Origin of the sequence: Sinorhizobium sp. NG07B, from assembly GCF_002532005.1 — a bacterium.
Taxonomy (GTDB): Bacteria; Pseudomonadota; Alphaproteobacteria; order Rhizobiales; family Rhizobiaceae; genus Sinorhizobium; species Sinorhizobium fredii_C.
On the sequence record NZ_NWTD01000001.1, the window covers coordinates 1,583,322 to 1,640,992 of the forward strand.

The 57,671-nt window shown below is 62.3% G+C and carries 46 protein-coding genes, 1 pseudogene and 1 riboswitch (2 of these 48 cut by a window edge); of the genes and pseudogenes, 20 read left to right on the forward strand and 27 right to left on the reverse strand.

The window, feature by feature from the left end; all coding sequences use genetic code 11:
- The 4 genes from queA to coaD form a co-directional block, all read right to left on the reverse strand.
- Positions 1–158 carry the 5' end (the start) of a tRNA preQ1(34) S-adenosylmethionine ribosyltransferase-isomerase QueA gene (gene queA / locus CO664_RS07625; protein ID WP_097538306.1) on the reverse strand. It extends 922 nt beyond the left edge of the window, so 158 of the gene's 1,080 nt are visible here — the first part of the coding sequence; the start codon lies at positions 156–158; its stop codon lies beyond the left edge, outside the window.
- A 76-nt stretch (positions 159–234) separates the two neighbouring features.
- A complete protein-coding gene (locus CO664_RS07630) occupies positions 235–744 on the reverse strand; it encodes a peptidylprolyl isomerase (RefSeq protein WP_097524836.1) in 510 nt (169 codons plus the stop codon).
- A gap of 23 nt (positions 745–767) precedes the next feature.
- Complete coding sequence (locus tag CO664_RS07635; protein ID WP_097524835.1) at positions 768–1,340, reverse strand: peptidylprolyl isomerase; 573 nt, start codon at positions 1,338–1,340, stop codon at positions 768–770.
- Between the two features lie 24 nt (positions 1,341–1,364).
- Positions 1,365–1,859 (reverse strand): pantetheine-phosphate adenylyltransferase, encoded by a 495-nt coding sequence (gene coaD / locus CO664_RS07640; protein WP_097538307.1) that lies wholly within the window; start codon positions 1,857–1,859, stop codon positions 1,365–1,367.
- Positions 1,860–2,085: 226 nt separating this feature from the next.
- Here coaD and CO664_RS31555 point away from each other — a divergent pair, with 226 nt between their 5' ends.
- Positions 2,086–2,217: a hypothetical protein gene (locus CO664_RS31555; protein WP_037425134.1), complete on the forward strand. Its 132-nt coding sequence runs from the start codon at positions 2,086–2,088 to the stop codon at positions 2,215–2,217.
- Positions 2,218–2,403: 186 nt separating this feature from the next.
- Here CO664_RS31555 and CO664_RS07645 read toward each other — a convergent pair whose 3' ends face one another.
- The 3 genes from CO664_RS07645 to CO664_RS07655 form a co-directional block, all read right to left on the reverse strand.
- Entirely contained in the window at positions 2,404–3,804 is a 1,401-nt protein-coding gene (locus CO664_RS07645; RefSeq protein ID WP_097538308.1) for an MATE family efflux transporter, read from the reverse strand.
- Between the two features lie 135 nt (positions 3,805–3,939).
- Positions 3,940–5,241 (reverse strand): TCR/Tet family MFS transporter, encoded by a 1,302-nt coding sequence (locus CO664_RS07650; RefSeq protein WP_097524832.1) that lies wholly within the window; start codon positions 5,239–5,241, stop codon positions 3,940–3,942.
- 160 nt (positions 5,242–5,401) lie between these two features.
- Positions 5,402–6,310, reverse strand: coding sequence for a LysR family transcriptional regulator (locus CO664_RS07655; protein ID WP_097524831.1), 909 nt, complete (start codon positions 6,308–6,310; stop codon positions 5,402–5,404).
- Positions 6,311–6,424: 114 nt separating this feature from the next.
- Here CO664_RS07655 and CO664_RS07660 point away from each other — a divergent pair, with 114 nt between their 5' ends.
- Complete coding sequence (locus tag CO664_RS07660) at positions 6,425–7,417, forward strand: aldo/keto reductase (protein WP_097538309.1); 993 nt, start codon at positions 6,425–6,427, stop codon at positions 7,415–7,417.
- 39 nt (positions 7,418–7,456) lie between these two features.
- Here CO664_RS07660 and CO664_RS07665 read toward each other — a convergent pair whose 3' ends face one another.
- Positions 7,457–8,392 (reverse strand): neutral zinc metallopeptidase, encoded by a 936-nt coding sequence (locus CO664_RS07665; protein WP_097524829.1) that lies wholly within the window; start codon positions 8,390–8,392, stop codon positions 7,457–7,459.
- Between the two features lie 197 nt (positions 8,393–8,589).
- Here CO664_RS07665 and CO664_RS07670 point away from each other — a divergent pair, with 197 nt between their 5' ends.
- Both CO664_RS07670 and carB read left to right on the forward strand, forming a co-directional pair.
- Positions 8,590–9,618, forward strand: coding sequence for a zinc-dependent alcohol dehydrogenase family protein (locus CO664_RS07670; protein ID WP_097538310.1), 1,029 nt, complete (start codon positions 8,590–8,592; stop codon positions 9,616–9,618).
- A 218-nt stretch (positions 9,619–9,836) separates the two neighbouring features.
- Positions 9,837–13,328 (forward strand): carbamoyl-phosphate synthase large subunit, encoded by a 3,492-nt coding sequence (carB, locus tag CO664_RS07675; protein WP_097538311.1) that lies wholly within the window; start codon positions 9,837–9,839, stop codon positions 13,326–13,328.
- Between the two features lie 73 nt (positions 13,329–13,401).
- On the opposite strand, the gene CO664_RS07680 is transcribed toward carB, so the two are convergent.
- On the reverse strand, positions 13,402–14,853 hold the full coding sequence (locus CO664_RS07680; RefSeq protein WP_097538312.1) for an MFS transporter: 1,452 nt from the start codon (positions 14,851–14,853) through the stop codon (positions 13,402–13,404).
- Between the two features lie 289 nt (positions 14,854–15,142).
- Between CO664_RS07680 and greA the strand changes: the two genes are divergently transcribed.
- Both greA and CO664_RS07690 read left to right on the forward strand, forming a co-directional pair.
- Positions 15,143–15,619 (forward strand): transcription elongation factor GreA, encoded by a 477-nt coding sequence (gene greA / locus CO664_RS07685; RefSeq protein WP_014764680.1) that lies wholly within the window; start codon positions 15,143–15,145, stop codon positions 15,617–15,619.
- Between the two features lie 138 nt (positions 15,620–15,757).
- Positions 15,758–16,813 carry a glycosyltransferase family 4 protein gene (locus tag CO664_RS07690; RefSeq protein ID WP_097538313.1) on the forward strand — a complete coding sequence of 352 codons (1,056 nt, stop codon included), beginning with the start codon at positions 15,758–15,760 and terminating at the stop codon, positions 16,811–16,813.
- 3 nt (positions 16,814–16,816) lie between these two features.
- On the opposite strand, the gene CO664_RS07695 is transcribed toward CO664_RS07690, so the two are convergent.
- From CO664_RS07695 to CO664_RS07710, 4 genes are all read right to left on the reverse strand, one after another.
- The gene (locus tag CO664_RS07695) at positions 16,817–17,839 is read right to left on the reverse strand and encodes a glycosyltransferase (protein WP_037425108.1); all 1,023 of its coding nucleotides are present in this window, start codon (positions 17,837–17,839) and stop codon (positions 16,817–16,819) included.
- Entirely contained in the window at positions 17,836–18,867 is a 1,032-nt protein-coding gene (locus CO664_RS07700; RefSeq protein ID WP_097538314.1) for a glycosyltransferase, read from the reverse strand. The genes CO664_RS07695 and CO664_RS07700 overlap by 4 nt, the downstream gene beginning before the upstream one ends.
- 20 nt (positions 18,868–18,887) lie before the next feature.
- Positions 18,888–19,700 carry a glycosyltransferase family 2 protein gene (locus CO664_RS07705; RefSeq protein WP_097538315.1) on the reverse strand — a complete coding sequence of 271 codons (813 nt, stop codon included), beginning with the start codon at positions 19,698–19,700 and terminating at the stop codon, positions 18,888–18,890.
- Between the two features lie 99 nt (positions 19,701–19,799).
- Positions 19,800–20,270 (reverse strand): Lrp/AsnC family transcriptional regulator, encoded by a 471-nt coding sequence (locus tag CO664_RS07710; protein ID WP_012708105.1) that lies wholly within the window; start codon positions 20,268–20,270, stop codon positions 19,800–19,802.
- Between the two features lie 406 nt (positions 20,271–20,676).
- Here CO664_RS07710 and trxB point away from each other — a divergent pair, with 406 nt between their 5' ends.
- The 3 genes from trxB to CO664_RS07725 all read left to right on the forward strand — a co-directional run bounded on the left by trxB (position 20,677) and on the right by CO664_RS07725 (position 24,283).
- Complete coding sequence (gene trxB, locus CO664_RS07715) at positions 20,677–21,651, forward strand: thioredoxin-disulfide reductase (protein WP_097538316.1); 975 nt, start codon at positions 20,677–20,679, stop codon at positions 21,649–21,651.
- Between the two features lie 114 nt (positions 21,652–21,765).
- The gene (locus CO664_RS07720; RefSeq protein ID WP_037425154.1) at positions 21,766–22,662 is read left to right on the forward strand and encodes a LysR family transcriptional regulator VtlR; all 897 of its coding nucleotides are present in this window, start codon (positions 21,766–21,768) and stop codon (positions 22,660–22,662) included.
- A 685-nt stretch (positions 22,663–23,347) separates the two neighbouring features.
- Positions 23,348–24,283 carry a lytic transglycosylase domain-containing protein gene (locus tag CO664_RS07725; RefSeq protein WP_097538317.1) on the forward strand — a complete coding sequence of 312 codons (936 nt, stop codon included), beginning with the start codon at positions 23,348–23,350 and terminating at the stop codon, positions 24,281–24,283.
- Positions 24,284–24,365: 82 nt separating this feature from the next.
- Here CO664_RS07725 and gyrA read toward each other — a convergent pair whose 3' ends face one another.
- Positions 24,366–27,149 (reverse strand): DNA gyrase subunit A, encoded by a 2,784-nt coding sequence (gene gyrA, locus CO664_RS07730; RefSeq protein ID WP_097538318.1) that lies wholly within the window; start codon positions 27,147–27,149, stop codon positions 24,366–24,368.
- 307 nt (positions 27,150–27,456) lie between these two features.
- Here gyrA and CO664_RS07735 point away from each other — a divergent pair, with 307 nt between their 5' ends.
- A complete protein-coding gene (locus tag CO664_RS07735; protein WP_097524819.1) occupies positions 27,457–28,104 on the forward strand; it encodes a MarC family protein in 648 nt (215 codons plus the stop codon).
- Positions 28,105–28,266: 162 nt separating this feature from the next.
- On the opposite strand, the gene CO664_RS07740 is transcribed toward CO664_RS07735, so the two are convergent.
- Positions 28,267–28,785: a single-stranded DNA-binding protein gene (locus CO664_RS07740; RefSeq protein ID WP_097538319.1), complete on the reverse strand. Its 519-nt coding sequence runs from the start codon at positions 28,783–28,785 to the stop codon at positions 28,267–28,269.
- 282 nt (positions 28,786–29,067) lie between these two features.
- Between CO664_RS07740 and uvrA the strand changes: the two genes are divergently transcribed.
- The 3 genes and pseudogenes from uvrA to CO664_RS07755 all read left to right on the forward strand — a co-directional run bounded on the left by uvrA (position 29,068) and on the right by CO664_RS07755 (position 37,419).
- Positions 29,068–31,989 (forward strand): excinuclease ABC subunit UvrA, encoded by a 2,922-nt coding sequence (gene uvrA / locus CO664_RS07745; RefSeq protein ID WP_097538614.1) that lies wholly within the window; start codon positions 29,068–29,070, stop codon positions 31,987–31,989.
- A gap of 137 nt (positions 31,990–32,126) precedes the next feature.
- A pseudogene (locus tag CO664_RS07750) lies at positions 32,127–32,921 on the forward strand (DUF72 domain-containing protein); the annotation flags it as partial.
- A gap of 706 nt (positions 32,922–33,627) precedes the next feature.
- Positions 33,628–37,419 (forward strand): vitamin B12-dependent ribonucleotide reductase, encoded by a 3,792-nt coding sequence (locus CO664_RS07755; protein WP_097538320.1) that lies wholly within the window; start codon positions 33,628–33,630, stop codon positions 37,417–37,419.
- A 137-nt stretch (positions 37,420–37,556) separates the two neighbouring features.
- Here the strand turns inward: CO664_RS07755 and CO664_RS07760 are convergent, their stop codons facing one another.
- Complete coding sequence (locus tag CO664_RS07760; RefSeq protein ID WP_234820119.1) at positions 37,557–39,059, reverse strand: amidase; 1,503 nt, start codon at positions 39,057–39,059, stop codon at positions 37,557–37,559.
- 129 nt (positions 39,060–39,188) lie between these two features.
- Here CO664_RS07760 and CO664_RS07765 point away from each other — a divergent pair, with 129 nt between their 5' ends.
- From CO664_RS07765 to CO664_RS07775, 3 genes are all read left to right on the forward strand, one after another.
- Entirely contained in the window at positions 39,189–39,353 is a 165-nt protein-coding gene (locus CO664_RS07765) for a hypothetical protein (RefSeq protein ID WP_086022771.1), read from the forward strand.
- A 187-nt stretch (positions 39,354–39,540) separates the two neighbouring features.
- Complete coding sequence (locus CO664_RS07770; protein WP_234820120.1) at positions 39,541–39,867, forward strand: GNAT family N-acetyltransferase; 327 nt, start codon at positions 39,541–39,543, stop codon at positions 39,865–39,867.
- A gap of 855 nt (positions 39,868–40,722) precedes the next feature.
- A complete protein-coding gene (locus CO664_RS07775; RefSeq protein WP_097524816.1) occupies positions 40,723–41,100 on the forward strand; it encodes a hypothetical protein in 378 nt (125 codons plus the stop codon).
- Positions 41,101–41,148: 48 nt separating this feature from the next.
- Here the strand turns inward: CO664_RS07775 and CO664_RS07780 are convergent, their stop codons facing one another.
- Positions 41,149–42,126 carry a DUF1775 domain-containing protein gene (locus CO664_RS07780; RefSeq protein WP_097538323.1) on the reverse strand — a complete coding sequence of 326 codons (978 nt, stop codon included), beginning with the start codon at positions 42,124–42,126 and terminating at the stop codon, positions 41,149–41,151.
- Between the two features lie 91 nt (positions 42,127–42,217).
- A complete protein-coding gene (locus tag CO664_RS07785; RefSeq protein ID WP_037422152.1) occupies positions 42,218–42,607 on the reverse strand; it encodes a hypothetical protein in 390 nt (129 codons plus the stop codon).
- 163 nt (positions 42,608–42,770) lie between these two features.
- A riboswitch (glycine riboswitch) is annotated at positions 42,771–42,858 on the forward strand.
- Between the two features lie 141 nt (positions 42,859–42,999).
- Between CO664_RS07785 and gcvT the strand changes: the two genes are divergently transcribed.
- The 3 genes from gcvT to gcvP are packed head-to-tail and all read left to right on the forward strand — an operon-like array spanning position 43,000 to position 47,382.
- A complete protein-coding gene (gene gcvT, locus CO664_RS07790; RefSeq protein ID WP_097538324.1) occupies positions 43,000–44,139 on the forward strand; it encodes a glycine cleavage system aminomethyltransferase GcvT in 1,140 nt (379 codons plus the stop codon).
- A gap of 16 nt (positions 44,140–44,155) precedes the next feature.
- Positions 44,156–44,518: a glycine cleavage system protein GcvH gene (gene gcvH / locus CO664_RS07795; protein WP_037383475.1), complete on the forward strand. Its 363-nt coding sequence runs from the start codon at positions 44,156–44,158 to the stop codon at positions 44,516–44,518.
- The gene (gene gcvP, locus CO664_RS07800) at positions 44,518–47,382 is read left to right on the forward strand and encodes an aminomethyl-transferring glycine dehydrogenase (RefSeq protein ID WP_097538325.1); all 2,865 of its coding nucleotides are present in this window, start codon (positions 44,518–44,520) and stop codon (positions 47,380–47,382) included. Before gcvH ends, gcvP begins: the two co-directional genes overlap by 1 nt.
- 78 nt (positions 47,383–47,460) lie before the next feature.
- Here the strand turns inward: gcvP and sufA are convergent, their stop codons facing one another.
- From sufA to CO664_RS07835, 7 genes are all read right to left on the reverse strand, one after another.
- Positions 47,461–47,853, reverse strand: a complete 393-nt coding sequence (gene sufA / locus CO664_RS07805; protein WP_097538326.1) for a Fe-S cluster assembly scaffold SufA — start codon at positions 47,851–47,853, stop codon at positions 47,461–47,463.
- A 155-nt stretch (positions 47,854–48,008) separates the two neighbouring features.
- A complete protein-coding gene (locus tag CO664_RS07810; RefSeq protein WP_018239791.1) occupies positions 48,009–48,389 on the reverse strand; it encodes an SUF system Fe-S cluster assembly protein in 381 nt (126 codons plus the stop codon).
- Between the two features lie 10 nt (positions 48,390–48,399).
- Positions 48,400–49,641, reverse strand: a complete 1,242-nt coding sequence (locus CO664_RS07815) for a cysteine desulfurase (protein WP_037422126.1) — start codon at positions 49,639–49,641, stop codon at positions 48,400–48,402.
- 12 nt (positions 49,642–49,653) lie between these two features.
- A complete protein-coding gene (gene sufD / locus CO664_RS07820; RefSeq protein WP_097538327.1) occupies positions 49,654–50,931 on the reverse strand; it encodes a Fe-S cluster assembly protein SufD in 1,278 nt (425 codons plus the stop codon).
- Positions 50,932–50,953: 22 nt separating this feature from the next.
- A complete protein-coding gene (gene sufC / locus CO664_RS07825) occupies positions 50,954–51,709 on the reverse strand; it encodes a Fe-S cluster assembly ATPase SufC (RefSeq protein WP_097538328.1) in 756 nt (251 codons plus the stop codon).
- A 77-nt stretch (positions 51,710–51,786) separates the two neighbouring features.
- Positions 51,787–53,256: a Fe-S cluster assembly protein SufB gene (gene sufB, locus CO664_RS07830; protein WP_097524810.1), complete on the reverse strand. Its 1,470-nt coding sequence runs from the start codon at positions 53,254–53,256 to the stop codon at positions 51,787–51,789.
- A 154-nt stretch (positions 53,257–53,410) separates the two neighbouring features.
- Positions 53,411–54,577, reverse strand: coding sequence for a cysteine desulfurase family protein (locus CO664_RS07835; RefSeq protein ID WP_097538329.1), 1,167 nt, complete (start codon positions 54,575–54,577; stop codon positions 53,411–53,413).
- A gap of 225 nt (positions 54,578–54,802) precedes the next feature.
- On the opposite strand from CO664_RS07835, the gene CO664_RS07840 reads away from it, so the two are divergent.
- Entirely contained in the window at positions 54,803–55,480 is a 678-nt protein-coding gene (locus CO664_RS07840; RefSeq protein WP_037422116.1) for an alpha/beta hydrolase, read from the forward strand.
- Between the two features lie 69 nt (positions 55,481–55,549).
- Here CO664_RS07840 and CO664_RS07845 read toward each other — a convergent pair whose 3' ends face one another.
- Together CO664_RS07845 and CO664_RS07850 are read right to left on the reverse strand one after the other, a co-directional pair.
- On the reverse strand, positions 55,550–56,746 hold the full coding sequence (locus CO664_RS07845; protein WP_097538330.1) for a GGDEF domain-containing protein: 1,197 nt from the start codon (positions 56,744–56,746) through the stop codon (positions 55,550–55,552).
- 96 nt (positions 56,747–56,842) lie between these two features.
- Positions 56,843–57,671 carry the 3' portion of an anhydro-N-acetylmuramic acid kinase gene (locus tag CO664_RS07850; RefSeq protein ID WP_097538331.1) on the reverse strand. Its footprint extends 335 nt past the window's final position, so 829 of the gene's 1,164 nt are visible here — the last part of the coding sequence; its start codon lies off the right edge, out of view — the gene reads right to left on this strand; its stop codon occupies positions 56,843–56,845.

Below are 57,671 nucleotides of genomic sequence, written 5' to 3' on the forward strand. Positions count from 1 at the left end.
TCGCCGGGCCGCAGGAACGCGGGGAGATCGAGCACGCCGTGGTCGGAGAGAACCGGCTCCGGCCGCACGACAAGCATGCGCGCGCTGTCGCGCGGGCTTGCTGGCCTCAGCGCAATGGAAGTCTCCGGCAGGTCGAAATCGAACAGGTCTACGCGCATCTGAGTGTCGAACAAAAGCAAACCCGCCCCGGCGGGCTCGCGGCCAGACCGGGGCGGGTTCGTGCATTAGCGCAAATCAGGCGTCGGCGGCAACCCGCATCGAGACGATCGAGTCGGGATCGCGCACCGGCTCGCCCCGCTTGATCTGGTCGATGTTTTCCATGCCTTCGATCACCTGGCCCCAGACGGAATACTGCTTGTTGAGCCAGGGAGCATCGGTAAAGCAGATGAAGAACTGGGAGTTTGCCGAATTCGGCATTTGGCTGCGGGCCATCGAGCAAGTGCCGCGCACATGCGAGATATCGGAGAACTCGGCTTTGAGGTCCGGCTTGGAGGAGCCGCCCATGCCGGCGCGGGCCGGATTGAAGTGCTCGCCGCCGGTCTTGCCGTACTGGACGTCGCCGGTCTGCGCCATGAAGTCCTCGATCACGCGATGGAAGACGACGCCGTCATAGGCGCCCTCGCGCGATAATTCCTTAATGCGGGCGACATGGCCCGGAGCGACGTCCGGCAGAAGCTCGATCACCACCCTGCCCTTGGTGGTTTCCATGATGATCGTGTTTTCCGGATCCTTGATCTCGGCCATGGTCTTTCTCCTTCTGTCTGATCTTATTTGCCGACCTTGACGCTGATCATGCGGTCAGGGTCCGTGACGGCGCCGTTGTTGGCGTCGTCGCCAAGCTTGATCTTGTCGACATTCTCCATGCCTTCGACGACCTTGCCGACGACCGTGTACTGTCCGTTGAGGAAGTCGCCAGGAGCGAACATGATGAAGAACTGCGAGTTGGCGCTGTTCGGGTCCTGCGAGCGTGCCATGCCGACGGTACCACGCTCGAAGGGAACATCCGAGAACTCTGCCGGCAGGTCAGGCTTCGAAGAGCCACCGGTGCCGGCAAGCTGCGGCTGAAAGCCGTCTTTCATATCGCCATACTGCACGTCGCCGGTCTGGGCCATGAAACCCTTGATCACCCGGTGGAAGGCAACATTGTCATACTCGCCGGCGGCGGCCAGGTCCTTGATCTGCTGCACGTGCTTCGGCGCGATGTCCGGGCGCAGCTCGATGACGACCGGGCCGTCTTTGAGCTCGATCGTCACGATATTGTCGCTCGACTGCGCCTGGGCGCCTCCCGTGAAGGTGGCGAGCGCCAGAGCGCCTGCAAAAGCGAGTTGAAGGATTTTCATGCGTTCTCCTTGCGTGGTGAAAGCTCAGGCCTTGTGCTTCGCCTGCAGCGCCTGAAAGACCGCCCTGGGCACAAAGGCGCTGACGTCGCCACCCATGGCTGCGATCTGGCGGACCAATGTGGCCGTAATGGGCCGGGATGCGGTCCCTGCAGGCAGAAACAGGGTCTGAATATCCGGCGCCATTTGCCGATTCATCCCGGCCATCTGCATCTCATAGTCGAGATCGGTGCCGTCCCGCAATCCGCGCACAAGAAGGCTTGCGCCATGCTGGCGGGCCGCATCCACGACCAGATTGTCGAAGGAAACGACGGCGATGTCCCCCGCCCTTTCTGGGAGGAATTCGCTTAGCGACCGGCGGATCAAATCCGCACGCTCCTCGAACGAAAAGAGCGGCGCCTTCCCGGGATGAATGCCGATCGCGACGATCACTTTCGACGATACGTTGAGCGCTTGAACGAGCACGTCAAGATGACCGTTCGTCATCGGATCGAAGGAGCCGGGATAGAAAGCCGTGGTCATCGCGCCTGTTTCCGTTGGTGAAGCCTTTTGTCACGGACGGCGCCTGATCGCAAGGGCGGCGCGATCCGTCTCTCCCTGTTCCGCCGGAAACAGCGGCTATCGGAGAATGAATGCTAGATGAATGCGACGTTCAAGCGGGTTTCACACCGGAAGTTGTAGCGTGAAACAACAAGTGAACGGAACTTTTCAATAGGGCGCGCCGTTTAGCAGACGAAAGGAGACGGCCATGGGACTTGCACTGTTTTCGATGGCGATGTTTTTCGCGATGATTTTTGCGACGATCAATGCGCTTCGCAGCGAGGCCCGTGACCGCGTGACGGTATTGTCGGTAGCAACGGATGGGCTGAGGAGAAAATGACGGCGGCTGCATCGCAGATTGCGTCGCCGTCGCATTGAAATGAAATGCCTCCAGGAAACTTCTGCCAGGAAGTTTCACACCAAGCGGTCTTGTTTCTTCCCCTGATGAGGCCGCTCATTCCCAGCCGGACGGCATCCCCTGCCCGTCCGGCTATTCTTTTGCCGATCTCCATAGCGCCCAAGCAACTCAAGCTGCAGTTTGGGCGCGCAGCGACTGGATAAGGCGGAAGAAGCGCCAGTTGAGCAGCAAGGCGGCAGCCGCCAGCCCCAGCACGAAGCCGAACCACACCCCGACGCCGCCGAAGTTCAGCGGAAAGGCGAAAGCCCAGGCGCAGACGAAGCCGATCGGCCAATAGGAAATCATCGCCATGATCATCGGCACCGTCGTGTCCTTGAGGCCGCGCAGCATCCCGGCGGCGATCGCCTGGAGCCCGTCCACCAACTGGAAAGCCCCGGCGATGACAATCAGCGGACCGGCGAAGGCCAGCACCTCGGCGGCATCCGGCCGGCCGGTGTCGAGATAGAGCGTCGCAAGCTGATATGGAAGCAGCGCGAAGATTGTGCTGCCGATGGCCGCGAACCCGGAGCCGAGGGCGAGTACTGCAACGGCGGAACGCCGGACGCCGACAAGATCGCCGCTGCCATAGGCGAGGCCGACGCGCACGGTGCCCGCCTGGGCGAGGCCAAGCGGAATCATGAAGGCGATCGAGGCGAACTGAAGGGCGATGCCGTGCGCGGCAAGCTCGATGGTACCGATCGTTCCCATGAGCAGAGAAGCGACGGTGAAGAGGCTCACTTCCGCAAGGATGGTCACCGAAATCGGGACCCCGAGATAGATGACTTCGCGGAAAGCCGGCCAGTCCGGTCTCCAGAAGCGCACGAACAGCTCGTAGCGATTGAGTTCAGGCTGGCCGCCTATGTAGCCGATCGTCAGCGCTGCACCGAGCAGCGCCACGCCCAGCGCCGCGACCGCAGCACCAAAAATGCCGAGCGCCGGAAAGCCGAAATGGCCATAGATCAGCACATAGCAGAGCACGGCGTTGAGAACCAAGGTCGCAAGCGTCACGTAAAGAATGATGCCGGCCCGCTCCAGGCCGGCGAGGAACGCCCGCAGCACCATGAAGATCAGGCTTGGAAAGATCGCCCATTGGGCGATGCGGAGATACTCCGCGGCAAGAGCCGAAACCTCCGGCTTCTGGCCGGCGAGAAGCAGGATCGGCTCGGCCATCCAGAGGACCGGCGCGGTGATGAGCCCGTAGAGCAAAACCACCCACATGCCCATGCGCACGGAGCGGCGAACCAAGGTACGATCTCCCCGGCCCTGGGCCTGTGCGACCATCGGCACCACGGCATTTGCGAAGCCGCTGCCGAAGATGAAGACGGTGAAGAAGAACTGCGTGGCAAGGATGATCGCGGCCAGCTGAACCGCCCCGAGCCTGCCGACCATCAGCACGTCCGTGGTATTGATGGCAAGCTGCGCAAGCTGGGCACCGATGAAGGGAACGCCGAGATAGATGCTGGCGCGAAAGTGGGTGCCCCATGAATTGTCGGTTTGCGCAGGCACAAATTCTCGGGTCGCGGTCAGCATGGACTAATCCTCGCTCTGCGGCGCAATGGATAGGATCAAACTCTAGGAATAAGCCGAATTACAGCACCACCGGAACGCGCGCCAGCGACAAGGGCGTCGCTGCTTAATTTTTCATCGTTCTATCAAGAAAATTGATCAATCCGCAGGCGCTTCGGATCTCCTGGCGAACTGCCCCTGCGGAGTGTCTGTCGGACCCCGCGCTGCATTCTCGAACGCATCGCTCGGGACGGGCCGCACCCTCAACAGGAAGACGGACAGGCTTGCGACGATGAGGCATGCCGCCACCGCATAGGGCGCGCCGGAGAATGAATAGACCGTTTCCGGCCTGGTGAAGAGCGAGAATATCTGCGTGAAGAGAAGCGGACCGAGGATCGTAGTCATGCTCGATATGCTGGTGAGAGCGCCTTGCAGCTCGCCCTGCGCCGACGGCGGCACATGGACGGAAGCGATGCTACGCAACGGCGGGTCGGCCAAACTCTCGAGCGCTGTCGCGACGATCACGGCATAGACCATCCAGCCCTGCCAGGCGGCCGCGTAGCCCGCCATGCCAAGCGCCGTAAAGGTCAGGCCGAGCGTTGCCGTCCTCCGCTCGCCCAGTTTCGCCACGACCGGCGGCAGGACGAGGGCCATGACGAGCGCTCCGCCGACGCCGAAAATGCCGAGCGACAGCCCGATCTGACCCTCGCTCCAGCCGTAGCGGTAGGACGAAACGAAGGACCAGACGGCCGGATAGACGGCATGGGCGAGCCAGTAGAGAAAGAAGACGAGACCTACCCAGCCAATACCCGGATAGTTGCGCATCTGCTTCAGCGCGCCGAGCGGGTTGGCCCGGTGCCACTCGAAGCGGCGCCGATTTGCCGGGTCGAGTGTTTCGGGAAGCAGGAACACGCCCACGGCGAAATTGACGAAGGACAACGCTGCCGCGCCATAAAAGGGAACGCGCGGGCCAAGTTCCCCGAGAAAGCCGCCGATGACCGGCCCGAGGGCGAAGCCGGTGCCGAAGGCGATACCGATCAGCCCGAAGTTCCTGGCGCGATTGGAATCGTCGCTGACGTCGGCGATGAAGGCGGAAGCGGTTCCGAAGCTCGCGCCGCTTATCCCGGCGAGGATTCGCCCGACGAAGAGCATCCAGTAGCTCGTTGCCACGGCGCAGATCAGGTTGTCGATCGCAAAGGTCAACACCGAGGCAAGCAGGACCGGCCGGCGTCCAAATCGATCGCTCAAATTGCCGATCAAGGGCGCGAAGAGGAACTGCATGCCGGAATAGACGAGCAGCAGCCAGCCGCCCTCGATGGCCGCCTCGCCGACGCTCGCCCCGGTCAGTTCCTGGAGATAGCTGGGCAGCACCGGCACGATGATGGCGATGCCCATGATGTCCAAAAGCAGGATCAGAAAGACGAGGAACAAGCCGCGTCGAACAAATATCTTGTCGAGCATCAAGCTCCTCCCCGCTGTCCGCCGAAACGGAGACAGAACATGAACGATCTCACCAAATAAGGTTTATCGCATCGCTTGCAGCGAAACAATCCAAGAACATTTCAAAGCTTCTTATCGGAATGATCACAGGAATGAATGGTAGTTCGTGTGTCGCGTGTATTCATTGCGACGGCTGCCGCTGCCGTGCTTTCAGAAAATCGACAAAGGCGCGTAGCGGCGCCGGCAAGTGCCGCCGGCCCGCGTAATAGAGGTATGGTCCGGGGAAGCTGGTCACCCAGTCTTCGAGGATCGGCACCAGCCGGCCAGTTCTCATTTCGGGCATCACCAATTCTTCGAAGGTCCGGATAATGCCGTGCCCGGCAACAGCGGCACTGATCTCGAGATCGATCGAATTGGCGAGGACGGTTGCCGGCGGTGACACGGTGATTGCCGCCTCATCCTCCCCGAACTCCCACGCCAGTGCAATGCCGTTTTGGAAACGGTGACGGATCGTGGCGTGGTCGAGAAGATCGCGCGGATGCTGCGGCACGCCATGCCGGGCCAGATAGGCCGGAGCGGCGGCCGTGACGTAGCGCTGCACACGCGGTCCGATCGGGATCGCGATCATGTCCTTCTCGAGACGTTCCTCGTAACGCACGCCCGCATCGAAACCAGCGGCCAGAACGTCGATGAAACCATCCTCGGCGGTCACCTCCAAGGCGATCGCCGGATGCGCCGCGAGAAAAGGACCGACAATCGGCGGCAGAATTTCGCGTGCAACGATCGTCGGCACATTGAGGCGTAGGGTCCCGGCCGGGTTGTCGCGTTCGCTCGCCACCTGTTCGAGCGCCCCGGCGATCTCGCCGAGCGCCGGCGCCAGCCGCTCCAAGAGGCGCCTGCCCGCTTCGGTCACGGTGACACTGCGCGTGGTGCGGTTGAGCAGCCTGACGCCCAGCCTCGATTCGAGCCGCCGCAGGGCTTCGCTCAGAGCCGACGCCGATACGCCGCGCTTCTTCGCCGCAGTCCGAAAACTGCGAGCGTGCGCGACGGCCGCGAAGGCGTCGAGATCTGCTAAAGGAAGCTCATTCATTGTGCGAAAATCCGTACAAGCTGTGTTGTGAATGCTGGATTATCGCACAGAGCGATCCCGAGTAAACCTTGCAGCGAAGGAAACAACCGCAAGGTTTCACCAAGGAGAAGTCAGATGCATATGGTTTCGCTAGGCAGGTCCGGACCCGACGTTTCGGCGATTGGTCTCGGATGCATGGGAATGTCTGGAATGTACGGTCCGGCGGATCGCGCGGAAAGCATCGCGACAATTCATGCCGCTCTCGATGCCGGGGTCACCCTGCTCGACACCGGCGATTTCTACGGCATGGGCCATAACGAGATGCTGATCCGCGAGGCGCTCGCCGGCCGGGATCGCGATCAGGTGCAGCTGAGCGTCAAATTCGGCGCGCTGCGCGATGTGGCGGGCGGCTGGTCCGGCTATGACGGACGGCCGAAGGCGGTGCGGAATTTCCTGGCTTACAGCCTTCAGCGGCTGGGGGTCGATTATATCGATATCTACCGCCCCTCCCGCCTCGACCCGGAGGTTCCGATCGAAGAGACGATCGGTGCGATCGCGGATATGGTGAAGGCGGGCTATGTTCGACACATCGGCCTATCCGAAGTCGGAGCGGAGACGATCCGCCGCGCCGCCGCCGTCCACCCGATCAGCGATCTGCAGATCGAATATTCACTGATCTCCAGAGGGATCGAGGACCAGATTCTCCCAACCTGCCGCGACCTCGGCATCGGCATCACCGCCTATGGCGTGCTTTCGCGCGGCCTCATCAGCGGTCACTGGCGGAAGGATGCGGCCAGAACCGGCGACTTTCGGGCGATGAGCCCGCGGTTTCAGGCCGGCAATGTCGATCAGAACCTAGCCTTGGTCGAAGCGCTGAGGCGCGTGGCGGCGGCCAAGGGAGCGTCTGTGGCGCAGATCGCCATCGCTTGGGTTGCCGCTCAGGGCGGCGATATCGTGCCGCTGGTCGGCGCCCGGCGGCGCGATCGCCTCTCCGAAGCGCTTGGCGCGCAGTCGGTTCCATTGAACGCCGACGATCTCGCCGCGATCGAGCGTGCAGTTCCGAGGGGCGCCGCCGCCGGCGCACGCTATCCCGAGGCGCAGCTCGTCCATATGGACAGCGAACGATGAGGGATCGCGGGAACCGGGCTTTGTCCGGATCCGAAGCGATCAAACCGAACCGGAGAAGGTATCGCAGTCGGACATCCTGCCGCTGTCGAAGCCGCGTCTGAACCACTTCATCCGCTGCTCCGAGGTTCCGTGGTTGAAACTCTCCGGCACGACATAGCCTTGCGTGCGTTTCTGCAGCGTGTCGTCACCGATCTGGGTCGCGGCGTTGAGGGCCTCTTCGAGGTCGCCGCGCTCCAGCATGCCTTTCTGTTCGGTGTACTTGCCCCAGATTCCGGCAAAGCAATCCGCCTGCAGTTCGACGCGGATCGACATCTGGTTCGCCTCGGCCTCGCTCATGCGCTGACGCATCTGATTGAATTTCGGAAGGACGCCGAGCAGGTTCTGGACGTGATGGCCGACCTCGTGCGCCAGCACGTAGGCTTGCGCGAAGTCGCCGGCTGCATCGAACTTCTGCGCCAGTTCCTCGAAGAAGGTCATGTCCAGATAGACCTTGCGGTCCCCGGGGCAATAGAATGGCCCCGAGGCAGCGGAGGCAAAACCGCAGGCCGACTGGACGGCGCCGCTGAAAAGCACCAGCTTCGGTTCCTCGTATTGTTCGCCGCCAGCCTGGAAGATGCCGTTCCAGGTGTCCTCCGTCTCCGCCAGCACCGTCGCCATGAAGGCCTTCATCTCCTCTTCTTCCGCCGAGCCGCGCGGCGCCTGAGAACCATCACTCTGCTCGAAGCCCGGCATGTTCACCGGGCCGCCTTCGATGACCTGGAGCATGTCGATGCCCATGGCTTTGAGGACGAAATAGAGAATGACCAGGAAGATGATCGTTCCGAAGCTCAGGCCGCCGCCGGCGCGGCGCATGCCGCCGCCAGTCGGAATGCGAAACCCGCCGCCGCGGCCGAAGGGGCCGCCTCCAAGGCCGCCGGGGCCCGCGCCCCGCTGATCCTCGACGTTGCTGGACTGGCGGCGGCCCTTCCATTCCATGATCTTTCCTCCGGAGACGTCGCCACTTGGCGCGTTGAACATTTATATGCCTGCGCTGCAATCCCTGTAAAACGCAATCGCTGCAGGGCGGTTTCATCCGCCGGTCTTTTTCTCTGCAACTTGCGGGTTCGATTTTCCGGCAGATTGACGACCTGGCGCTTTCGCGTTCCTATGGTGCGGTGGTCGGAGGAGCATGCATGAAAGCGGTGCGTCTGGAAGCGATCGGCAAAATCTCCGTTCGGCACGTCGAGGTGCCCGAACCCGGGCCTGACGATCTGCTCGTCAAAGTGGAAGCCTGCGGCATTTGCGGGACCGACCGGCATCTCCTTCACGGGGAGTTTCCGTCCACGCCTCCGGTCACCCTCGGTCACGAATTCTGCGGCATCGTCGTGAGGGCCGGGAACTCCGTTTACGGGATCAAACCGGGAGCGAGAATCACCGGCGACCCCAATATTTCCTGCGGCCGCTGCCCACAGTGCCAAGCTGGCAGAGTAAATCTCTGCCTCAATCTGCGCGCCATCGGCATTCACCGCGATGGCGGTTTCGCCGAGTACGTGCTGGTCCCGCAGAAACAGGCCTTCGAAATTCCGCTTAGCCTCGATGCCGTGCACGGAGCGTTCTGCGAACCCCTCGCCTGCTGTCTGCGCGGCATAGACAACGCCGGTATCCGTGCCGGGTCCTCGGTGGCGGTTCTCGGGGGCGGCGTTATTGGTCTATTGACCGTTCAACTTGCAAGGCTGGCGGGTGCGACGACGGTCATTCTCTCGACGCGGCAGGCATCGAAGCGCGGCTTGGCGGAGGAGGTCGGGGCGACGGCAACGGTCGATCCCACCGCCGGCGACGTGATCGAGGCGATCTCTGGGCCGCACGGGCTCGTTCCTGGAGGAGTCGATGTCGTGATCGAATGCGCCGGCGTGGCAGAAACAGTGATGCAGTCGACACGCCTGGCGAAGGCGGGCGGGACGGTCGTCATTCTCGGCGTGCTGCCGCGGGGCGAGAAGGTGGAGATCGAGCCTTTCGACATTCTCTTCCGCGAGCTGCGCCTGCAAGGGTCCTTCATCAATCCCTTTGTGCACCGCCGGGCAGCCGACCTCGTGGCCACTGGCGCAATTGACGTCGACCGGCTGATTTCCCGGCGCGTGACCCTCGACGAGGCCCCCGTCATCATTGCTAACAAAGCGCTCCCAGGAGAAGTAAAAGTGCTGGTGATCCCGTCTTCTGAATAGGCTGCGGATGTCGGCGAAACTGGGATGGTAAATGGGGGCATTGGTTGAGCGCGCAAATATCTGCGCCTAATTGTCGATTCCGGAATTTTCGGGGTTCCGCTGGCAGGGACATTTGCCTATAAGCCGCTTCTAGCCTGAAAAGACCATTCATTGCGCACCCGGCCGGTGATCTCCCACCTCGGCCGGTTTTTCGCGCAACCAGAAAGCGGATGAGAACCATGCCGAAGCGCCAAGATATCAAATCGATCCTCATCATCGGCGCGGGGCCGATCGTGATCGGCCAGGCATGCGAATTCGATTATTCCGGCACCCAGGCTTGCAAGGCCCTCAAGGAGGAAGGCTACCGCGTCATTCTCGTCAATTCCAACCCGGCGACGATCATGACCGATCCGGGGCTGGCCGATGCGACCTATGTCGAGCCGATCACCCCTGAGGTGGTCGCGAAGATCATCGCCAAGGAGCGCCCGGACGCGCTGTTGCCGACCATGGGCGGCCAGACGGCCTTGAACACGGCGCTTTCCCTCCGCCGGATGGGCGTCCTCGACCGCTACAATGTCGAGATGATCGGCGCCAAGCCCGAGGCGATCGACAAAGCCGAGGATCGCGCCCTGTTCCGCGAGGCGATGGCCAAGATCGGGCTCGAGACGCCGAAGTCGCGGCTGGCGAATGCCACCGACATCAAGGACCAGGATCGCAAGGCGCATGAGGCGGAACGTGCCGCGCTCAAGGCGAAGTTTTCCGGTGGCGAACTCGACACCGCCCTCGATGAACTCGAGAACCAGTGGAATCTCGGCGAAGGCGATCGCAAGGCGCGCTACGTCAACCACGCCATGGCGATCGCCGCTCAAGCGCTTGACGACGTCGGACTTCCGGCGATCATCCGGCCTTCCTTCACTCTTGGCGGCACGGGTGGCGGCATTGCCTACAACCGCTCGGAATTCTTCGAGATCGTCGGCAGCGGCCTCGATGCGTCGCCGACGACGGAAGTCCTGATCGAGGAGTCGGTCCTCGGCTGGAAGGAATATGAAATGGAAGTCGTCCGCGACAAGGCGGACAATTGCATCATCATCTGCTCGATCGAGAACATCGACCCGATGGGCGTCCACACGGGCGATTCGATCACCGTCGCGCCGGCGCTGACGCTGACCGACAAGGAGTACCAGATCATGCGCAACGCCTCGATCGCGGTGCTGCGCGAGATCGGCGTCGAGACCGGCGGGTCGAACGTCCAGTTCGCGGTAAACCCGCAAAACGGCCGTCTGGTCGTCATCGAGATGAACCCGCGCGTTTCGCGTTCCTCGGCCCTCGCCTCCAAGGCGACAGGCTTCCCGATCGCAAAGATCGCCGCGAAGCTTGCCATCGGCTATACGCTCGACGAGCTGGAGAACGACATCACCGGCGGAGCCACGCCGGCATCCTTCGAACCGTCGATCGACTACGTCGTCACCAAGATCCCGCGCTTCGCCTTCGAAAAGTTCCCCGGTGCCGAACCGACGCTGACCACCGCGATGAAATCGGTCGGCGAAGTCATGGCGATCGGCCGCACCTTCGCCGAATCGCTGCAGAAGGCGCTTCGCGGGCTTGAAACCGGGCTCACCGGTCTCGACGAAATCGAAGTTCCCGATTTCGACGCCGACGGCGATGGCCGCAACGCCATCCGTGCGGCGCTCGGCACGCCGACCCCCGACCGCCTGCGCATGGTGGCCCAGGCGCTGCGCCTCGGCATGACCGAGGCGGAAGTGCACGAGGCCTGCAAGATCGATCCGTGGTTTATCGCTCAGTTCAAGGCGATCGTCGACATGGAGGCCCGTATCCGCGAGCACGGGCTGCCGCAGGATGCCGAAAACCTCAGAATGCTGAAGGCCATGGGTTTTTCCGATGCGCGTCTCGCGACGCTGACCGGCAAGCGCCCGAAGGAAGTCGCGGAACTGCGCAACGCGTTGAATGTCCGCCCGGTCTACAAGCGCATCGACACCTGCGCGGCGGAATTCGCTTCGCCGACCGCTTACATGTATTCCACCTATGAAACGCCGTTCGTCGGCGCCGCGCGCTCGGAGGCACAGGTTTCCGATCGCAAGAAGGTGGTCATCCTGGGTGGGGGCCCGAACCGGATCGGCCAGGGGATCGAGTTCGACTATTGCTGCTGTCACGCGGCCTTCGCGTTGAAGGACGCCGACTATGAGGCGATCATGGTCAACTGCAACCCGGAAACGGTTTCGACCGACTACGACACCTCCGACAGGCTCTATTTCGAGCCGCTGACCGCGGAAGACGTCATCGAGATCATGCGCGCCGAGCAGGAAAACGGCACGCTGCACGGCGTCATCGTTCAGTTCGGCGGCCAGACGCCATTGAAGCTTGCGGAGGCGCTGGAGAAGAACGGCATTCCGATCCTCGGGACGGCACCCGACGCGATCGATCTGGCCGAAGACCGCGACCGGTTCCAGAAGCTTCTGATGAAGCTCGACCTCAACCAGCCGCGCAACGGCATCGCCTACTCCGTCGAGCAGGCACGCCTCGTCGCCGCCGAAATCGGCTTTCCGCTGGTCGTGCGTCCGTCCTATGTTCTCGGCGGCCGCGCGATGCAGATCATCCATTCGGAAAGTATGCTGCAGACCTACCTGCTCGACACGGTTCCCGGCCTCGTGCCGGAAGACATCAAGCAGCGCTATCCGAACGACAAGACGGGCCAGATCAACACGCTGCTCGGCAAGAACCCGCTGCTCTTTGACAGCTACCTGACCAATGCGATCGAAGTCGACGTCGATTGCCTGTGCGACGGCAAGGATGTGTTCGTATCCGGTATCATGGAGCATATCGAGGAAGCGGGCATTCACTCCGGCGACTCGGCCTGCTCGCTGCCGGTGCACTCGCTCGACAAGAACCTCGTCGACGAGCTCGAGCGGCAGACGGCGGCGCTTGCAAAGGCACTCAATGTCGGCGGGCTGATGAATGTGCAGTTCGCCATCAAGGAAGGCACGATCTACGTGCTCGAAGTCAATCCGCGCGCCTCCCGCACGGTCCCCTTCGTCGCGAAGACGATCGGCGCGCCGATCGCGAAGATCGCCGCGCGAGTGATGGCTGGAGAAAACTTGGATGATGCGATCGCTGCCTATGGCAAGAAGCCGGATCCTCGCAATCTGAAGCACATTGCCGTCAAGGAAGCCGTGTTCCCCTTCGCCCGCTTCCCGGGCGTGGACACCCTGCTCGGCCCGGAAATGCGCTCGACCGGCGAAGTGATTGGCCTCGACACCGACTATGCGCTTGCCTTCGCCAAGTCCCAGCTCGGCGCCGGCGTCGATCTGCCGCGTGACGGAACGGTGTTCGTCTCGGTTCGCGATGAGGACAAGGCACGGGTTCTGCCGGCCATCCGCGTTCTCGCGGACATCGGTTTCAAGGTGATGGCGACCGGCGGTACGGCCCGGTTCCTGGGCGAAAACGGCATTACCGCCACCAAGGTCAACAAGGTGCTCGAGGGACGGCCGCATGTCGAGGACGCCATCCGCAACCGCCAGATCCAGCTTGTCATCAACACCACTGACGGCAACAAGGCGATCTCCGACTCGAAGTCGCTGCGCCGCGCGACGCTGATGCAGAAGGTCCCCTACTACACGACCATGGCCGGAGCCGAAGCCGCGGCGCACGCCATCAAGGCGCTGAAGGCAGGCAACCTGGAAGTGCGTCCGCTACAGAGCTACTTCGACGCTTGACGGATGCCCCCGGCGCGCCCCTATCGGGTGCGCCAAGGCTCGGTAATGGATAGACGCTTCCAGGAGAGTTGCGCTACCACGCGGCGCCCTGCCGCGTCAGGCGCAGCGTCCTGAAGGCGAAGAAAACCGATGCGACCGCGATGACGCAAGCCAGCGCAAATACGGCAAGCAGCGACATCGCCAGCACATGGTCGCTGGCACCTTCATCGAAGCCGAAAGCGTTGGCGGTTACGCCGAAAAGGGCGGCGCCGATCGCATAGCCGGCCGATTGCAGCGTCGGCAGCAGCGCCGAGGTCTTGTCGCGCTCCTCCTTGCTCGAGATGTCCATCAGGAATTGGCTGAGCGTTCCCCAACTGATGCCGAAACCGGCGCCGATAGCCGCCTGTCCGATGAACACAAGCCGGTGCTCGTCGCTCCAGACGGCGAGTGTCAGCCCGACGAGGCCAAGGCCGAGGATCAGCGGCCCCGTCCACATCAGCCGAACCCGAATCGCGTGCGATGGCAGGCTGGCGACCAGAATTGCCGTTACGCTCCAGGACATCGCCATCAAAGCGCTCGAAAAGCCGGCGGCCGTCGGTCGGAAATCCCAAAGCTGCTGCAGCGAATAGACGAGATAGACCGAGCCGGACGCCTGGGCGAGCGGCATCAACAGGATAATCCAGAGACCGCTGCCAAGCGCGCTTCGGTTCGCGAAAGCGCAGGACGGCAGAATGGAATTCGGCGATCTGCGGTCGGATCGGATCGCGGTGATGAAGACGGCGAGTGCGATCACCAGCAAAGCCGCCGTTACATAGGCACTGCTTGCCGTACTCGAGAGCGAGATCAACAAAATGCCGAGCCCGAATGCGAAGAGTCGCAGCAAAGGCACGGCGCCGACATCGCCGCCACCTCGCTTCGGCTGGCCGACGATCGCAATGACGAGCGCTATGAAGACGGCGACGGCCGGTATGTTGACGAAGAAGGCGGCCCGCCACGACCAATATTCCGTGAGCAGTCCGGAGATCAGCGGACCGGCAAAGGCGGCCGACGCCCAGACGATCGCTTCTGCCCCGAAAACCTTGGGAACGAGGCGCGGCGGGAAAAGCTCGGGGATGAGTGCATAGCAAACCCCGGCAATGATTCCTTCGCCGAGCCCCTGCAGCAACCTGCCGGCGAGCACTTGAGGCATGCCGGTCGCGACGGTCGCGATCACCGTGCCGGCGGCGAAGACCAGCGCGGCAGCGATCAGCGTGCTGCGCGCGCCGAACCTGGCTTTCAGATTGGCCGCCAGGGCGCCGCCGATGATGGCGAAAACCAGATAGAGCGTGAAGGCCCAGGACAGCAAGGCCGCCCCGCCGAATTCCTCGACCGCCGTAGGCAAGGCCGTCGAAATAAAGAACTCGTTGAAGGCAAAGAGCGCGACGCCAAGGCACAGGGTCACGGTTGCAGCAAGATGATCTCTCTTCAGCAACTCGCTCCAGCGTCCCTCGCCTGGCCTGTGCTTCGTCACGCTGGAGGTCCTTGGCTTCTCTTCGAGTAGACTCATGGTTGGTTCCGATCGCTTGTTCATGGAACCTGGACTGATACAACCTGAAGTGCTGTTGAGGTAAAGCGGCTTTTTGTACTGAAGGCTATTTTTTGAAGATCTCGAGGTTGGACACAGCCTTCGCCCCGGCGCGGAGCGTCTCGAAAAATCTGGCTTTCGCGCTTCCGTTTCTGTTATAAGAACGGTTCGAATGTTTCGGACGGTTCCGGTGCTTCGGCTCCGGGGACCGTTTTCTTTTGCGTCGGCGCCGCCGGGAGGCGGCGCCGCGCGCTTGATAAAGGACGATGAAATGGTCGACAAAGTTCCGATGACCCAGGGTGGATTCGCGAATCTGCAGGAAGAGCTGCGCTGGCGCCAGCAGGAAGAACGCCCGCGAATCATCGAGGCGATCGCCGAAGCGCGCGCCCATGGGGACTTGTCGGAAAATGCCGAATACCATGCCGCCAAGGAGGCCCAGAGCCACAATGAGGGCCGTGTCTCCGAGCTCGAGGACCTGATCGCCAGGGCGGAGGTCATCGACCTTTCGAAAATGTCCGGCTCGAAAATCAAGTTCGGCGCGCGGGTGAAGCTCGTCGACGAGGACACCGAGGAAGAAAAGACCTATCAGATCGTTGGCGACCAGGAAGCCGACGTCAAGGCCGGCCGCATTTCTATCTCTTCTCCGATCGCCCGCGCATTGATTGGCAAGGAGGTTGGCGATTCGATCGAAGTGAACGCCCCCGGTGGTTCCAAGGCCTACGAAATCCTCGCCGTTCAGTGGGGCTGATCGCCCGAATCCAGCAGCCGAACACGGAAAGGCGGCGGGGCATGACCAGGGCCTCACCCACTCCGCACGGCGCGCGGCATTCGTTCGGCCCCTCTTCCCCCGACACCTGATTGCAAGCGGCGCAAGGAGAGCGCTTACGTGGCCGATATCCGGGACATCGAGGTTATTGCGCCCAACTTCAAGCGCCGTCTCTCCGGCGTCACTTCGACGATCATCCAGCTCATTCCCGTCCAGCGCAAGCTTGGGCAAAAGATCGCGGTCCTTGGTCCCGGGCTCCCCAAGAGTTTGCCGTCGGTCCGGTATCGCGACCTGATCCATCTCTGGCAGAAGCCGCCGGGCCGCCGCTGCCGCGTCTGGCATGCGCGCCGCAACGTCGAGATGCTGCCGGCAATCCTCCTGCGCGACCTGCTGCGGATGAAGCTCCGCATCGTCTTCACCTCTGCCTCGCAGCGGCGGCATACCGGATGGAGCAAGTTCCTGATCCGCCGGATGGACGCGGTAATCTCCACAAGCTCGAAAACCGCCGCTTATCTGGAGGTTCCGAGCACGGTCATCCTGCACGGGATCGACACGAACCGCTTCCACCCGCCGGTCGACAAGGCGGCTACGAAAAAAACGCTTAATCTCGACCCCTCCCGGAAATATGCCGGCTGCTTCGGCCGTGTCCGCCACCAGAAGGGAACCGACCTTTTCGTTGACAGCATGATCGCGCTTCTGCCCGGCCGACCGGAATGGGGCGCGATCGTTGCCGGGCGCGCCACAGGCCCTCACCTCGCCTTCGAGGTCGAATTGAAGGAGCGCGTTGCCAAGGCGGGGCTCGCCGACCGCATTCTATTCGTCGGCGAGCACACCAATATTCCCGATTGGTACCGTGCGCTTGACCTCTTCGTCGCACCGCAGCGCTGGGAAGGCTTCGGCCTGACGCCGCTGGAGGCGATGGCGAGCGGCGTGCCGGTCGTGGCTAGCGACGTCGGCGCCTTTTCCGAATTGATCGCGGAAGGACCGGACGAGACCGGGCTGATCATCCCAGCCGGAAATCTCGAAGCGATGGTCGATGGAGCCGCCGCCTTCATGGACGACCCGGCGCGGCTTGCGGCTGCCGGTGCAAACGGCCTGGCGCGGAGTTCCAGGGATTTCGCCATCGAGGGCGAAGCTCGGGCGATCGGTGCAGTCTACGACGGGCTGATGCGCTGAAGCTTACTGCTTCGAAGCGAACAGCCTCAGATAGGCGTCGGTGATCGCTTCCCTGGAGAACTGGCCGACCAGCGTCTCGTGTCCTCGTTCGGCGAGCGCAGTACCCAGGCTGCGGTCGTTGGCAATCCGCTCGATCGCGCGCGCGAAGCCGTCGGCATCGCCGATATCGACCATCAGACCGTTTCCGCCGTCGCGCATGAACCATTGCGGCCCCTCCGATCGGCTGGAGACGACCGGCGTTCCCTGGGCCCAGGCCTCCAGGATGACGTTGCCGAGCGGCTCGTGGCTGGAAGCCATGACGAAGATGTCGGCGGCTGCGAGGAACGGTCTCGTGTCCTTCTGCCAGCCGGCGAAGCGGACCCTCTGGACGACGTCGAGATCGGTGGCAAGTCTCCGAAGGTTGTCCCCTTCCTCGCCGTCGCCGAGCAGCCAGAGGTAAACGCCGGGCACTTTGGCGACCGCTTCGATCAGCGTATGAAAGCCCTTGCGTTCCACAAAGCGGCCCATCGACATGATGACGGGCGCGTCCTCCGGCGTGTCGAGCACCGCCCGGCTGACAGGCTGCACCCGTTCGGTGCTGGTGAAGTTCGAGATGATCTCGACATCGCGCTTCCAGCCGAGCGAGCGGACATGCTCGGCAATTCCCGGCGTATTGCAGACGAGGCAGTCCGTGTTGCGGAAGTAATCGAGGCGTGGCGGATAGTCGCCCAGCCGGGAAATCTTGATGCAGCCCCTGTAGGCCGGCATCAGCTGGCTGGCGCGCGGAGCCCAGGCCATCAGAGCGTCCGGCCTGTCGCGCGTCGCCATCCGCATCACCTTGCGCGGCAGCGCCAGCCGATCGAGCGACAGGTTGCGGAAATGGCTTTCCGTTATCCTCGCCGCGCCCTCGATTTCAGGACGCCACAGGCGCTGGGGCCGGATGACCGCTGTCTGCTCGACGCCGCGTTCGGCCAGGGCGTTAACGAGGTGGACAAAAAAACGCTCGGCTCCGCCATCCTTGCCGAAGTGAAAGTGCATGACCTTCATCGCTGCGCTGCACCTCTTGCGAAGAGCTCGAGATAGGCGTCGGTGATCGCCCTCTCGGAAAAGCGCGACTGCAGCGTGTCGCGGCCGCCGGCACTCAGCCTTTCGCGAAGCACCGTATCGTCGCGTAGCCTGCGGATCGCGTTGGCAAGACCCTCGTCATCGCCGCAATCGACCATCAAGGCATCGCGCTCATGAGTCATCACCCAGGAAGGCCCTTCGGCCCGTGCGGCAATGGTCGGCTTGCCGGCGCCCCAACCCTCGAAGCACACATTGCCGAGAGGCTCATGCGAGGAATTGATCGCGAAGACGTCACCCGCGGCAAGGTAACCATAGGCATTGGTCTGCCAGCCGGGAAAGCGCACACGATCGCCTATGCCGAGTGTGTCGGTCAACCGCTCCAGCTCGTTCCGTTCGGGCCCGTCTCCGAGCAGCCAAAGATGGACGCCCTCGACCTTCTGGACGGCGCGTAGCAGCCCGTCGAAGCCCTTGCGCTTGACGAAACGTCCCATGCCGACGACGACAAAGGCGTCGGCGGGCGTCCGCATCTCAGACCGGGATATCGGTGCAACGGGCGTTGCCCGCGTGAAATTAGCGATCACTTCGATATCGCGGCGCCATCCGAATTCGCGAACCTTGGTGGCAATGTCCGGGGTGATGCAAACCAATGTCTCGACATTGGTGTAGTAGCCGAGATGCTCCGGATAGTCACCCAGACGAGAAATGCGGAAGGCTTTCTTGTAAGAAGGCATGAAGCGGCTGGCGCGCAGCTGCCAGGCCATGATGACATCCGGCCGGAACTCCCTGAGGATGCGCGACATCCGCCACTGCAGGAAAAACCGCGACAACGAAATCCGGCGGAAGACGCCTTCGTAGATCTTGGCGCTGCCTTCGATTTCGCCGCGCCAGCTACGTCCGGGGCGGATCAGCACGCGTTGCTCGACGCCACGGTCATGCAGGGCTTTGACGAGATTGACGAAGAACCGTTCCGCGCCGCCTTCCTTGCCGAAATGAATATGCATGACTTTCATGGGTCACCTGTCCGGGGGCCTTAGCGGGAAAGCGCGTCGTCGACATTGGGCCGGACTTTCAGCGCATGCCGCTGATAAATCTTGGCCGCGGTCAGGAACGCGTAGACCGCCCCGGTCATCGCTTCGATGAAGCCTGGAAAGCCGCAGCGCCATAGGCCGTTGCGAAAATAGAGCCGGTAGAAGTAGAGCGGCGGGCCGAACAGCATCTTGTAGGGGCGCATCACCCTGCCCTCGGCGAACTGCTGATCCGCCTTGAGCGTCGAATACTTGTTCTCCTTGAGGATCTGTTCGTCGAGGATCAGCGGCCGATAATGCAGCAGGCTGCCGGAGCGGGCGGCGCCCACCTGGCCGTCCGGGACGATCCCTTCATGCACCTTCTGGTCCAGGTCGTAGCGGCCGCGGCCGCGGCGGACCAGACGAAGATTGCGCCGTTCGTGCACCTTTTCCGGGGGGTAGCCGTAGCCGATCAGATAGGGGCGCCGCGCCACGCGCCAGCCGACGATGTCGTCGGGGGCGTTCAGGAGCGACGGCAACAGAGCCTTCAACGCTTCGTCGAACCGCTCGTCCGCATCGATGTTGAAGCACCAGGGCTGACGGCACTGCTCCAGGGCGAATTGCTTCTGCCCGGCATAGCCCCGCCATTCTTCGTACATGAAGCGGATGGGCCAGCCCCTATCGATATAGGATTGCACCAGCGCCGCCGTTTCGTCGGTCGAGCCTGAATCGACGATGACGATCTCGGCGCATTGCTCGAGGCTCTCGATGCAATTGCCGAGATAGGCCTCCTCGTTCAAGCAGATGATGAAAGCGGAGAGCGGAAGCTTTGACGTCATGGAAATCTTCTGACCGGCCGCCTGCGTGGCGCGAAAGGCTCATGTATCAGGGTTCTGCTGCCCAGCTCGCCCTGACGAATTGGCTGCGGCGACGCTTCGCTAGATCTCCACCTGGCAGGCGTCCTTCACCTGGCGGATCGTCAGCATCGTACGCACCGTATCGACATTGTCGGTTGCGGTGAGTTCCTCAATAACGAAATCCTGAAAGGCCGCAAGGTTCTCGGCCACGCATTGAAGCAGAAAGTCCGATTCACCCGAGACCATCCAGGCCTCGCGGACGAGCGGCCACGAGGCGGTGCGGGCGGCAAAGGCCTTGAGATTGGCGTCCGACTGGTGCTTCAGCCCGACCATGCAAAAGGCGACGAGATCGTAACCGAGGGCGGAGGCATTCAGCAGCGCCCGGTAGCCGCGGATGACGCCTGCCTCTTCGAGTTTGCGAACGCGGCGCAGGCATGGCGGCGCCGAGATGCCCACGCGTTCGGCCAATTCCACATTCGTCATGCGGCCATTACCCTGCAGTTCGCGCAGGATTTTCATGTCGATTGCATCGAGGTCGACGCGTAGGACCATTTGCCAACATCCCCGTTTCCATGGACCCCGGTGCACGAGGTCTTTCTCGTCCGCCGTAGCCGGTCTCGCCGAGGCGATTTTATCTTACCCCTGTGGGTAGCACGTAACCGCGTCTCTGAACGAGAGTGCTGCGCCCGGCGTGCACAAAAACCTTTCTGCCGTCGAAGGTGCCCTGCATGATCTCGCCGGGTTGCAGGTACGGGATTACCTGGTTTCCGGCAAAAGCGATGCAAAAATGCCCGATCTGGTGTCAAATTCATGGTGCGGACGCAAGCACTTGTGTGTATCAGCAGCAGTGCCCTTGAAAGAGCGCGCTGTGAATACCTAAACTAAGGCGATATTTTCCAGCATCGAACCCGAGCCTGACTTCGACCAGCCGTCCGTCCGGCAAATTAAGGACCAAAGCATGACCGCCCGCCACACCAAAGTGCTGATCATCGGCTCCGGCCCTGCAGGCTACACCGCAGCGATCTATACGGCCCGCGCCATGCTTTCGCCAGTTCTCATCGCCGGCATGGAGCAAGGTGGTCAGCTGATGATCACGACGGATGTGGAGAACTATCCGGGCTATGCCGATCCGGTCCAGGGCCCGTGGATGATGGAACAGATGCTGAAGCAGGCGATGCATGTCGGCGCGGAGATCGTCAGCGACATCGTCACCGATGTCGACCTTTCCGTGCGGCCGTTCCGCATCAAGACGGACAGCGGTACCGAATGGACGACCGATGCCCTGATCATCGCGACCGGCGCCAAGGCCAAGTGGCTCGGCATCGAGAGCGAACCGACTTTCATGGGCTTCGGCGTTTCTGCCTGCGCCACCTGCGACGGCTTTTTCTATCGCAACAAGGACGTGATCGTCGTTGGCGGCGGCAACTCCGCCGTCGAAGAGGCGCTTTACCTCTCGAACCTGGCCAAGACGGTCACCGTCGTGCATCGCCGGGATGCCTTCCGGGCCGAAAAGATTCTGCAGGAACGCCTGTTCGCCAAGCCGAACGTCAAGATCGTCTGGGACCATGAGGTGGTCGAGTATCTCGGCACGCCGGCAAAGCCGCCTATGCCTGCCTCGGTCAACGGCGTGAAGCTCCGCAATACCAAGACAGGGGCAATTTCGGATATGGGAACGGATGGCGTCTTCGTGGCCATTGGTCATGCGCCGGCCGTCGAACTCTTCAAGGGCAAGCTGCGCCAGAAGCCGAACGGCTATCTCTGGACGGCGCCGGACTCGACCGCGACCGATGTCGCCGGGGTCTTTGCTGCCGGGGACGTGACCGACGACATCTATCGTCAGGCCGTCACCGCCGCCGGCATGGGCTGCATGGCGGCACTCGAGGCGGAGAAATATCTGGCGGGTCATATGCCCGTCGCAATTGCAGCCGAATAGAAGCTGCAAAACGGGGCTAGTGTCGGGAGGCCGGCCCCGTGTGGGAACAGACGCATCGGTGACGCGCGGAGGACTCTACCCTGTTCCTCCGAACGGTCCTTTATGGGGGATTTCATGTCGCTAGACTGGGACAAATTGCGCATATTTCATGCGGCGGCAGAGGCCGGCTCGTTCACGCATGCGGCAGATAAACTCCACCTCTCGCAATCCGCCATCAGCCGGCAGGTCAGCGCGCTCGAACAGGATGTCGGCATCAAGCTGTTTCACCGCCACGCGCGCGGACTGATTCTGACCGAACAGGGCGATATGCTCTACCGGACGGCGCACGAAGTGCTGATGAAGCTCGAGAGCGTCAAGGCGCAGCTCAGCGAAACGACCGACAAGCCTAGCGGCAAGCTGCGCATCACCACGACCGTCGGCCTCGGCCAGGGCTGGCTGACCGACAAGGTCCAGGAGTTCATGGCCCTCTACCCCGACGTCCAGGTCCAGCTCATCCTCGACAATGAAGAGCTCGACGTGAACATGCGGCATGCCGACTGCGCCATCCGTTTGCGCCAGCCGCAGCAATCGGACCTGATCCAGCGCAAGCTGTTCACGGTGCACATGCACATCTATGCCGCGCCCTCCTATATCAACAAAAACGGCGAGCCGCAGTCGATCCAGGATCTCGACAACCACCGCATCATCACCTTCGGCGAACCGGCACCAAACTATCTGCTGGACGTGAACTGGCTGGAGATTGCCGGGCGGGATCCGGACAATCCGCGCGTCTCGCACCTGCAGATCAACAGTCAAACTTCGATCAAGCGTGCCTGCCTGCTTGGAATCGGCATTGCCATGCTCCCCGACTACATCGTCGGCCGGGATCCCGGTTTGATCCAGCTGCCGATCAGCGCGGCGATCCCCTCATTCGATACCTATTTCTGCTATCCGGACGAAATGAAGAACGCTGCGAAGCTCAAGGTCTTTCGCGACTTTATTGTCGCCAAGGCGCGCAACTGGAACTTTTGAGCTGCAGAGCGATTGCCCGCTTTGTGGGCAGTCGCCCCATACCCGCATCAACCATTTGTTTTCTTTAATAGTATTCGCCTACCATCTAAAATTGTATCGCATCGCAACGAAACTGTGCGACGCAAAAATAGGCAGGGATGCGCAGGCGGCATGGCTGTCATGCATATTAAATGATTGCCCCTCGCTCAAAAAAGCAGCATACCAAATCCAGCTGATGCATCTTTGGTGGCTTCTCCTCCCAGTGCCACCGCAGCAGCTGTTCCCCTCTGGAGGTTCTAATTACCTTCACAACTACAAGGGCCCAAGTTTTCTTGTGGCCCTCTTTTTTTGCCCGCAAATAGGCACAGCCATCAGTTGCGAAAATCTGCGGCGAAGCCATTGAACGCGCGCGACGCGCTCCCCATATAGCTTTCAGTTGGTGCATCTGGCGGCTTCCTCCTCCCCGGCCGCCGCATCAGCTGTTCCCCTCTGGAGGTTATGAAACCTTCACAACTGACAGGGCCCAAGTTCGCTTGCGGCCCTTTTTTTTGCCCGCCGCCATGAGAAGATTATCCTCGGTCGTCTGCCGCGTCTGCGCAGTTTCTTGCCTCCGGCGAAAATGCTATTGATGTTCACTCGTTCATCGCCGAGGAGCCATATGGTCATACCGAGCAGAGCGGGCCGATGCCACATCTGGGGTAACCGAATGGGACGTCTGGCGCGTGCTGCCGGGGCCGGCTTGGCGCTGTACCTGTCCGCAGCCGCCTTGGCCGATGTGACCGAGGCTCGGACCGACTCGCCGGTCACCGCGCGAAAGTGCCTTTACTCCGGTGTCTCTACGGAAAATCCATCAATCCCCCTCTGCATCACCCGTGAGAACTTCGCGCGGGACGTCTGCAGCATCATCGAGCATTATGCGGATGCGAACGACCTGCCGGCGCCGTTTTTTGCTCGGCTGATCTGGCGCGAAAGCTTGTTCCAGCCGGACGCTGTCAGCCCGAAAGGCGCCGAGGGCATTGCGCAGTTCATGCCGGGAACGGCGAAGCTGCGCGGTCTCACAAACAGTTTCGACGCCGTGGCGGCGCTCGCCAAATCCGCCGAGTATTTGAGTGAACTCAAGCTCCGCTACGGCAATCTCGGTTTTGCGGCGGCCGCCTATAATGCTGGAGAGGCCGGCCTCGAACGGTTTCTCGAGGTTGACTGGCTGCCCTATGAGACGCGCGAATACGTTCTGGCGATCACCGCCCACCCGGTGGAGGACTGGCGCGACAACCCGCCGAAATCGCTCGATCTCGCGCTCGACAAGGCCAAGAGCTTCCTGGACGGCTGTGTCGCGCTCGCCAACAGCCGGCGGCTGCGCGAAATCGTCGTTGTGGACGAGGCGCCATGGGCGCCCTGGGGCGTTCAATTGGCGGCCCACCAGAGGAAAACCATCGCGCACCGCCTGTTCCTGAACGCCGTGAAAAGACTGCCGGCGCCGATCAACGGCGAAAAGGCGCTCGTTGTGCGCGAGCGCAACGGCAGCTTCGGCGGCAGAACGCGTTATGCAGCCCGCATCGGCCGCCAGACGCGAAGCGAGGCGGACAAGCTCTGCACGACGATTCGCCGCAACGGCGGCGCCTGCATCGTCTTCAAGAACTGACCGGCGAGCGCTGTCATTCCGGCCGTGCCTCACCGACAAAAAAGCCCGCCATAGGCGGGCTTTTTCCTGTGTGGCGAGTTGCTCACTCGTCGGCGTCGGCCGGCGGTTCGGCAACGATGGCCTCGCCGGCCGTGACGATCTCCTCGATCTCATCGTCGCCTTCCGGCTCGCTGATCCGCTCGACGGAGACGACCTTCTCGTCCTTGGCGGTCGAAAAGATCGTAACGCCCTTGGTGGCCCGGCTTGCCAGGCGGATGCCGTCGACAGGTACGCGGATGAGCTGGCCACCGTCCGAGACCAGCATGATCTGGTCGTTGTGCTGGACCGGGAAGGCCGCGACGAGTTCGCCGATTTCCGCAGTTTTCGATGTATCGGTGGCACGGATGCCCTTGCCGCCACGGCCGGAAGTGCGGAAGTCGTAGGACGAGGAGCGCTTGCCGAAGCCCCTTTCGGAGACCGTCAACACGAATTGCTCGCGCGCCTTCAGTTCCTCGTAGCGCTCGTTGGAGAGTTCGCCGCCATTGGTGACCTCCTCGCCGACAAGCACGATCTCTTCTTCCTCGCCGGTTGCGGCGCGGCGTTCGGCTGCCGACCGCTTCAGATAGGCCGCCCGCTCCCACGGCTCGGCTTCGACGTGAGCGAGGATCGCCATCGAGATGATCCGATCGCCGTCGGCGAGCGAAATGCCGCGAACGCCGATCGAGTTGCGGCCAGCGAAGACACGGACATCAGAGACCGGGAAACGGATGCATTGCCCGCAGGCCGTCGTCAGCACCACGTCGTCGAATTCCGTGCAGGTATCGACGGAGAGGATCTCATCGCCCTCCTCCTCGAGCTTCATCGCGATCTTGCCGTTGCGGTTGACCTGGACGAAGTCGGAAAGCTTGTTGCGGCGAACGGTGCCCCGCGTCGTCGAGAACATCACGTCCAGGTTCTCCCAGGTCGTCTCGTCCTCTGGCAGCGGCATGATCGTCGTGATTCGTTCGCCGGGTTCGAGCGGCAGCATGTTGATCAGCGCCTTGCCGCGGGACTGGGGCGTGCCGATCGGCAAGCGCCAGACCTTCTCCTTGTAGACGATGCCGCGCGACGAGAAGAACAGCACCGGCGTGTGGGTGTTGGCGACGAATAGCCGGATAACGAAATCCTCGTCACGCGTGGCCATGCCGGAGCGACCCTTGCCGCCGCGGCGCTGCGCCCGATAGGTCGTCAGCGGCACGCGCTTGATGTAGCCGAGGTGGGAGACGGTAACGACCATGTCCTCCCGGGCGATCAGATCCTCGTCGTCCATATCCGGACCGCCATCGGCGATCTCGGTGCGGCGCGGCGTGCCGAACTCGTCGCGGACGGCCGCGAGCTCGTCCTTGACGATCTGCATGATGCGCAGCCGCGAGGAGAGGATTTCCAGATAGTCGCGGATCTCCTCGCCTATCTTGTTGAGTTCGTCGCCGATTTCGTCGCGACCGAGCGCGGTGAGGCGCTGCAGGCGTAGATCGAGGATGGCGCGGGCCTGCTCTTCCGAGAGGTTGTAGGTGCCATCGTCGTTGATGCGGTGGCGGGGATCGTCGATCAGCCGGATCAGCGCGTCGACGTCATGGGCCGGCCAGCGGCGCTCCATCAATTGTTCGCGGGCGGTCTGCGGATCCGGCGCATGACGGATGAGCTTGATCACCTCGTCGATATTTGCGACGGCAATGGCAAGGCCGACCAAGACATGGGCGCGCTCGCGGGCCTTGCGCAGCAGGAATTTCGTTCTCCGGCTAACGACTTCCTCGCGGAAGGAGACGAACGCGCGCAGCATGTCGAGCAGCGTCAGCTGCTCGGGCTTGCCGCCGTTCAGCGCCACCATGTTGCAGCCGAAGGAGGTCTGCAGCGGCGTATAGCGATAGAGCTGGTTGAGGATGACCTCGGCATTGGCATCGCGCTTCAGCTCGATGACGACGCGGTAACCCTGGCGGTCGGACTCGTCGCGCAGGTCGGAAATGCCTTCGATACGCTTGTCGCGCACCAGTTCGGCCATCTTCTCGATCATCGTCGCCTTATTCACCTGATAGGGAATTTCGGTGATGATGATCTGCTCGCGATCGCCGCGCATCGGCTCGACATGGGCGCGGCCGCGCATGATCACCGAACCGCGGCCCGTCTCATAGGCCTGGCGAATGCCGGCGCGACCGAGGATCAGCGCCCCGGTCGGAAAGTCGGGGCCCGGAATGATCTGCATCAGCTCCGGCAGTTCGAGTGCCGGATCATCGATCAGCGCAATGCAGCCATTGATGACTTCGCTCAGATTGTGCGGCGGGATGTTGGTCGCCATGCCGACGGCGATGCCGCCCGCGCCGTTGACGAGCAAGTTCGGAAATTTCGCCGGAACGACGACCGGCTCCTGCAAGGTGCCGTCGTAATTGTCGCGGAAATCGACCGTTTCCTTGTCGAGGTCATCGAGCAGCGAATGGGCCGCCTTCTGCAGCCGGCACTCGGTATAGCGTTCGGCCGCCGGCGGATCGCCGTCGACCGAACCGAAATTGCCCTGGCCGTCGATCAGCGGCAGCCTGAGCGACCAATCCTGCGCCATGCGCGCCAGTGCGTCGTAGATCGCCATGTTGCCGTGCGGATGGTATTTACCCATCACGTCACCGGTGACGCGGGCGCATTTGACGTATTTCTTGTTCCAATCGATGCCGAGTTCGCTCATCCCGTAAAGGATACGGCGGTGAACCGGTTTCAGACCGTCGCGCACATCGGGAAGGGCGCGGGAAACGATCACGCTCATGGCGTAATCGAGATAGGACCGCTGCATTTCCTCGATGATGGAAATCGGCTCGATGCCTGGCGGAGTCTTTCCGCCGCCGGGAGTGCTTTGCTCAGTCAATGTCGATCACGATCTTTGTTCAGAATCAGTCAGTTCTTATAGCCGAATGCAGCTTCAAGCGCCAATTTTGGCCGATGGTTTTGAACAGTCTTTTGCCGCCGGAACGGGCTTTTCTAGGGCAAGAATCCACAAATCGGAAGAGCTTCTCCGTATGTCTCGGACGGATGCGGCGTTCCTTGGCGTGAAGCTGCTTTAGGCTATCGCGCAACGCTTGGCTAGCCGGCCCTTCCCAAGCGCGCATCGGTTGCCTAAGAATGCAGCGCCGCTACCGGAGAAAGACCCGGACAGCGATCCGGAGGGGGAACGGATGTTCAATGTCGATCTGCTGATCAATGCGTTGACGACGCTGCTCGTAACACTCGACCCGCCGGGTCTTGCGCCCATTTTCCTGAGCCTCACGGTCGGTCTGAGCCGGCAGGAGCGTTTCCAGGTCGCGACCCGCGGCTCGCTGATCGCCTTTTTCATCCTCGCCGCCTTTGCCCTTTTCGGCGACGGCATTCTCGGCCTGCTCGGCATCTCGATCGGCGCTTTCCGCATCGCGGGCGGCCTGCTGCTCTTCTGGATTTCCTTCGAGATGATCTTCGAACGACGCCAGGAGAGAAAGGAAAAGACCGGAGAAACGGCGGTGACCAAGGACCACATCCATAATATCGCCGTCTTCCCCCTCGCCCTGCCGCTGATCGCCGGTCCGGGGGCGATTTCGGCAACGATCCTGCTCGGCAGTTCCTTTCCCTCGGTCCTCGAGCGCGTCCAACTCCTCGTCGTCATCGCCGCCTCGATGGCATCGCTCTTCCTGGCGCTGGTGATCGCCGACCGGATCGACCGTTTCCTCGGGGTTACCGGTCGGGCGATCCTCACCCGCCTCCTCGGCGTGATCCTGGCGGCGCTCGCCGTTCAGTTCGTCGTCGACGGCGTGCGTTCTGCTTTTCAAATCCCAATTCAGAGCCTCGGCTGAAAACGCAACGGCCCGCAACTGCATGTGTCCTTAAATCGACTTCGATTTCAGGACAAAGACATGCAGCAAGTCAAAGTGCTACAGCGACCTTTGCGCGTCTGAAAAGACGCGCGGCACTGTAGAGGCGGGCCGAATATGTCCCGAGCGATTGACGCTGACCGATCAGAACGGAATGTCGTCGTCGAGATCGCGGGAGAAATTGCCGCCGCCCTGGTTTGGTTGGCCGCCGGAGCGGCCGCCGCCCGGAGATTGCCGCGGCTGGTCGTAATCCTCGTAACCGCCGCCGCCGCCGTAGTCGCTGCCGCCACTTCTGGCGCCGCCGCCTTCGCCGCGGCCGTCGAGCATCGTCAGCGTCGAGTTGAAGCCCTGCAGCACGACCTCGGTGGTGTAACGGTCATTGCCGTTCTGGTCCTGCCATTTGCGGGTCTGCAGCTGGCCTTCGATATAGAGCTTGGCGCCCTTCTTCACATATTGCTCGACGACCTTGCACAGGCCTTCGTTGAAGACGACCACATTGTGCCACTCCGTCTTTTCGCGCCGTTCCCCGCTGTTGCGGTCGCGCCAGGTCTCCGACGTGGCGATCCGGAGATTGGCGATCGGCCGGCCGTCCTGCGTGCGCCGGATTTCCGGGTCGGCCCCGACATTTCCGATCAAGATCACCTTGTTGACGCTACCAGCCATATCGCTTTTCCCGTGTTTTCACCGAACCGCGGCCCGGCTTTCAAATGTCTCAAGAGGGCGCATCTTAGCGGTGAGCCGCCGCCGATACGCCCCGCATCCTACACAATCCACAGCTCATTTGGCAGGCCGCGGCTTATGTTTGTTCTTTTTTTGTTCTAATATTGCCTTATTATCTTGTCAACCGAATCGCAATTGAGCCGCCTCTTTGCCGATTGCGCCTCGACATGGGCGTTGTCGTCATTACATAGGAGGCTTTCAACCGACATGCAAAACTGGCTTCCGATGAGCGAACTCAAGACCCTCTCCATTCGCGGCGCGCGCGAGCATAACCTCAAGGGCATCGACCTTGACCTGCCGCGCAACAAGCTGATCGTGATGACCGGCCTTTCGGGCTCCGGAAAATCCTCGCTCGCCTTCGATACGATTTATGCCGAGGGCCAGCGCCGCTATGTCGAGAGCCTGTCGGCCTATGCCCGGCAGTTCCTGGAGATGATGCAGAAGCCGGATGTCGACCAGATCGACGGGCTGTCGCCGGCAATCTCGATCGAACAGAAGACGACTTCGCGCAATCCGCGTTCGACGGTCGGCACGGTCACCGAGATCTATGACTATCTGCGCCTGCTCTTCGCACGCGTCGGCGTGCCCTACTCGCCGGCGACGGGCCTGCCGATCGAGAGCCAGACGGTCAGCCAGATGGTCGATCGCGTATTGGAATTCGGCGAAGGCACGCGGCTCTATATCCTTGCCCCGCTCGTGCGCGGCCGCAAGGGCGAGTACAAGAGGGAACTCGCCGAGCTGATGAAGAAGGGCTTTCAGCGCGTCAAGGTCGACGGCCAATTCTACGAGATCGCCGACGTGCCGGCGCTCGACAAGAAATACAAGCATGACATTGACGTCGTCGTCGACCGCGTCGTCGTGCGTCCCGACCTCGGCACCCGACTGGCCGACAGCCTCGAAACCTGCCTGACGCTCGCAGACGGGCTGGCGATCGCCGAATTCGCCGACAGGCCGCTGCCGCCGGAAGAGACGGCCGCCGGCGGTTCTGCCAACAAGTCGCTCAACGAGACGCATGAGCGCGTGCTGTTCTCGGAAAAGTTCGCCTGCCCGGTCTCCGGCTTCACCATTCCGGAAATCGAGCCGCGGCTTTTCTCCTTCAACAATCCGTTCGGCGCCTGCACGACCTGCGACGGTCTCGGCAGCCAGCAGAAGATCGACGAGGCGCTGATCGTTCCCGAGCCGAACCGGACCTTGCGGGACGGCGCCATCGCGCCCTGGGCGAAATCGACATCGCCCTATTACAACCAGACGCTCGAGGCGCTCGGCAAGGTCTTCGACTTCAAACTCGGCAGTCGCTGGAGCGAGCTCTCCGAGGAAGCGCAGCGGGCGATCCTGCACGGCACGGACGAGAAGATCACCTTCCACTACCAGGACGGCGCCCGCTCCTACAATACGACGAAGACATTCGAAGGTATCGTGCCCAATCTCGAGCGGCGCTGGAAGGAGACCGACAGCGCCTGGGCGCGCGAGGAGATCGAGCGCTTCATGTCGGCGGCACCCTGCCCCGCTTGCGCCGGCTACCGGTTGAAACCGGAGGCGCTGGCGGTCAAGATCGACAGGCTGCATATCGGCGAACTCACCGAGATGTCGATCCGCGCTGCCCGCGACTGGTTCGAAACGCTTCCCGAGCGGCTCAGCACCAAGCAGAACGAAATTGCCGTGCGCATCCTCAAGGAGATTCGCGAGCGGCTGCGCTTCCTGAACGATGTCGGCCTTGAATACCTCAGTCTCTCGCGCAATTCCGGCACGCTTTCGGGCGGCGAGAGCCAGCGTATTCGGCTGGCCTCACAGATCGGCTCCGGGCTGACCGGAGTGCTCTACGTGCTCGACGAGCCGTCGATCGGCCTTCACCAGCGCGACAATGCCCGTCTGCTCGAGACGCTGCGGCATCTGCGCGACATCGGCAACACGGTCATCGTCGTCGAGCATGACGAGGACGCGATCCTGACGGCGGATCATGTGGTCGACATCGGCCCGGCCGCCGGCATTCACGGCGGCGAGATCGTCGCCGAAGGTGCGCCCGCCGATATCATGGCCAACCCGAAGTCGCTGACCGGCAAATATCTCTCCGGCGAACTCTGCGTCGCGGTTCCCAGCGAACGGCGGAAGCCGAAAAAGAAGAGGGAAATCACGGTTGTAGGGGCGCGGGCGAACAATCTGAAGAATGTGACCGCGTCGATCCCGCTCGGCGTCTTCACAGCCGTCACCGGCGTTTCGGGGGGCGGCAAGTCGACCTTCCTGATCGAGACGCTCTACAAGGCGGCCGCCCGCCGGGTCATGGGGGCGCGCGAAAACCCCGCCGATCACGACCGGATCGATGGCTTCGAGCATATCGACAAGGTGATCGACATCGACCAATCGCCGATCGGCCGGACACCGCGCTCGAACCCGGCGACCTATACGGGCGCCTTCACGCCGATTCGCGACTGGTTCGCCGGCCTGCCGGAGGCAAAGGCGCGCGGCTATCAGCCCGGCCGCTTCTCCTTCAACGTCAAGGGCGGACGCTGCGAGGCCTGCCAGGGCGACGGCGTCATCAAGATCGAGATGCACTTCCTGCCGGATGTCTACGTCACCTGCGACGTCTGCCACGGCAAGCGCTACAACCGCGAAACGCTCGACGTGCATTTCAAGGGCAAGTCGATCGCCGACGTGCTCGACATGACCGTGGAAGAAGGCGTCGAATTCTTCGCGGCCGTTCCGGCCGTGCGTGACAAGCTGGTGACGCTCAACCAGGTAGGGCTCGGCTATATCAAGATCGGCCAGCAGGCGAACACGCTGTCGGGCGGCGAAGCGCAGCGCGTCAAGCTTGCCAAGGAACTGTCGAAGCGCTCGACCGGGCGCACGCTCTACATCCTTGACGAGCCGACGACAGGCTTGCATTTCCATGATGTCGCCAAGCTTCTTGAAGTTCTGCATGAACTCGTCAACCAGGGCAATTCGGTTGTCGTGATCGAGCACAACCTCGAGGTCATCAAGACCGCCGATTGGGTGATCGATTTCGGCCCGGAGGGCGGCGACGGCGGCGGCGAGGTCATCGCCAAGGGAACGCCGGAAGACGTGGTGAAGGAACCACGCTCCTATACCGGCCAGTTCCTGAAGGAGCTTCTGGAACGCCGGCCGGTGAGGAAGGTCGTAGCGGCCGAGTGATCAACGATGCTTGCGCGGAGAAACGGGTGGCGGATGATCTTCGCATCCGCCAGGGCTTATGTGTCGGATGATCGGTCCAGAACGGACCGGCGAATGCGATGAGCAGCACGAGTGTTCTGGGTATCGAGGAGGAGATGATGGCAGAAACCGGGAAGATCCGCGTCGGCATCGGTGGCTGGAATTTCGAACCCTGGGAGACGAGCTTCTATCCGGCCGATCTTCCGAAGAAGCGGCAACTCGAATTCGCCGGCAAGGAGCTGCGCACCATCGAGGTCAACGGCACCTATTACAGTTCGCAGAAACCGGCGACCTTCGCCAAATGGGCATCGGAGGTTCCGGACGGATTTATTTTCTCGCTGAAGGCCAGCCGCTTCGTGACGAATCGCAAGGTGCTGGCCGAAGCCGGCGAATCGATGGAGCGGTTTCTGACGCAGGGTTTGACGGAACTCGGCGACCGGCTCGGCCCCATACTGTGGCAGTTCGCGCCGACCAAGAAGTTCGATCCGGATGACTTCGAGGGCTTTCTGAAGCTGCTCCCGGAAAAGCAGGACGGCCTGAAGCTCCGCCACGTTGTGGAAGTCCGCCACCCCACTTTTCAGGTGCCGGAGTTCGTCGAGCTTCTGCACAAATACAAGACGGCGGCGGTCCTCGCCGAACACGAGGACTATCCGATGATCGCGGACGTCACCGCGGATTTTGTCTACGCGCGGCTGCAGAAAGGCAGCGACGACGTGAAAACCTGCTATCCCCCGGCGAGTCTCGATCTCTGGGCCGAAAGGCTCAAGACCTTTGCCGCCGGCGGCGAGCCGGACGGACTGGAGAAGAGCGCGCCGGATCGCAAGGCCGACAAGGCGGCGCGTGACGTCTTTGCCTTCTTCATCAGCTCCGGCAAGTTGAATGCGCCAAATGGGGCGCGGGAACTGCAGAAGCGGGGGTGGACTGACGCGCCCGCAAGAGTGCCGGTGTCGCGCCCGCAGTGCCGCATTCAAGGGGTCGTACCGGACTTCGGATGCCAATTCGCGGCCACAACATGTAGTGAGCCGAATCACCAGGCGTGCGCTTCACATTCCCGCCACGCTGCGCAATTGCTAGTAGCACTGAGGAACGCCGGGTACCTGTTTTTTTACCCGTGAAAATTCTGATTTTCCGTCCGCGGCTTCCGCCTGTTGCAAGCCGGCCACCCGAAGTCCCTGATTTTCAACGGATTGGTTGATGTCCCCGTTTTCCACAGTCGATCCACACAAGATATAGCGCTCAAAATTCCGTCACAAACCACCCCTTGACGCCCAAAGGCGATTCACGATTAATGGATTGTACGTTGCGACGGCGGCGAACCGGGAAGTTGAGAGGCCGGTTCATCCCCCAAATCGTCGGTTCTGACATGTGGCCGAGGCGGATGGTTCCGCGTGGCCGCAGCGGTGGAATTTTGCGCGAATTGAGGGCTGTCGAAGCAATTTCAGTCTGGCGTAAAGAACCTGTTAATACTATATTTAGTGTTTGCAGCCAGCCTCACCACAAGATACTGGATACCCGGGTTTGGGTTTCCTCTAGAGATACGGAAGCTGAAGCTGGCTGCGGGACCTCTCGCGGCCGGACGGGACAATTGCGCCGAGGCGCATGGCAACAAAGGACGGGACAATGAAGATCGAACGTCGTTTCACCAAGGCAGGGCAGTCCGCCTATGCCGAGATAGAATTCCGCAAGGCGACGAGCGAGATCAAGAATCCGGACGGCTCGATCGTCTTCCGTCTCGCCGATATCGACGTGCCGGCGCAATTCTCCCAAGTGGCCGCCGATATTCTCGCGCAGAAATATTTCCGCAAGGCGGGCGTGCCGGCCAAGCTGAAGCGCGTCGAGGAGAACGACGTCCCCTCCTTCCTGTGGCGCTCGGTTCCCGACACCGAGGCGCTGAAGGCGCTGCCGAAGGACGAGCAATACGGTTCCGAAACGGATGCCCGTCAGGTTTTCGATCGCCTCGCCGGCACCTGGGCCTATTGGGGCTGGAAGGGCGGCTATTTCGAAACTGAAGAAGACGCCAGCGCCTTCCGTGACGAGCTCGCCTATATGCTCGCCACCCAGCGCGTCGCGCCGAATTCGCCGCAATGGTTCAATACCGGCCTGCACTGGGCCTATGGCATCGATGGTCCCGGGCAGGGCCATTTCTATGTCGACCCGTTCACCGGCAAGCTGACGAAATCGAAGTCGGCCTATGAGCACCCGCAGCCGCATGCCTGCTTCATCCAGTCGGTCGGCGACGACCTCGTCAACGAGGGCGGCATCATGGACCTCTGGGTCCGCGAGGCGCGTCTCTTCAAATACGGCTCGGGCACCGGCTCCAACTTCTCGCATCTGCGCGCCGAGGGCGAGAAGCTATCGGGCGGTGGCAAGTCGTCGGGCCTGATGAGCTTCCTGAAGATTGGTGACCGCGCCGCCGGCGCCATCAAGTCGGGCGGCACGACGCGCCGCGCCGCCAAGATGGTGGTCGTCGACATCGACCATCCGGATATCGAGGAATATATCAACTGGAAGGTCAAGGAAGAGCAGAAGGTCGCAGCCCTCGTCACCGGCTCCAAGATCGTCGCCAAGCACCTGAAGGCGATCATGAAGGCCTGCGTCAATTGCGACGGCAGCGATGACGCCTGCTTCGATCCGAAGCAGAACCCGGCGCTGAAGCGCGAGATCCGCGTCGCCAAGCAGGCGCTGGTGCCGGAAAACTATGTCAAGCGCGTCATCCAGTTCGCGCGCCAGGGCTACAAGGACATTCAGTTTAAGACCTATGACACCGATTGGGATTCGGAAGCCTATCTGACGGTCTCGGGCCAGAACTCCAACAATTCCGTTTCGATCAAGGACGACTTCCTGCGCGCCGTCGAAGCGGACGGCGATTGGCAGCTGACAGCCCGCAAGGACGGCCGGGTGATGAAGACGCTGAAGGCCCGCGACCTCTGGGAGTCGATCTCCTATGCTGCCTGGGCATCGGCCGATCCGGGCCTGCACTTCAACACGACGATGAACGACTGGCACACCTGCCCGGCGGCCGGTCCGATCCGCGCCTCCAACCCGTGCTCGGAATACATGTTCCTCGACGACACGGCATGCAACCTCGCATCGCTCAACCTGATGCAGTTCAAGGATGCCGCCAGCAAGCGGATCAACATCGCCGACTACGAGCATGCCGTCCGCCTGTGGACGGTCGTTCTCGAAGTCTCGGTGATGATGGCGCAGTTTCCGTCGCGCGAAATTGCCGAGCTCTCCTATGAGTACCGGACGCTCGGCCTCGGCTATGCCAATATCGGCGGCCTCCTGATGTCCTCCGGCATCCCCTATGATTCGGCCGAAGGCCGCGCCATCGCCGGCGCGCTGACCGCCATCATGACTGGTGTCGCCTATGCGACCTCAGCGGAAATCTCGGCCAAGCTCGGCCCCTTCCCCGGCTTTGCGCCGAACCGCGACAACATGCTGCGCGTCATGCGCAACCACCGCCGCGCAGCCCATGGCGAGACCACGGGCTATGAAGGCCTGTCGGTCAACCCGGTCGCACTCATCCACACCGATTGCCCGGATCAGGAGCTGATCGCCCACGCCAAGAGCGCCTGGGACAAGGCCGTTGAACTCGGCGAAAAGCATGGCTACCGCAATGCCCAGGCGACCGTGATCGCGCCGACCGGCACGATCGGCCTCGTCATGGATTGCGACACCACCGGCATCGAGCCCGATTTCGCGCTGGTGAAGTTCAAGAAGCTCGCCGGCGGCGGCTATTTCAAGATCATCAACCGTGCCGTTCCGGAGGCGCTCAGGACGCTCGGCTATTCGGAAAGCCAGATCGCCGAGATCGAGGCCTATGCTGTTGGCCACGGCAATCTCAATCAGGCACCCGCCATCAACCCGACGACGCTGAAGGCCAAGGGCTTCACCGACGAGAAGGTCGATGCCGTCAATGGGGCGCTGAAGTCGGCTTTCGACATCAAGTTCGTCTTCAACCAGTGGACGCTCGGCGCCGATTTCCTCAAGGGCACGCTGAAGGTCACCGACGAGCAGCTTGCCTCGATGGACTTCAATCTCCTCGAGCATCTCGGCTTCTCGAGGAAGGATATCGAATCCGCCAACATCCACGTCTGCGGCGCGATGACGCTCGAGGGCGCGCCCTTCCTCAAGGCCGAGCACCTGCCGGTCTTCGATTGCGCCAACCCCTGCGGCAAGATCGGTAAGCGCTATCTTTCGGTTGAAAGCCACATCCGCATGATGGCGGCCGCCCAGCCCTTCATCTCCGGTGCGATCTCCAAGACGATCAACATGCCGAACGAGGCGACCGTCGAGGATTGCAAGAACGCCTATATGCTCTCCTGGAAGCTGGCGCTGAAGGCCAACGCGCTCTACCGCGACGGCTCGAAGCTGTCCCAGCCGCTGAACGCCTCGCTGATCGAAGACGAGGAAGACGAGGAAGCGATCGAGGAGCTGCTGCACGCGCCGGCTGCCGCGCAGGCGGTCGCCGTGACGGAAAAGATCGTCGAACGCGTCATCGAAAAGGTCATCCGCGCCCGCGAAAAACTGCCGAACCGCCGCCAGGGCTATACCCAGAAGGCGATCGTCGGCGGCCACAAGGTGTATCTGCGCACCGGCGAGTTCGGCGACGGCCGCCTCGGCGAGATCTTCATCGACATGCACAAGGAAGGTGCCGCCTTCCGCGCGATGATGAACAACTTTGCCATCGCCATCTCGCTCGGCCTGCAATACGGCGTGCCGCTCGAGGAATATGTGGAGGCCTTCACCTTCACCAAGTTCGAGCCGGCCGGCATGGTCCAGGGCAACGACGCGATCAAGAACGCCACGTCGATCCTCGACTACGTGTTCCGCGAACTCGCCGTTTCCTATCTCGGCCGCCACGACCTGGCGCACGTCGACACTTCCGACTTCAGCAACACGGCGCTCGGCCGGGGCATCCAGGAAGGCAAGACCAACCTCGTCTCGACCGGCTGGACCCGCGGCTACAAGCCGACGATCGTCGGCGGCTCCGGCGACCGCTCGGAGCCGAAGGGTGCCTCGACCGGCGCCCCGACCCGTGCCTCGGGCGGCGCCACGGTCACCTCGATCACCGGCAATGCCGTCCGCAAGCTCGAGCCGACAACGGCAACAGCCACCTCGGAAGTCGTCGCCTTCAAGCGCGACTATGAGGAGCGCGCCGCAGAGCTTGCCGAGGAGATCGCCGAAGAAGTCGAGCAGGAAGTGACCGCCCTCTTCTCCGACAAGGCCGCGGCAGAAGCTGCTTCCGCCAAGTCGGAAGCCAAGAAGGTCGAAGCCGAACGCCGGGCCCGCTCGATCATGCAGGGCTACACCGGCAACATGTGCTCCGAGTGCCAGAACTTCACGATGGTGCGGAACGGCACGTGCGAGAAGTGCGATACGTGCGGTGCTACGAGCGGGTGCAGCTAATAGCGGTTAGTTGCTGCTACCACTACCACCACCACTAAAGGTGCACAAAAAAAGGGTCCCGAACAAAGTCGCGGGACCCCTTTTTACGAGATGGGGGCGACAGCGGCCGCCGACATCACCGAAATGGACCTCCCGGGCTACGGAGAGACAGGTTTGCGGAGCGGCGGCTTACGATGGGCCCATGGCCTCGCTCTTTCGAGCTGGCCGGCCAGGCGGAACAACGTCTCCTCGTCGGCAAAGCGTCCCACGAAATGCATGCCGATCGGCAGGTCGTGGTCCGACCAGCAGAGTGGCACCGACATTGCCGGCTGGCCCGTGACATTGAAAACGGGAGTCCAAGGGATGAAGCTGAATGTTTCGGCTGCGAGGCGCTTCGCGATGCCTATCCTTTTTAGGAGCCAGCCCGCCTTCACCCGACCCACAGCGCGAATAATTTTCTTCTCGGCAGCAGACGGCTGAAGCGATCCTATCGGCGGCGGAACCCGCGCCAGCACCGGCGTCATCAGGATGTCGTACGTTTCGAAGAATTGCGAAACGCCTCTCGCCGCGAGCTTTAGATAGCGTAGCGCAGCCGCAAGTTCGCCTGCCGAAAGTGTCTCTCCAAGCAGACCCATCCCGAGTGTCGAGGGATCGAAGTCCTGAACACGTACCGGAACACCGGCCGCCCTCGTCGCCTCTTCGATGTCGACTTGCAGTTCCGCGGCGATGACGCTCAGAAACGAAAGGGAGAACGCCTCGGCATCGATAGACGGTGCTGCCTCAACAATGTCGTGACCAAGTTCTTCCAGCAGTTTTGCAGTGGCGGAAAAAGCTTGCAGTATCTCCGGTTCTACTTTCCCGCCAAGCATCGGAGCCGCCGATATGGCAATTTTCAGTTTCCCCGGCGGACGTCCCGCCGCTTCGAGAAAGGACCCTGGCGGTGAGGGCAGGTAATGGGGCGCACCGACATCCGGTCCTTGGACAAGGTCGAGAAGGGTGGCCGAATCCCGCACCGAGCGCGTCAGAACATGTTCCACGGCGAAGCCCGCCCAAGGTTCCCCCGTGAACGGTCCGGCAGGCGTCCGGCCGCGGGTCGGCTTCAGGCCGAACAGCCCGCAGGCAGAAGCCGGGATGCGGATAGAGCCACCACCGTCGCCGCCCGAGGCAAGCGGCACCATGCGTGCCGCGACCGCTGCCGCCGAACCACCGCTCGAACCCCCAGGGGTCCGATCCGGATCCCAAGGATTCCGAGCCGGCCCGAAGGCGTCTGGTTCTGTATAGGGTGTGAGGCCGAACTCCGGAGTGTTGGTTTTCCCCAGGACGATCAGTCCCGCCTTCTTCCATCGAGTGACCAGTTCGGAGTCGCCGGTCGCCGGCAACTTCGCGAGCAGGCGGTTGCCTTGCGAGGTCGGGATTCCTTCCACTGTTGCGAGCAGATCCTTGAGAAGGAATGGGACGCCTACAAAGACGGCGCCCGCGTCAACTTCGTCTGCCGCTTTCCGCGCTTCCTCGAACATGGTCAGGATGACAGCGTTGAGGGGCGGATTTCGCGAGACGATCCTGCCTATGGCCGTTTCGACGAGTTCCAATGCCGATACCGCGCCTCGCTTCACCAGGTCGGCGAGGCCAAGGCCATCGAGTTCGTCGTATTCAGCGATCAATCCACCATCTCCAACTTGAAATCCGACCATTGCAGGGCGGAACACCTGTCAGCCGATGTGAATCCGATGGACTGGCACGTGAGGATACCTCAAGTTGTCCCCGCTCAACGAATCAGAATCGGAGATTCCATGCCCCTCAAACGTCTGATTGCCGCGGCATTGGCAGCCTTGGCCCTGTCGGGTTGCGCAAGCACCGGCGGTACCGGCAACACGACCTACGCCCAATGGTACGGACCGAACCCCGTTCCCGACTTTAGCGCTGCGACACCCGGCGGCGTGCGCATGGCCTACTGACCAGCCGCGCTTGTCATCGGACACCCGAGGGGTGTCCGTGATCGCCGGACCAGCCGCCCTCTAGCGAGTCGAGATTGAATCGCCTTGTCCGCTCCCATTCCTCGACATCGTTCCCGACAATCCCGACCCGGCCGACATTCGCGCCATCGTTGCGACGCTCGACGCCTATAACATTGCCAATAGCGGCATGGCCGAGCTGCCGGGCTTTGCCGTTATCCTTCGCGATCCGCAAACGCGCGCCGCCACCGGCGGGCTCTATGCGACCGACGGATACGGATGGGCGTTCGTCAGATATCTTGCGATCCCGGACGAGTATCGCGGCCACGGCCTCGGGCGGCGGCTGATGGAGGAGGCGAAAAGAATTGCCCGGGCGCGCGGCTATATCGGCCTGCGGCTGGATACGTTCGAATTTCAGGCCCCTCCCTTCTATGAGAAGCTCGGCTTCGAGCTCTTCGGCGAGCTGGAAGGCGCACCGGGCGCAATTCCCCGCTATTTCCTGAAGAAACGCTTTTGAGGGCCCGCTGCCTCGCCGAGATGATCCCTTGAATTCCAACGGATCGGCCCCATCTATCGGTCACCACCCGTATAGAGAGGACCGTGCGCCGACTTTCTGGTTGGGCGCCTTCGCGTCTTCCGGGTTTGAAGGGCGCTCCCCGGAAGGGTCGAGCGCCCTTCTAGTTTCCCGCGCGGTCGTTCATTCACACCTGCAGTTGCTCCCGCGATCAGCGCGGCGGAACGATGCCCTGGTAATACTCGCCTTCACCGCCGACATGGACGGTTTGCGAGCAGGCCGTGAGCGTTGCAAGCGCGAGCAACAATAGGATTTTGCGCATCAATCTCGGTCCTTTCTAAAGGATTGATGGCCATTGATATTCCGGCCTTCGCCAAGGATCAATTGCCTTCTCGGCGCTCCCAACCCGCTAGTATCGGCGACAGGAGTTTTGCCTCAGAAGAGCCGCCGGCTGTCCGTGGCGTCTAAAACTGCGTCGGCGGCACGATGCCCGTGTAATAGTCCCCCGATCCGGGCGTGTATGAGTTGTAAACGGTGGTTCTTCCCGTTTGAGAGCACGCCGCCAGAGTGAAAAGTGCCATGAGCAACAGCAAAGCACGCATGTCTCGTCCTTCCTGACCAGAGGTCCCCGATACTCTTTCACAGCGCCGGTTTGCGCCATTCTCTTGATCAAGCTGTGATTGTACATCCCGCTCAACCGTCGAGATAGACCGACGAAAGGGGACGGTCTTCTCGCCGGGGCCGCCTGCCCCTTCCCTCAAACGCTCGCATTCAAATAAAATCCGACCGCGCGGCTTCACCTGCCCGCAAACGGAGTCTGGCAAAAGGAAAGGAGGAGCGTATTTCAAGGCGAGCAAAGTGACACAGGTCGTTACCATTTCCGCGACGACGGCGGCTTACGCGGCCGAGGCCGTCAAGCCCTCCGCGCGCGTGCGTGGCGACGCTCCGGCCGATGAAGCCATCACCTTGCTCGCGGCACGGCCGCCGGATCGAGCCGCTCTTGCGCCGGCATCCCTCAAGACGAAAGGTGCCCTGCCCCTCGCGCTGATGCTGATCAGCGCCGGAATGCGTCCGCCCCAGGAGAGCGAGGCGGAGACATTGCGTCGCTACCTCGAATTCATGGAGGAGGAAAACGCCGATCGCGGGGAAGACCGGGAAGACGAACCGGCCACCGATGATGAGGAAAAGGGCGACGAAATCGCCGTCATGCTCGACCAGTTCATACAAGGGGCCTGACGGTGGAGCGGGTTTTCCAACCCGCTCCGAAGTCTCAAACCGAAAGGCTTACTTATGCTTGTGGCCGGCCGCTCCACCGCCGGCAGCCCCAACCGGGAGGATATAGTCGACCGTTCCGGCCTTCTCGAAGGTCAGCGTGACGGGCACGGTCTCGCCCTCAGCGAAGGGTTTTGGCACTTCCATGAACATCAGGTGCAGACCTCCGCTCTTCAATTCCACGGTCTTGCCTGCCGGAATGACGATGCCGCCTTCGAGCTTGCGCATCTTCATGACGTCGTTCTCCATCGCCATCTCGTGCAGTTCGACGCGTCCGGCCGCCGGGCTTTCGACAGCGACCAGCCGGTCGTCGGCATTCCCCGTATTCTTAACGACAAAGCCGCCGCCGCCGACCTTGGCGCCCGGCAGCATCGCCTTGACCGCACCGCCCGAGATTTCGAGAGCGCCGACTTCGACGGGAGCGGCTTCGGCCTGCTGAGCGCCGTGCCCGGCATGGGCATGCTCTTCGCCTGCAGCCGTCACGGCTATGGTTGGTGCCGGATGTTCGAGCGCGTGAGCGTCCTCGCCCGCCGCCGGCACCTCATCCCAGACGACCTTTGCTTCAGAGCCGCAAAGCTGCGTCGTCGGGAAGGCAAGCACCGTTTCCTCGTCGAAGCCCGAGACCTTTCCGCGGATGACGAAGGTGTCATAGTGCTCGTCAGACAGATTGCCGCCCTTCCAGCGGATTTCGACCGGACCGGAGGAGACCTTGGTTCCGTGATTGTCGTAGGTCTTCTGATAGTCGCCTTGGATGATTTCAAGCTCCCAGCCGGGTTTCGGCTGCGGCTTGGCGAAGACGAAGCCTTCCGGCAGCTTCACCTGCACCTCGGTCGTCGGCTTGCCGTCGCAGCCGTGCGGCACCTGCAGGATCGCCTTGAACGTCTTTTCGCTGGGCGTGCTGTCCACCTCGAAGGTCGCATGCGCGTGAGCCATGCCGGCGGCTGCGAGCGCGAGGCCTGCCGTGAGGAGGGTCATTCTGATCTTGGTCATGTCGTAGTCTCCGAACCACGTGCCCTGCAACACGGGCTTCGTGGTGAATGCCGCCAAGCGGCGTGATGAAAGTTCAATTCTCGGAAGAGCGTTACGACAGGATTGGCGGCCCGCGCGGGGGCGGCAAAAGCCGCAAGGGCGTCAGCGCGACCTGAATTTCGGTGACAGGCGAATCGGCGAGCCAATTGCCTTTGTCGGCTGACACGCTTGCCTGCGGCGGCTCGGGCAGAAGCACCGAGGCGGCGAGCCTGCATGCCTCGCAAATCGGAGCGATCGGCGGCGCTTTGCCGTCTTCGTGCTCGACACCCTCGGTGCCGAAGCAGATCTCCGCAAAGGAGCCGTCGGGCAGACGATATTCGGCCGCGAGCGCCGCGTTCGTTCCGATGACGAGAGAGGGTTTGTGGGCGAATGACAGGAAAACGAGCGCGAAGGCGGCAAGCAGCCGCACCGCAATTCGCCATCTGTCCCCTTGCCCGATCATGATCGCCTCTGTCTCGTCTCTTCGTTATTCACAATCCGCTTCAAATGCAAAGGCCGATTTGCCGCAGGCGCGCCCAAGAGCGACGATGAAGCCATGGCGACAAAAATATGTTTCATCGCGACATTCGCCCTTGCCAAAATCCGGCCTTCGCCGTTATCTGGAGATGATCTTGTTGGGAGAAACCGGTTCAATCCGGTGCCGAAGGAGCAACCGCCCCGGAAACTCTCAGGCCAAAGGACCAGCAAGGTACCGGTAGGACTCTGGAGAGAAGCGGTTACGCTCGCCGAAGGGATAACAATCTCAGGCAAACGGACAGAGGGGGCTCGAATTTGTCGGCGTTTGACGCCGGTAGTGTGAGCCGGCGCGCCCAGCGCCAGACCTGGAGGCCGGATTTGGAACCTATCTCCCCCTTGAATCATACGCCTTTGCACGCCCTGCATCTGTCGCTCGGCGCGCGCATGGTGCCATTCGCCGGCTATGAGATGCCGGTGCAATATCCCGAAGGCGTGCTCAAGGAACACCTGCACACGCGTTCTGCCGCCGGCCTCTTCGATGTGTCGCATATGGGCCAGGTCATCATCCGCCCGAAGTCCGGCCGGTTGGCCGATGCGGCCTTGGCGCTCGAAAAGCTGGTGCCGGTCGATGTGCTTGGGCTTGCCGAAGGTCGCCAGCGCTACGGGCTCTTCACCAATCCGGAAGGCGGGATTCTCGACGACCTGATGATTGCCAACCGCGGCGACCATCTCTTCCTTGTCGTCAACGCCGCCTGCAAGGAGGCCGACTTCGCGCATTTGAAAGATGGGCTTAGCGATAGTTGCGACGTCACTCTGCTCGACGACCGCGCCCTCGTCGCGCTTCAGGGCCCTCGTGCGGAGGCGGTGCTTTGCGAGCTATGGGCGGATGTCGCCTCCATGCGCTTCATGGACGTGGCGGAGGCGGATCTCCACGACGTCACGTGCATCATTTCCCGCTCCGGCTATACGGGCGAGGACGGTTTCGAGATCTCCATTCCCGCCACCTCGGCGGTGGACGTGACGCAGCGCCTGCTCGAGCATCCGGACGTGCTGGCCATCGGCCTCGGCGCGCGTGATTCGCTCCGCCTCGAAGCCGGCCTTTGTCTCTATGGCAACGATATCGACACCGGCACGACACCGGTCGAGGCGGCCCTTGAATGGGCGATCCAGAAGAGCCGCCGCGCCGGCGGTGAGAGGGCCGGCGGCTTTCCCGGCGCCGACCGGATCCTTGCGGAACTTGCCGGCGGAACCCGCCGGCGCCGCGTCGGCCTGAAGCCCGAGGGGCGCGCGCCGGTCCGCGGCGGCGCGAAGCTCTTCGCTGATGCGAACGGCGCGGTGCCTGTCGGCTCGGTGACCTCCGGCGGCTTCGGACCGAGCGTCGATTGCCCGATCGCCATGGGCTACGTCGATGCCGCCCATGCCGAGAACGGCACACAGATTTTTGCAGAGGTGCGGGGCAAGTACCTGCCGGTCACGGTTTCCGCCCTGCCCTTCGTCAAACAGACCTACAAACGCTGATCAGGAGAGAGCGCGTATGCTGAAATTTACCGAGGAACACGAGTGGCTGAAGGTCGAGGACGGCGTTGCGACCGTCGGCATCACCGAACACGCCGCCGGCCAGCTTGGCGATCTCGTCTTCGTGGAACTGCCGGAAGCCGGCGCGACCTTCGCCAAGGGCGATTCGGCTGCGACCGTCGAATCGGTGAAGGCCGCCTCCGACGTCTATTGTCCACTCGACGGCGAAATCATCGAGGTCAATCAGGCGATCGTCGACGATCCGTCGCTCGTCAACAGCGATCCCCAGGGGGCAGCCTGGTTCTTCAAGCTGAAGCTTGCCGATCCGCGCTCTGCCGATGGTCTGCTCGACGAAGCAGCCTACAAGGAGCTTGTCGGCTGATGAGCATGCCCAAGGATTTTACCTTTACCGACTACAAGCCTTACGATTTCGCCAATCGACGCCATATCGGCCCTTCGCCCTCCGAGATGGAGGAGATGCTGAAGGTGGTCGGCTATCCGAGCCTCGATGCGCTGATCGACGACACCGTTCCGGCCTCCATCCGCCAGAGGACGCCGCTGTCTTGGGGTGCGCCGATGACCGAGCGGGAAGCGCTCGACAAGCTGCGCGAGACAGCCAATCGCAACGACAAGCTCGTCTCGCTGATCGGCCAAGGCTACTATGGCACGATCACGCCGCCGGTGATCCAGCGCAACATCCTGGAAAACCCGGCCTGGTACACGGCCTATACGCCCTATCAGCCGGAGATCAGCCAGGGCCGGCTCGAGGCGCTGCTCAATTATCAGACGATGGTCTGCGACCTGACCGGCCTCGATGTCGCCAACGCCTCGCTGCTTGACGAAGCGACGGCCGCGGCCGAAGCCATGGCCATGGCCGAGCGCCTCGCCAAGTCCAAGGCGAAGGCCTTCTTCGTCGACGAGAACTGCCATCCGCAGACGATTGCGCTCCTGCAGACCCGTGCCGAGCCGCTCGGCTGGCAGCTTGTCATCGGCGACCCTTTCTCGGATCTCGATGCCGCCGGCGTCTTCGGGGCGGTCTTCCAGTATCCCGGCACCTACGGTCATGTCCGCGATTTCTCCGAGCTGATCGCCAGGCTGCACGAACAGGGCGCCATCGCCGCCGTCGCCGCCGATCCGCTGGCGCTTGCCCTGTTGAAATCGCCGGGAGAAATGGGCGCCGACATCGCCATCGGTTCGACGCAGCGTTTCGGGGTTCCGGTCGGCTACGGCGGACCGCATGCCGCCTACATGGCGGTCAAGGATGCCCACAAAAGGTCGATGCCCGGCCGTTTGGTCGGCGTTTCGGTGGACGCACGCGGTAACCGGGCCTACCGGCTTTCGCTGCAGACGCGCGAACAGCATATCCGCCGTGAAAAGGCGACCTCGAACATCTGCACCGCGCAGGTGCTGCTCGCCGTGATGGCGTCGATGTATGCCGTCTTCCACGGCCCGAAAGGTATCAAGGCGATCGCCCAGAGCGTCCACCAGAAGACGGTGCGCCTGGCGATGGGCCTCGAAAAGCTTGGCTATGCGGTCGAGCCTGATGTGTTCTTCGACACGATCACGGTCGAGGTCGGCAAGCTGCAGGGGATCATCCTGAAGACCGCAGTCGCCGAGGAAGTGAACCTTCGCAAGGTCGGTGCCACGAAGATCGGCATCAGCCTTGACGAGCGTTCGCGGCCGGTCACGCTCGAAGCCGTCTGGCGGGCCTTCGGCGGCGACTTCAAGGTGGAGGAGTTCGAACCGGACTACCGGCTGCCGGAGGCGCTGCTGCGCACCAGCGACTACCTCACCCATCCGATCTTCCACATGAACCGCGCCGAAAGTGAGATGACGCGCTATATCCGCCGTCTCGCCGACCGCGATCTGGCGCTCGACCGGGCGATGATCCCGCTCGGATCCTGCACGATGAAGCTCAATGCAACGGCGGAAATGCTGCCGATCACCTGGCCGGAATTCTCCGAGATACACCCCTTCGTGCCGGCCGACCAAGCGCGCGGCTATCAGCACCTGATCGAAGACCTGTCCGACAAGCTCTGCGCCATCACCGGCTATGACGCGATCTCTATGCAGCCGAACTCCGGCGCGCAGGGCGAATATGCCGGGCTTCTGGTGATCCGCGCCTATCACATCGCCAACGGCAACGGCCATCGCGACGTCTGCCTGATCCCGACATCGGCACACGGCACCAACCCGGCCTCGGCGCACATGGCCGGTATGAAGGTCGTGATCGTCAAGGTGAGCGACATCGGCGAAATCGACATGGACGATTTCCGCGCCAAGGCCGCGCAACATGCGGACACGCTCTCCTGCTGCATGATCACCTACCCCTCGACGCATGGCGTGTTCGAGGAGAATGTGCGCGAGGTGTGCGAGATCGTCCACAAGCATGGCGGCCAGGTCTACCTGGACGGCGCCAACATGAACGCCATGGTCGGCCTCTCGCGCCCGGGCGACATCGGCTCGGACGTCAGCCACCTGAACCTGCACAAGACCTTCTGCATCCCGCATGGCGGCGGCGGCCCGGGCATGGGGCCGATCGGCGTCAAGGCGCATCTCGCCCCGTTCCTTCCCGGCCACCCGGAAACGGACAGGAATGACGGCGCCGTCTCCGCTGCTCCCTTCGGCTCGGCTTCGATCCTGCCAATCTCCTGGAGCTATTGCCTGATGATGGGCGGCGAAGGTTTAACCCAGGCGACCAAGGTGGCGATCCTCAACGCCAACTATGTCGCCGCGCGGCTGAAGGGTGCCTATGACGTGCTCTACAAATCGGCCAAGGGACGGGTCGCGCATGAGTGTATCGTCGATACGCGGCCGCTCGCCGAAAGCGCCGGCGTCACGGTCGACGACATCGCCAAGCGGTTGATCGACTGCGGCTTCCACGCGCCGACGATGAGCTGGCCGGTGGCCGGTACGTTGATGATCGAGCCGACGGAATCGGAGACCAAGGCGGAGCTCGACCGCTTCTGCGATGCGATGCTGGCGATCCGCGAGGAAGCCCGCGCCATCGAGGAAGGCCGGATGGACAAGGTCAACAATCCGCTGAAGAACGCGCCGCACACTGTTGAAGACCTCGTCGGCGACTGGGACCGGCCCTATACGCGTGAACAGGCCTGCTTCCCGCCCGGCGCCTTCCGCGTCGACAAGTATTGGTCGCCGGTGAACCGCGTCGACAATGTCTATGGCGACCGCAACCTCATCTGCACCTGCCCGCCGATCGAGGCCTACGCGGAAGCGGCGGAGTGAACTGACCCAAGGGACAAAGCAAAAGGCCCGGCGAAAACCGGGCCTTTTGCTTTTATCTGCAGCCGTGTGCGAGATGCGTCAGTTGGCACGCACCACCGGGTTGCCTTCTGCAGCAAGCGCGGCCAAATCCGCCGGCTTCAGCTCGACCGATTCGCCGCAGCCGCAGGCGGACGTCTGGTTTGGGTTCCTGAAAATGAAGCCAGAGCGCAGGGCGGTCACCTCGAAGTCCATTTGCGTGCCGAGCAGGTAGAGCACCGCCTCGGGCGCGACCCAGACCTTGGCACCTTGATGTTCGATGAGATCATCCCTGGCATTCGCCTCGGTGACGAGGTCCACGGCATATTCCATGCCGGCGCAGCCGCCTTTCTTGATGCTCACGCGGATGCCCTTGGCGTCGCCGCCGGCATTCTCGACGATCGACCGGACGCGGCCGGCGGCGGCATCGGTCAGGCTCATTACGGCAAAGCCCATAGGCTCCATCTCCTTCACATCACCGGGTTAAAGGCCCGGTGCTTTCCAGAATCAAATGTAGTGCCCGTATGTTAACGGATCAATATGGGAGTTCGGGCGTGAATCATGCAGCGGGATGCGAGTGGAAAACCGCGAACACTTCTCCTCATCCCGCTCTAATACCAGCCGAGCGCCACCTGCGCCTCTTCCGACATGCGGTCCGGCGTCCATGGCGGATCGAAGGTCATGGTCACCTCAACGCCGGAAACACCCTCTACGGCGCCGACCGCGTTCTCGACCCAGCCCGGCATCTCGCCGGCGACGGGGCAGCCCGGAGCCGTGAGCGTCATGTCGATCTTCACCATCCGGTCGTCCTCGATGTCGATCTTGTAGATAAGACCGAGTTCGAAGATATCGGCCGGGATTTCCGGGTCATAGACCGTCTTCAGCGCGGCGATGATGTCGTCGCTGAGGCGCGCCAATTCCTCGGCTGGAATGGCCGAATGTACGATGCCTTCGCGGACATCGACCTTTTCCTGCGCTTCCCCGAGACTCATGTCTGCCTCCTTAGGCAAAGAACTTGCGCGCATGTTCCAGCGCTTCCGCCAGAGCGTCGACCTCGGCCCGCGTATTGTAGAGGCCGAAGGACGCACGGCATGTGGAGGTGACGCCGAAACGTTTCAAGAGCGGCTGCGCACAATGGGTGCCCGCCCTAACGGCGATGCCGGCCCGGTCGATCACCATCGAGACGTCATGGGCATGAATGCCGGCGATCTCGAAGGCGAAGATGCTGCCCTTGCCCGGCGCATCGCCGAAGACGCGCAGCGAATTCACCGAGGACAGGCGCTCGCGGGCATAGGCGGTAAGGTCCGCCTCATGCGCCCTGATTGCCTCGCGGCCGACCTTTTCCATGTAGTCCAGCGCGTAGCCGAGCCCGATCGCCTGGACGATCGGCGGCGTGCCGGCTTCGAACCGGTGCGGCGGATCGTTATAGGTGACGCGGTCCTCCGTCACTTCCTCGATCATCTCGCCGCCGCCCATGAAGGGCCGCATCTCCTTGAGCCGTTCGGCCTTGCCGTAAAGCACGCCGACACCGGACGGGCCGTAGAGCTTGTGGCCGGTCATCACATACCAGTCGCAGTCGATGTCCTGCACGTCAACCGGCATGTGCACCGCGCCCTGGCTGCCATCGACAAGAACCGGAATGCCGCGCTCGCGAGCGATACGGCAGATTTCCTTGACAGGAACGACCGTGCCCAGCGCATTCGACATATGCGTGATGGCAATGAGCTTCGTCCGCTCGGTCAGGCAGTTGACGAAATCCTCTATATGGAATGCGCCATCATCATCGACCGGCGCCCAGACGAGCTTGGCCCCCTGCCGCTCACGGATGAAGTGCCATGGTACGATGTTGGAGTGGTGCTCCATGATCGAGACGACGATCTCGTCGCCCTCGCCGAGATGCGGCATCCCGTAGCCATAGGCGACCGTATTGATCGCCTCCGTCGACGACTTGGTGAAGACGATATTGTCGACGGACGGTGCGTTCAGGAAGCGGCGCACCTTTTCACGCGCGCCCTCATAGGCGTCCGTCGCGGCATTCGAGAGGAAATGCAGACCGCGGTGTACGTTGGCGTATTCATTGGCGTAGGCATGGGCAACCGCGTCGATGACGAGTTGCGGCTTCTGCGCCGATGCACCGTTGTCGAGATAAACAAGCGGCTTGCCATAGACCGTCCGCGAAAGGATCGGGAAATCCTTTCTTACGGCCTCTACGTCATAGGCCGGCACCGGCACAGTATGTTCCATGGTCCTGTCCAATCAGGCGTGTTTTTCGAGCCAGGCCGAGATCACGCCTTCTAGTGCCTCGACCAGTGCCTCGTCATCTTCCAGTTCCTCGACGATCTCGGCAACGAAGGCGTTGACGAGCATGGCGCGGGCCTTGTTCTCCGGAATACCGCGAGAGAGCAGGTAGAAGAGCTGCGTATGATCGATATCGATGACCGTCGCACCGTGACCGCACTGAACGTCGTCGGCGAAGATTTCGAGCTCGGGCTTCGCCGAGAAGTCCGCGTCGTCCGACAAGAGCAAGGTATTGCACGACATCTTCGCGTCGGTCTTCTGGGCGTCCTGGGCGACCAGGATCTTGCCCTGGAACACGCCCTTGGCACGATCGAAGACAACGTTGCGGATGATCTCGCTCGAGGTCGTGTGCGGTACGTCGTGGCTCAGCGTGAAGGTCACGTCCGTGTGGCTCTCGCCGCCCAGCAGGTTGATGCCGCGCAGGGTCAAGTCGGATCCCTCGCCGCTCGCCCTACCGTGCAGTTCCTGGCGCACCAGCTTGCCGCCGGCATTGATGACGAACACGTGCAGCTTCGCGTCCTTCGCGAGGTCGAAACGGATCTGTCCGAGATGGGTGTCGGCCGGGCCCTGCTGCTGCAGGATGATCCAGATGACGTCGGCGCCTTCGCCAAGCGTCACGTCGCTCACCGAGGAGACGAAGCTCGCATCCCCGTTGGTCGACAGATGCCGCTCGAGCACGGTTGCCTTGGATCCGGCGCCGAAAAACACCGGGAAACGGGTGTGGGCCTGGCCATGGCTTTGCGCGACCTGGATCTCCAGCGGCGTTTCCAGCTCGGCACCTGCCGCAACGGCGATCTCCAGACCGCCGCGGACCAGGCCGCCATTGATGCGGCCGATGGCGTCGTCGGAGCCGAGGACCGCAAGCCCGGCGGCAGCCGAGCCGTCGATCAGGCTCTCCGTATAGGAGCGTGCCGTTACGCCTTCGGGAAGGCTCTTGAGATCGGCCTCGCCATTGCGCACCGAAAGCACGGTCGCGCCAGCGACAATCGGCTCGACCCGATCGGCAAAGGCGGACGGATCGGCGGAGGGCACTGCGCGCAGCAGGGTCCTCAGGTCCGTATAATGCCAGGACTCGACGCGCCGCGTCGGGAGACCGGCCGTCTTCAGCTCGTGAACCAGCGTGTCGCGCAGCGACAGCACCGCTCCGTCACCTGGCAGATCACCGATCTGGGAGGTATAGGCGTCAACGAGCGCCGTTTCGGCTGCCGTCATTTTGATGGCCTGTTGCATATTCATTCGAACACTCCTTCAACAGGCGTCAGGCTGCCGCCTCGATGATGTCGGAATAGCCGTTGGCTTCGAGCTCATGCGCCAGCGTCTTGTCGCCCGACTTGACGACCTGCCCCTTGTAGAGAACGTGGACCGTATCCGGGACGATGTAGTCGAGCAGGCGCTGGTAGTGGGTGATGACGACAACGGCGCGATCCGGCGAACGCAGTGCGTTGACGCCGTCGGCGACGATCTTCAGCGCGTCGATGTCGAGGCCCGAGTCGGTCTCGTCGAGCACGCAGAGCTTCGGCTGAAGCAGCGCCATCTGCAGGATTTCCGCACGCTTCTTTTCACCGCCCGAGAAGCCGACATTCAGCGGCCGACGCAGCATCTCCGGAGCGATCTTCAGCTCGGCGGCGGCTTCCTTGACGCGGCGCATGAATTCCGGCGTGGTCAGCTCGTCTTCGCCGCGATACTTGCGCTGCTCGTTCATCGCCACCTTGAGGAACTGCATGGTGGCAACGCCCGGGATCTCGACCGGATACTGGAAGGCAAGAAAGATGCCCTTGGCCGCGCGCTCCGAAGCATCGAGTTCGAGGATGCTTTCGCCGTTGTAGAGAATGTCGCCCTCGGTGACTTCGTAATCTTCGCGCCCCGAAAGGATGTAGGAGAGCGTCGACTTGCCGGAGCCGTTCGGTCCCATGATGGCAGCGACCTCGCCGGCCTTCACGGTCAGGTCCAGGCCGCGGATGATCTCGGTGCCGTCTTCGGCGATGCGGGCGTGCAGGTTCTTGATTTCAAGCATTTCAAATCGTCCTCTTGGGAAACGAATAGTTTTCGCGCGCAGGTCCAGCGCGCCGGTTCAATTGTCAGTCCCAGGCCTCAGCCCACCGAGCCTTCCAGCGAGATGCCGATCAGCTTCTGCGCCTCGACGGCGAATTCCATCGGCAGTTCCTGGATCACTTCCTTGACGAAGCCGTTGACGATCAGTGCGATCGCCGCTTCTTCCGGAATGCCGCGTTGCAGGCAGTAGAACAGCTGATCCTCGGAAATCTTCGAGGTCGTCGCCTCGTGCTCGAACTGTGCGGTCGAGTTCTTCGCCTCGATATAGGGAACCGTATGGGCGCCGCACTTGTCGCCGATCAAGAGCGAGTCGCACTGCGTGAAGTTGCGGGCGTTCTCCGCCTTGCGATGCGCCGAGACCTGACCGCGATAGGTGTTGTCCGAAACACCGGCAGCGATGCCCTTGGAGATGATGCGGCTCGACGTGTTCTTGCCGAGATGGATCATCTTGGTGCCGGAATCCACCTGCTGGTGACCGTTCGACACGGCGATCGAGTAGAACTCGCCGCGCGAACCGTCGCCGCGCAGAATGCAGGACGGGTATTTCCAGGTGATCGCCGAACCGGTCTCGACCTGCGTCCAGGAGATCTTCGAGTTCTTGCCGCGGCAATCGCCGCGCTTGGTCACGAAATTGTAGATTCCGCCCTTGCCGTGCTTGTCGCCCGGATACCAGTTCTGCACCGTCGAATACTTGATCTCGGCGTCATCGAGCGCGATCAGTTCGACGACTGCGGCGTGAAGCTGGTTCTCGTCGCGCTGCGGCGCCGTGCAGCCTTCGAGGTAGGAGACATAGGCGCCCTCGTCGGCAATGATCAGCGTCCGCTCGAACTGGCCGGTGTTTCGCTCGTTGATGCGGAAATAGGTCGAAAGCTCCATCGGGCAACGAACGCCCTTCGGCACATAGACGAAGGAACCATCGGTGAAGACCGCGGAGTTCAGGGTCGCGTAGAAGTTGTCCGACTGCGGCACCACGGTACCCAGATACTTCCGCACGAGATCGGGGTGCTCCCGCATCGCCTCCGAGATCGACATGAAAATCACGCCGGCCTTCTTCAACTCTTCCTTGAAGGTGGTGACGACGGAGACGGAGTCGAACACCGCATCGACGGCGATCTTCGTCTTCTCGACGCCGGCGAGGATCTCTTGCTCTTTCAGCGGAATGCCGAGCTTCTCATAGACCTTCAGCAGCTCCGGATCGACCTCGTCGAGCGACTTCGGCCCGGTCGTGCCCTTCGGCGCGGCATAATAGTGGATCTCGTTGAAGTCGATCTTCGGATACTTGACACGCGCCCAGCTCGGCTCGTCCATAGTGAGCCAACGCTGATAGGCCTCAAGGCGCCATTCGAGCATCCATTCCGGTTCGTTCTTCTTCTCGGAGATCAGGCGGATGATATCCTCGGACAGGCCCTTCGGCGCCTTGTCCATCTCTATCTTCGTCTCGAAGCCGTATTTGTATTGGTCCACGTCGATCTGGCGGACCTGATCAATGGTCTCCTGCACGGCAGGCATGTCGCTCTCCAATCTCGCCGGATCCAAGGTCCGGCGGCTTGTCAACGCGGTGCAATATGTGCGCACCGCTTATGTAATGGCTAAAAGGCGGTTTTCACCCCGTTTGCCAAGCGGAAAATTGCTTTTCCGCAATTTCGTTCAAGGCATTCCGCATTCACGCGGCCTGCCCGGTCGAGCGGCGCCGCGACGCCACTTTCGCGAAAACTGCCGCACAGCGTTCGATCTCCGCTTGCGTCGTGGACGCACCGATCGAAAGACGCAGGGCGCCCTGTCGCGGATCATAGCCCATCGCCGTCAGCACATGACTCTGTCCAACCTTGCCGGAAGAGCATGCAGAACCTGCCGAGAGGGCCACGCCTTCCAAATCGAAGGCAATCTGGCCAGTCTCCGCCTTCAGCCCGGGAAGCGTGAAGAAGGACGTGTTGGCGATCCGCGGCGCGTTGCGGCCGTGGATCACCACATCCGGCGCGCTTTCCAGCATCTCTGCCTCGAGCCGATCGCGCAGAACGGCGATTGCGGTCGTGCGCGCCTCGAGGTTATCGGTAGCCACCCGCGCAGCCGCCCCGAAACCGACGAGCGCCGGAGCGTTCTCGGTGCCGGAGCGATGGCCCTTTTCCTGGCCGCCGCCGCGGATCAAGGGTGCCGGCATCATCACCTCGCCGCGGGCGACGAGGGCACCGGCCCCCTTCGGCCCACCGATCTTGTGCGACGAGACTATGAGGAAATCGGCACCCAGGTTCTCGATCGACAGCGGCAGCCGGCCCGCCGCCTGCACGGCATCGACGACCAGCAGCCCGCCATGGGCATGCGCGATCGCGGATACTTCGGCGATCGGCTGGACGATCCCCGTCTCGTTGTTGGCGAGCATGACGGCCACCATTGGCAGGCCACGCTGGCGGTCATGCGCCGAGAGCAACGTCTCGAGCGCGACGCAGTCGACAACGCCGCCGCTCGTGACCGGCACTTCGCAAATATCGTCCCGGGCAAAACGTCCGCCCTCGCGAACCGCCGGATGCTCGATCGCAGAAACATAGAGCTTGCCGAGTTTCAGCGGCGTGCGTCCCATCAGGAATTCCGGCGTCAGGACCATATTGGCCGCTTCCGTGGCGCCGCTGGTGAATATCACCGAGGCGGGCTGCGCACCGCAAAGCACGGCAACGTCCCGCCGCGCGCTCTCGATCATGCCGCGAACCGCCCGACCCTCGCCGTGAACGGATGAGGGGTTGCCAACCGCATCGAGCGCAGACAGGAATGCTTCTCGCGCTTCGGGCAGAAGCGGCGCTGTCGCATTCCAGTCCATGTATATGCGCGGTCCGGTCATTGCTTCCTTCGCTAGAGCAGACGGTTCAGTCCGTGCAATCGATGCCGTTGCATTTTTCTTGAATTTTCCGCGCCGCTTGTCCTATGAGACGGACGAACGCGGCGGAGTGCCCGCATCGAAGTTTTGAACGGTTCTAAAGTGCGTTCTAGAAAAGCTGACTGCTTTCGTCAAGACAGATTGGCATCGAGAACGACGATTTGAACCAGAAACGTTCCCGGAGAACCAATGCCCGAAATCATCTTCAACGGACCGGCCGGCCGCCTCGAAGGTCGCTATCAGCCTTCGAAGCAGAAGAGCGCACCGATCGCGATCATCCTGCATCCGCATCCGCAGTTCGGCGGAACGATGAACAACCAGATCGTCTACCAGCTCTTCTACATGTTCCAGAAGCGCGGCTTCACGACCTTACGGTTCAATTTCCGCGGCATCGGCCGCAGCCAGGGCGAGTTCGATCACGGTGCGGGCGAGCTCTCCGATGCGGCCTCGGCGCTCGACTGGGTGCAGAGCCTGCATCCCGACTCGAAGAGCTGCTGGGTGGCCGGCTATTCGTTCGGCGCCTGGATCGGCATGCAGCTTCTGATGCGCCGCCCGGAAATCGAAGGTTTCATGGCGGTTGCGCCCCAGCCGAACATCTATGATTTCTCGTTCCTGGCGCCCTGCCCGTCGTCGGGTCTCATCATCAATGGCGACTCCGACAAGGTCGCGCCGGAGAAGGACGTGAACAGCCTCGTCGAAAAGCTGAAGGCGCAGAAGGGTATCCTGATCACCCACAGGACCGTTACCGGAGCAAACCATTTCTTCAATGGCCAGATCGAGACGCTGATGACGGAATGCGAGGACTATCTCGACCGTCGCCTTAACGGAGAGCTGGTGCCGGAGCCCGCTGCCAAGCGCATCCGCTGAGCCGCGCCACATCATCCTTCACTCGGCCCGGAGATCGCAATCGGTTTCCGGGCCGTTTTATATCTACCGTTATTGTCGCCCCACGCGAAGGGAGCCGACCGGCTCGCCGGTTGCCGGCTGTTCGGCGCATTCCACCCGATTCCGGCCGCCGGCCTTGGCGGCGTAGAGCGCCTTGTCGGCGCGCTGCATGGCCGCTTCCAGTGACTCCCCAAGAACAAGGGCGGCAACGCCGAAGCTCGCTGTTATCGTGACGCTTTCAGGCAATCCGTCGATCCGGGTCGATGCGAGCGCCGCGCGCATCCCATGCGCGAGCACGCGGGCTTCCGCCAGGCCGAGGCGCGGAAGAAACACGGCAAATTCCTCGCCACCCAACCGCGCCGCTACCGCCCGGCTCGGCATGAGCTCCACGAGCACCCGTGAAAACTGTCCGATGACCCCGTCGCCGGCATGATGTCCATAGGTATCGTTGACCAGCTTGAAACGGTCGAGGTCGGCAAGGATGAGGGTGCCCGGACCGTCGGCGCCAGCGGTTTCGAGAACGGACGTCAGGCGATCGACAAAGCCGCGGCGGTTGTAGAGGCCCGAAAGAGCATCGAGCTCCGAACTGGCGCGGGCCTCGTCGATGATTTCCTTGACCATCACCCCGAGCATTGCGATGCCGGTCGCAACGATCAGCATCGCCCCGAGTGCCTGCGAAATCAGCGCGAAAGGGGTGCCGAGATAGTCGGACGCCGTGGCGCCCGCCCCGGCGGCAATAGCGGCGTAGATTTTCACCAAATAGTAGACCGAGGTCAGAACCAGAAGGCCGCCTAGGATCCAGTCGGCCGGGAACCTGCGCTTCGACCTGACGATCGTCGAAGCGGACCAGATCTGGATGACGAAGAACGGCAGCTGATAGAAGAAGGCGTGCTTAATCGTTCCGCGCGGCAGGTCGTAGATCAGCAGATCGAGGATCACCGAAGCGAGAAAGAAGCCGGCCAAGAGCGGCAGGCGCGTCGGCACGCGGTAGAAAAGCCCGAGTGCGATGCGGATCAGAATGAAGCCGGCGAGCACGCTCGCAAAGGCGCCGACAGCAAAAAGCTTCGGTACGACCGAGAAGGGCAAGGCGGTCTCGAACACGGCCGAGAGCGAGGCGACAGTGAAGCCGGCGGCGCACCAGATCGCCGGTTTTTTTTCACGGCTCTTCGCCGCGATGATGAGAAAGGCCACGACGAAGATCTGGGCGATGATGAAATTCACCGCCAGCAGGGAAATCGCTCCACCCATCAATAAGATCCGAACAACATCAGGAGCCGACCATGTGCTCCGCAATTAAACCAATCAGAAATGCGCGCAGATTAGCGGCCTCGCACGAAGAAATCATTAAACCGCCCCGGCGTTTGTGCCCGTCGACGCGGGCGCCGGCCTCGCCAACATTCCGCCGCTTACCGGCCGGATGACGCCCGTAGTCGCGGGATAGCTCAACGGCAGCCCGCGCAACGATCTTACGGCCAAGTAGGCCCAGGCTTCGGCTTCCATCGAATCGCCGTTCAGACCCAGCGCCTCGGCCGCAAGCACGCGTCCGCCTGCTGCTTCTGCAAGCAAGGCCAGGTCCTGCATGATCACAGGATTGAGGCGGCCGCCGCCGCAGACAATGTAAGTCGCCGGCATTTGCGGAAGATGAGCTGCCGACCGGACTATGGCGGCCGCTGTCACATGCGCCAAGGTGCGGGCCCCGTCTTCAAGGCTCGCCTCTGCAGCGATCGGCGGCGAAAAGTCGTTGCGGTCGAGCGAGCGGCGCTTTTCCAACGAGAAGAAGGGATGAGCGAGGTAGCGCTCGGCAAGCTCCGGCAGCACCGACCCTTCGGCTGCAACCATGCCGCCCTGGTCATAGGGAATTCCGGCATGCGCCTCCATCCACTGGTCGATCAACGTGTTTCCCGGTCCGCTGTCATAGGCAATGATAGCCTCGCCTGCACCGATGTAGGTGATGTTGGAAATGCCGCCAATATTGACGAAGGCGACGGGCGCGTCGATGTCCGAGCTCTGCGACATGCTTTCCGCCAACGCGGCATGATAGGCCGGTATCAGCGGCGCCCCCTGGCCGCCATGCGCCATGTCGTTCGCCCGCATGTCGTAGACCACGTCGGTCAGCGTTTCCCGCGCCAGCAGCTCTCCATCCCCGACCTGCACGGTCAGGGCTTCGTCGGGA

Bases quoted from the DNA above. Each gene is read 5' to 3' on its own strand.
- CO664_RS07700 (WP_097538314.1), bottom strand. From the start codon at position 18,867: ATGAAAGTCATGCATATTCATTTCGGCAAGGAAGGCGGCGCGGAACGG.
- gcvH (WP_037383475.1), top strand. From the start codon at position 44,156: ATGCTGAAATTTACCGAGGAACACGAGTGGCTGAAGGTCGAGGACGGC.
- CO664_RS07635 (WP_097524835.1), bottom strand. From the start codon at position 1,340: ATGAAAATCCTTCAACTCGCTTTTGCAGGCGCTCTGGCGCTCGCCACC.
- gcvP (WP_097538325.1), top strand. From the start codon at position 44,518: ATGAGCATGCCCAAGGATTTTACCTTTACCGACTACAAGCCTTACGAT.
- CO664_RS07665 (WP_097524829.1), bottom strand. From the start codon at position 8,392: ATGGAATGGAAGGGCCGCCGCCAGTCCAGCAACGTCGAGGATCAGCGG.
- carB (WP_097538311.1), top strand. From the start codon at position 9,837: ATGCCGAAGCGCCAAGATATCAAATCGATCCTCATCATCGGCGCGGGG.
- CO664_RS07770 (WP_234820120.1), top strand. From the start codon at position 39,541: ATGGCCGAGCTGCCGGGCTTTGCCGTTATCCTTCGCGATCCGCAAACG.
- CO664_RS07680 (WP_097538312.1), bottom strand. From the start codon at position 14,853: ATGAGTCTACTCGAAGAGAAGCCAAGGACCTCCAGCGTGACGAAGCAC.
- CO664_RS07645 (WP_097538308.1), bottom strand. From the start codon at position 3,804: ATGCTGACCGCGACCCGAGAATTTGTGCCTGCGCAAACCGACAATTCA.
- CO664_RS07650 (WP_097524832.1), bottom strand. From the start codon at position 5,241: ATGCTCGACAAGATATTTGTTCGACGCGGCTTGTTCCTCGTCTTTCTG.
- CO664_RS07725 (WP_097538317.1), top strand. From the start codon at position 23,348: ATGGGACGTCTGGCGCGTGCTGCCGGGGCCGGCTTGGCGCTGTACCTG.
- CO664_RS07785 (WP_037422152.1), bottom strand. From the start codon at position 42,607: ATGATCGGGCAAGGGGACAGATGGCGAATTGCGGTGCGGCTGCTTGCC.
- CO664_RS07815 (WP_037422126.1), bottom strand. From the start codon at position 49,641: ATGGAACATACTGTGCCGGTGCCGGCCTATGACGTAGAGGCCGTAAGA.
- CO664_RS07810 (WP_018239791.1), bottom strand. From the start codon at position 48,389: ATGAGTCTCGGGGAAGCGCAGGAAAAGGTCGATGTCCGCGAAGGCATC.
- CO664_RS07735 (WP_097524819.1), top strand. From the start codon at position 27,457: ATGTTCAATGTCGATCTGCTGATCAATGCGTTGACGACGCTGCTCGTA.
- CO664_RS07835 (WP_097538329.1), bottom strand. From the start codon at position 54,577: ATGACCGGACCGCGCATATACATGGACTGGAATGCGACAGCGCCGCTT.
- CO664_RS07705 (WP_097538315.1), bottom strand. From the start codon at position 19,700: ATGACGTCAAAGCTTCCGCTCTCCGCTTTCATCATCTGCTTGAACGAG.
- CO664_RS07755 (WP_097538320.1), top strand. From the start codon at position 33,628: ATGAAGATCGAACGTCGTTTCACCAAGGCAGGGCAGTCCGCCTATGCC.
- coaD (WP_097538307.1), bottom strand. From the start codon at position 1,859: ATGACCACGGCTTTCTATCCCGGCTCCTTCGATCCGATGACGAACGGT.
- CO664_RS07780 (WP_097538323.1), bottom strand. From the start codon at position 42,126: ATGACCAAGATCAGAATGACCCTCCTCACGGCAGGCCTCGCGCTCGCA.
- CO664_RS31555 (WP_037425134.1), top strand. From the start codon at position 2,086: ATGGGACTTGCACTGTTTTCGATGGCGATGTTTTTCGCGATGATTTTT.
- CO664_RS07630 (WP_097524836.1), bottom strand. From the start codon at position 744: ATGGCCGAGATCAAGGATCCGGAAAACACGATCATCATGGAAACCACC.
- trxB (WP_097538316.1), top strand. From the start codon at position 20,677: ATGACCGCCCGCCACACCAAAGTGCTGATCATCGGCTCCGGCCCTGCA.
- CO664_RS07710 (WP_012708105.1), bottom strand. From the start codon at position 20,270: ATGGTCCTACGCGTCGACCTCGATGCAATCGACATGAAAATCCTGCGC.
- CO664_RS07845 (WP_097538330.1), bottom strand. From the start codon at position 56,746: ATGGGTGGAGCGATTTCCCTGCTGGCGGTGAATTTCATCATCGCCCAG.
- CO664_RS07740 (WP_097538319.1), bottom strand. From the start codon at position 28,785: ATGGCTGGTAGCGTCAACAAGGTGATCTTGATCGGAAATGTCGGGGCC.
- CO664_RS07765 (WP_086022771.1), top strand. From the start codon at position 39,189: ATGCCCCTCAAACGTCTGATTGCCGCGGCATTGGCAGCCTTGGCCCTG.
- uvrA (WP_097538614.1), top strand. From the start codon at position 29,068: ATGAGCGAACTCAAGACCCTCTCCATTCGCGGCGCGCGCGAGCATAAC.
- CO664_RS07670 (WP_097538310.1), top strand. From the start codon at position 8,590: ATGAAAGCGGTGCGTCTGGAAGCGATCGGCAAAATCTCCGTTCGGCAC.
- CO664_RS07720 (WP_037425154.1), top strand. From the start codon at position 21,766: ATGTCGCTAGACTGGGACAAATTGCGCATATTTCATGCGGCGGCAGAG.
- CO664_RS07695 (WP_037425108.1), bottom strand. From the start codon at position 17,839: ATGAAGGTCATGCACTTTCACTTCGGCAAGGATGGCGGAGCCGAGCGT.
- sufD (WP_097538327.1), bottom strand. From the start codon at position 50,931: ATGAATATGCAACAGGCCATCAAAATGACGGCAGCCGAAACGGCGCTC.
- CO664_RS07840 (WP_037422116.1), top strand. From the start codon at position 54,803: ATGCCCGAAATCATCTTCAACGGACCGGCCGGCCGCCTCGAAGGTCGC.
- CO664_RS07655 (WP_097524831.1), bottom strand. From the start codon at position 6,310: ATGAATGAGCTTCCTTTAGCAGATCTCGACGCCTTCGCGGCCGTCGCG.
- sufC (WP_097538328.1), bottom strand. From the start codon at position 51,709: ATGCTTGAAATCAAGAACCTGCACGCCCGCATCGCCGAAGACGGCACC.
- CO664_RS07660 (WP_097538309.1), top strand. From the start codon at position 6,425: ATGCATATGGTTTCGCTAGGCAGGTCCGGACCCGACGTTTCGGCGATT.
- sufA (WP_097538326.1), bottom strand. From the start codon at position 47,853: ATGGGCTTTGCCGTAATGAGCCTGACCGATGCCGCCGCCGGCCGCGTC.
- sufB (WP_097524810.1), bottom strand. From the start codon at position 53,256: ATGCCTGCCGTGCAGGAGACCATTGATCAGGTCCGCCAGATCGACGTG.
- greA (WP_014764680.1), top strand. From the start codon at position 15,143: ATGGTCGACAAAGTTCCGATGACCCAGGGTGGATTCGCGAATCTGCAG.